The following is a 41325-nucleotide window of genomic DNA, read 5'->3' on the forward strand; positions in this document are numbered from 1 at the left end:
ACTTAATGGAACTTATGATGATAGAATTGGTGGTGATATCACAAAAATTGAAAGTGAAGAAATAGGGAATCATCAATACACTGAAGAAAATGTCTCAAAAAGATTGAGCAGTCAAGCAGTTTACCATACTCAATTAGATTCAATAAGTTCTTTAAATATTAAAAATAGTATCTCATTCTTCGATAGGAACTTAACCATTCCAGATTTTAGTTTTGATGGAAAACAGACAAATACATTTTCAGAAATTACCTATCAAAGAGAAACTTTAAAAAACGATTGGATTTTTGGAGCAAATTTATACTCCTCAAATTTTGATGAAAATGATAATGCCACATTGCAACGTGACCAAAACAATCTTACTTATGGAATGTTTATCAATAACATTTATGATATTTCTGATAATTGGATTTTAGAAACAGGATTAAGAGCAGATTATAATACAGACTTTGGCTTTTTCCCGCTTCCCAAAATATCTTTGCTATACAAAAATAATAATGGTTTTTCAAGTAGAATTGGCGGTGGATTTGGTTACAAAATACCTGATATTTTTACAGAAGAAGCTGAATACATTTACTTTGAAAATGTGCTTGCGATTGATAAATCTTCATTAAGTGCTGAACGTTCCTATGGTTTTAATTTTGATGTAAATTATAAAACACACTTATTTGAAACAGTAGGTTTATCTATAAACCAATTATTTTATGTTACAGCCATAAAAAATGGATTGTTATTAAATAGCACAAATGATGGTTTTTTTGCATTTGAAAATGCAACAGATAAAATTTTAAGTAAGGGAGCAGAAACCAATATTAAATTTAGTTACAAAGATTTTAGGTGGTTTTTAAATTATGCACTTATAAACACCAAGCTAAACTATTTGGCAGGTAACCCACAAAAACCTTTAACATCAAAACATAACGCAGGTAGTGTGCTGATGTACGAATCTGAAAAATGGCGTGTTGGTTATGAAACGTATTACACAGGAAAACAGTTTTTATCAAACGGAGCAGAGACAACAGATTTTGTTACCATGGGTTTATTATTAATGAGAAACTTTAAATTTGGAAGTGCTTTCGTGAATTTTGAAAACTTTACAGATAGAAGACAAAGTAGATTTTCACCATTGGTTTTACCACCGCACGATAACCCAGTATTTCCAGAAATATATGCACCTACTGATGGGTTTATTTTTAGTGTTGGAATCATAATTAAACCATTTGGAAATGAAGAACATTGATAAAGTAAATCGTCAACAATTGTATTAGTTGATGTCGATTCTTTTAAATTATAAAATAGTACTCAAAAACTCCTTTTAAGGAGTTTTTGTTTTAAACTGATTTAACTTGTCCATTTCTGGAATAAACCCAATTACCAAAATAACGATTGGCAATGTGTAAATAAATATTTATTTCAATAAATTAGAATTATTCTAAACTTTAAAACAACTAAATTTAGCAAACAAAAAAAGTGATAACTAATACACAACTTTGGTTATACTAAACCAATAGGAAACAAAAAGATAATAGCAATGAAAATAAATGATTTCAAGCTTGAACGATATTTTGCCAAACACGAATTTACTGCAAAATATTTATTCTCTAGTTCTGACTGTGATGGTTACGAATTAAAATATCTTTTAGAGAATGCTTCTAAAGATGAAATGGATTTGTGGGAAGGTATAAAACTAGGTTATACCGAAAGTGAAGGAAATCCATTATTAAGAGAGGCTATACTTCAATATTATAAAATTAAAACAATTGAAAACGTGGTTGTTGCATCTCCTGGAGAACTTAATTTTATCAGTTTGAATTTGTTATTAAATTCAGAAGATCATGTCATAACAATTTCACCTTCCTATCAGTCTTTATCCGAAGTTGTAAAGTCTATTAATTGTGAACTTTCATATTGGAAACCAAACCCAGAAAATTGGAAGTTTAATATAGCTGATTTAGAAAAATTAATAAGAAAAAACACCAAGTTAATTATCCTAAATTTCCCCCACAATCCAACTGGTAGTTATCTAACTAGAGGTGAGTTAGATGAAATAGTAAGTATTGCAAAGAAACATGATTTGTATCTGTTTTCAGATGAAATGTACCACAAATTAATTATTGATGACTTAGCCGAATTACCTCCAATTTCTGATATTTATGAAAAAGGAATTAGTCTATGGGGTACGTCAAAAACTTTTGGATTGGCAGGTTTAAGAATAGGTTGGTTGGTAGCTCAAGACACCAATTTTCTTCGTAAAGTTGTTGCGTTCAAAGATTATCTTAGTATTTGTAATAGTGCACCAAGTGAAATTTTATCAATAATAGCACTAAACAATATTGATAAATTTCTTCCTCAAAATTTAATTAAAATTAGAAAAAATGTAAAACTGTTCAGTGAGTTTGTAGGGAAACACCCAATAATATCTTCTTTTATTCCCCCTCAAACGGGATCGACTTCTTTTGTTAAGTTAAATATTGAAAATTCAGTCTTAGAATTTAGTAATCAATTAGTTGAGAAAACTGGCATTATGACTATTCCTTCTGAAATGTATGAATATCCAGGTAAATACATAAGAGTAGGTTTTGGAAGAAATAATTTTCCTGAAGTTTTAGAGATACTTGACAATTATTTAAAAACCATAAAGCCAGCCCATAGCAATACGTAAAAAAATGCACTTAATTAATCTAATTTGAAAAATTTAATTAACAATAGAACTTAAAAATAACATTCAAATTATAGTTAAAAATTAATCGAAAGAAAGATAAAGGTAACAATTTATAAAGCTAAAAAAATGAGATTTAAATCTTTCCCGGAAATAAAAACAGAACGACTTTTTTTAAGAAAAATTGAAGAATTAGACTGTGATAGTATCCTGTTTTTACGTTCAAATAAAATTATCAATAAATTTATTGAAAGACCCGAACACAGGAAAACTAAAAATAAAGTTGACGCGATTAAATTTATTAAAGAAATAAATGAAGCATTCGAAGAAGATAAATCTATTTCTTGGGGAATAACTTTAAAAAATGATTCTAAAATTATTGGTTCTATTTGTTTATGGAATTTTTCTCAAGACCTTAAAACTGCTGAAGTTGGTTACGACCTAGATCCTAAATTTCAGAATAAAGGAATCATGAGTGAAGCTCTTAAAATGATTATTGATTTTGGTTTTAATGAATTAAAATTCAATAAAATTGAGGCATTCACACATAAAGAAAATGAGAATTCTAAAAGACTCTTAGAAAAGAATGGATTTCACTTTGTTAAGGAACGAAAAGATTTTGATAATAAATTGAATATAATATTTGAAATTGAAAAAGCCAACAACTAATAGAGCGTAGATTATTGCTGTTTTTATAATTATTTTCACCCAATGGGTTCATTAACTATTTAAGATATTTAATTTTTTTGAGAAAGGTAAGATTGTAAAATTATGGTAGCACTAATTTCATCAATTAAAGCTTTATTTTTACGTTGTTGTTTTTTCAAACCACTATCAATCATACTTTGAAACGCCATTTTTGAAGTAAAACGTTCATCAATACGTTTAATGGGTATTTTAGGAAATGTTAAGCCTAGCTTTTCAATAAAAATGTTGATAATTTGAGCACTTTCACTTGCTGTATTGTTCATTTGTTTAGGTTCACCTACAACAAAAAGTTCAACAGATTCATTTTTTAAGTATTCAGTTAAAAAAGAAAAAATCTTTTTAGTGTCAACAGTCGTCAGTCCAGAAGCAATAATTTGCAATTCATCAGTGATGGCGATTCCTGTTCTTATTTTACCGTAATCTATAGCTAAAATTCGAGCCAAAGTGTTAACATTAATTATAAAGTTGTGCAAATTTAGTGATTTTGGATTATATATTTTTTAAAATTATATATTTGTGGTTAATTGAATTTTAAAAGAATGAATGCATTAAGAAAAATTATAGAGGCTGCTTGGGAAAATAGAGAATTATTAAAAGAGGAAGCTACTCAAAAAACAATTCGTGAAGTAGTTAATTTATTAGATAGTGGGACGTTACGTGTAGCAGAACCTATTGATGGTGGTTGGCAAGTAAATGAATGGGTGAAAAAAGCGGTAGTTTTATATTTTCCAATTCAAAAAATGGAAACTTTTGAAGTGGGGATTTTTGAATATCATGATAAAATTCCATTAAAAAAAGGATATAAAGAAAAAGGCATTCGTGTAGTGCCACATGCTGTAGCACGTCATGGTTCTTATATTGCGCCAGGAACTATTTTAATGCCAAGTTATGTAAATATTGGTGCTTATGTAGATGAAGGTACTATGGTTGATACTTGGGCAACAGTAGGTAGTTGTGCACAAATTGGTAAAAATGTTCACTTGAGTGGAGGAGTAGGTATTGGTGGAGTTTTAGAACCTTTGCAAGCTGCACCTGTAATTATTGAAGACAATGTTTTTGTTGGCTCAAGATGTATTGTAGTTGAAGGCGTTCACGTTGAAACGGAAGCTGTTTTGGGTGCAAATGTTGTATTAACAATGAGCACTAAAATTATTGATGTTACTGGAGATAAGCCAGTTATATATAAGGGGAGAGTACCTGCACGTTCTGTGGTAATCCCAGGAAGTTATAAAAAACAATTTCCTGCAGGAGAATTTCATGTGCCTTGCGCAATGATTATTGGACAACGTAAAGAAAGCACTAATAAAAAAACATCATTAAATGATGCACTTCGTGAAAATGATGTTGCAGTATAAAAAACTATTTTTTTAAAATATGCTCAAATTAGTTTGAAGGCTTTTGCTAGTTTTATTTTAAAAAAATGCAAACTTAAAATTAAATTTTTTTAAGTATTTTTACATCTTATAATAAAAAAAAATGAAGTTAATATTTCCTTGGAGTAAGTTAAAACAAGATGATGTTGAATACCTTTCTTATGATGTTCATAGAAATAATCTTGGAGATATTTTGAGTCCTATAATTGCTAATTATTTTGGATCAAAAAAAATAAAAAGGATTTCTAAAAGAAGCAGTAAAAATAATGAACATTATTTTATGATTGGTTCTATTATTGAAAGATGTAATAAAAATTCAATTATTTGGGGAAGCGGATTAATGTATGCTAATTCTATTTTGAAAGAATTTCCAAAAAAAATTTTAGCAGTTAGAGGCCCATTGACAAGAAGTAGGTTAATAGAACTTGGCATCCCATGTCCAGAAGTTTATGGAGATCCAGCATTACTATTGCCAGAAGTATATCCAAATACAAATCCATTAGTTAAATACAAATTAGGCATAATTCCTCACTTTAGGGATAAAGAAAATTCTTGGTTAAAAGCACATTTTTATAAAAACATGGATATCAAAATAATTGATATCCAAAATAAAAATCCATTAAAAGTTGTTGATGAAATTTTAGAATGCGAGAAAATAATTTCTAGCTCATTGCATGGAATTATTATTTCGGATGCTTATAAAATACCTTCAGTTTGGTTTGAATTTTCAAACCTTGTTGAAGGATCTGGTTTTAAATTTAGGGATTACTTTAAATCAGTAGGAAGATTGGATGAAAAACCTTATCAATTAACAGACTTCAAGAATTTAGATCAAATACTAGATGTATTTCAAGAATACGAAATAGAAATTGATTTAGAGAAGTTAAAAAAAACATTTCCATTTTAATTCATTGTTATTTACTAAAATTAATGAATTTATTAATGATGTTGATTATTGTAAGATGAAAACAGAAATTAAAAACTCACTGGCTATTTTAAAAAACCAACAAATACTTTTATATCCAACAGATACTGTTTGGGGTATAGGTTGTGATGCAACTTCAGAAGAAGCTGTTTCTAAAATTTTTAAAATTAAACAACGTTCAGAAAGTAAAAGTTTAATTATTTTAGTAGACGGAATTGAAATGCTTCAAAAGTATGTTCCTGAAATTCCAATGACATTAATAGATTTAGTGAAAAAGACTTCAAACCCTACAACAATTATTTACAATAATCCGAAAGGATTGGCAAATAACGTTGTAGCTTCTGACAATACAGTAGCTGTGAGAATTGTTCAAAATGAGTTTTGTAGAAAGTTAATTTCAGCTTTTGGAAAACCAATAGTATCAACTTCTGCAAATAGTAGTGGAGATACTACTCCGAAAAGTTTTAAAGAAATTAACCAGTCCATTTTGGATAGCGTAGACTATGTTGTAGATTTGCAGCGCGAAGAAGTGAACGATAAATCTTCTACAATTTTGAAAGTAGATAATAATGGTAAAGTAATTGTACTTCGCATGTAATTTATGCCTGAAAATAACACTTATAAAGATGCTTTAACGCATCCAATTTTTAAATACATATCAAAAGCAGCCACTAATTTACAATTAGAAACCTATGTTATTGGTGGTTTTGTGCGTGATTATTTCTTAAAAAGAGGTACTCCTGAGGATATTGATATTGTTGCGGTTGGTAGCGGAATAGAATTGGCTGAAGCAGTTGCACAATTGTTACCAAATAAGCCTAAAGTACAGGTTTTTAAAACCTATGGAACTGCAATGTTACGCTTTGGTAACGTTGAAATAGAGTTTGTAGGCGCTAGAAAAGAATCTTATAATGAAGAAAGTAGAAATCCAGTTGTTGAAAATGGCACTTTACAAGATGATCAAAATAGACGTGATTTTACTATAAATGCCTTAGCTTTAAGTTTAAATGAAGCAAATTTTGGCGCATTATTAGATCCTTTTGAAGGATTGAATGATTTAAAAAGTAAAATTATAAGAACGCCATTAAATCCTGATATCACATATTCTGATGATCCGTTGCGTATGATGCGTGCGATTCGTTTTTCATCTCAGTTAAATTTTGAAATTGAAAACGAATCTTTAAATGCAATTACAAGAAATGCAAATAGATTGGATATTATTACCAAAGAAAGAATTATAGTTGAATTTAATAAGATTATGCTTTCTAATGTTCCTTCGGTTGGATTATTATTGCTTCATAAAACTAATTTATTAAAACGTTTTTTACCTGAATTAACTAGTTTACAAGGAGTTGAAGAAGTTGAAGGACAGAAACATAAAGATAATTTTTATCATACCTTAGAAGTAGTTGATAATATTTCTGAGAACACTAACGACTTATGGTTACGCTGGGCAGCATTATTACATGATATTGGAAAAGCTCCTACTAAAAAATTTGATAAAACAATAGGTTGGACTTTTCACGGACACGAATTTAAAGGCTCAAAAATGGTGTTTCAACTATTTAAGCGTTTAAAAATGCCGTTAAATGAAAAAATGAAATTTGTTCAAAAAATGGTGTATTTAAGTTCTCGACCAATTGTGTTAGCTACTGATGTTACCGATTCAGCGATAAGACGTTTGGTTTTTGATGCAGGTGATGATATTGACAGTTTAATGACTTTATGTGAAGCAGATATCACAACAAAAAATCCAACTAAATTTAAAAATTACCATAACAATTTTAAAGTTGTTCGTCAAAAGATTAAAGAAGTTGAAGAGCGAGATCATGTTCGTAATTTTCAACCACCAATTTCAGGTGAATTAATTATGGAGACTTTTAATTTAAAGCCTTGCCGAGAAATAGGTACTTTAAAAGATGCTATAAAAGAAGCTATTTTAGAAGGTGAAATAAAAAATGAGTTTGATGAAGCTTATGCCTTTATGCTAAAACGAGCTAAGAAACTAGGATTGAAAAAGCATTAGCAGTTTTGACTTTAGAGAGTTTTTGTTGGATCTTATTTAGGAAGTTTTTAAAAATTTAAATTAATTGCTTACTAATACTTTTTGGGTTTTAATGCCCATAAGATCAATTTTGTAAAGAGAGAAACCAGCGAAATTTAAATGGTTAATTATTAGAAATATACGAATAAAATTTTGGAGTCTAGATACCAACAGAAAAACGGGGCGAAGCCGAAAAGCCAAAATTTTGGCATTAAGTTAAAGCTATTAAAAAGATGAATTCAAATTTTTTTGAATCAAACAGTTACTTTATTGATGAAAAAGTTAATTATTTTAAGTTTGAAAATTGTTACAAAGTATTTAATGATAAAGGGAATGAGATAGGTTCTGTAAACCAAAAAATATCTATAGGACAAAAACTTCTGAGATTACTTTTAAATAAAAATATGTTACCTTTTCAATTAGAAATTAAAGATTCTAATGGAAATTTACAAACATCAATATCTAGGGGTTGGACTTTCTTTATGTCAACAATTACAATTGATGATTCAAAAGGGAATTCGATTGGTTCCATAAAGCAAAAATTTAAATTATTTAAACCCACTTTTAAAATTTATAATAAATCTGAGCAACTTGTTGCAGTGATTACTGGAGATTGGAAAGCGTGGAACTTCCAAATAAATGATTCTTACGACAAGCAAATTGGTACAATAAGTAAAAAATGGAATGGTGCCATGAAAGAAATTTTTACATCAGCAGACAAATACAATGTTGATCTAAATTCTGGATTTACTGATGTTTCAAATAAAATGGCAATTTTATCTAGCGCAATAACAATTGATATGGTTCTAAAAGAAAGTAAATAATTACTCTCGTAAAACCGTAATAGCTAAAAAATTGCTTTACAATTAAAATTTAAAAAATAAAATATAAAAAAAGGGAAATTTGCAATTCAAATGATGCAAATTTCCCTAATGTAAAGTTTTAGTATTATTAACTAGGCTTGAAGGTTTATTACTATCAATATTTTAAAAAGATTGCATAGTAACTAATTTAAAATATTCACCCTTTTTGTCTAATAATTCTTCGTGTTTTCCTTGTTCTACAATTTCACCTTTTTTCATCACCACAATTAAATCAGCTTTTTGAATTGTAGACAAACGGTGTGCAATTACTAATGATGTTCTGTTTTCCATCATTTTTTCTAAAGCAATTTGTACCAATTGCTCACTTTCAGTATCCAAAGCTGAGGTAGCTTCATCTAAAATCATTATTGGAGGATTTTTTAAAACAGCTCGTGCAATACTTAAACGTTGTTTTTGACCTCCAGAAAGTGTATTCCCACTATCTCCAATATTAGTTTCGTATTGAAGGGGTAAATCTTTAATAAATTCATGAGCATTAGCAATACAAGCAGCAGCAATTACTTCATCTGTAGTAGCAGTATTTACACCTAAACTAATGTTGTTTTTAACAGTGTCATTAAACAAAATAGATTCTTGACTTACAATTCCCATTAAACCACGAAGTGATTTTTGAGTAATATCTTTAATATCAACTCCATCAATTTTAATAACACCACTATTTACATCATAAAACCGTGTGATTAAATTTGCCAATGTTGATTTTCCGCTACCAGATTGTCCAACTAATGCAACAGTTTTTCCTTTCGGAATATGTAAATAGAAATCTTTTAGTACATATTCATCTAAATATTTAAATGAAATATTTTCAAAGATAATATCTTTATCAAATGTTAATTTAGCAGTTGCATTTGGTTTGTCAACAATCGTATTTTCTGTTTCAAGAATATCAATAATTCTTTCTGCAGAAGCATTCCCTTTTTGAATTCCAGAAAAAGCAGTTGAAATAGCTTTTGCAGGATTAAGTACTAGGTAAAACAGTCCTATATAACCTAAAAATTCTTGGGGTTGCATAGGGCTATTTTCACTTAAAACAAGTCGTCCTCCAAACCATAAGATTCCAATAATTGTTGCGGAACCTAAAAACTCACTCATAGGTGATGCTAAAGTTTGACGTTGAACAACACTAGTCATTAAATTTCTAAATTTGGTAGTTGATTTATTGAATTTTTGTTCAATTTTATTTTCTGCATTAAACCCTTTTATGATGCGTAAACCTGTTAAAGTTTCTTCAATAAATGATAGAAAATTACCAGTTTCTTGTTGCGCTAGAAGTGATTTTGCTTTTAGTTTTTTGCTAATTGAAGAAATAATAAATCCTGATACTGGTAATAAAATAAAAACAAAAAATGTAAGTTTTGCACTAATAGCAAACATTGAAACTAAGGTTAAAACGATGGTTAAAGGTTCGCGTACAATAGTTTCTAAAGAGGTTAAAAATGACGTTTCAACTTCTTGTACATCTGAAGTCATACGTGCAATGATATCTCCTTTTTTTCTTTCTGAAAAATAGGAGAGAGGTAATTCTATAATTTTATGATATAGGCTATCTCGTATATCTTTTACAACACCATTTCTAAGAAAAGCTAATACATAGGAAGCTAAATACCTGAATAAATTTTTAAAGAAAAATAAGCTAAATGATAAAATACAAATAAAAAGCAATGCTTTATCTATCCCACCACTTTCCATCATTTGAGTAACGTTATAGTTTAATGAGCCTTGCACATATTTAAATAATTGAGCTATTCCTTGGTAAACTGGTTTTTGATAGGTTTTTTTTTCTTCACCAAATAATATTCCCAATACAGGAATAAAACTTAAAACTGAAAGTACATTAAATATTGCATATAAAATATTAAAAAGTACATTAAGCCAAGCATACTTAATATAAGGTTTTGCGTATTTTAAAATCTTTTTAAAATAATTCATTAAGTTAATTTCATTTCTTTAATAATGCGTTGAATTTTAGTGTCTAATTCCGCTTCAATTTTAATTGCATTTTCAATGGTGTCTAATGGCATATTTACACTAAAATAAAATTTAATTTTTGGTTCAGTTCCACTTGGTCTTGCAGCTACTTTTGTTCCATCAACAGTTTCATAAATTAATACATTTGATTTTTCTAAATCAATAGTTTCAATTTTACCCGTTAGAAGATTTGTTTTTGTAGAAGCCTGATAATCACATAAAAACGCCACTTTAGAACCATCAATTTCAGTTACTGGGTTTTCACGTAATTCTACCATCATTTTGCTAATTTGCTCAGCACCATCCATTCCTTTTTTTACAATGGCTATTAAATGCTCTTTGTAAAAATTATGTTTGGTGTAAATTGTGAGTAGTTCTTTATAAAATGAACTATTGTTAGCTTTTGCCTTTGCTGCAATTTCACAGGCTAATAGCGTAGCGGTTACAGCATCTTTATCACGTACAAAATCACCAACCATATAACCAAAACTTTCTTCACCACCACCTATAAAATCTTGTTTACCTTCGGCATCGCGAATCATTTTTGCAATCCATTTAAAACCTGTTAAGCCAACTTTAGTTTCAACACCATAGCTTGTTGCAATCTCATTCACTAAATTTGTTGATACAATTGTGGAACCTACAAATTGTTTTCCATTTAATTTACCTTGAGTTTGCCAATTTTTAATTAAAAAATCGGTCATAACACTCATGGTTTGATTTCCATTTAAAAGCTTCATTTCTCCAGCTTCATTCCTTACAGCAATACCAATTCTATCACTATCAGGATCAGTTCCAATAACAATATCGGCACCTATTTTATCAGCTAGATCAATTGCCATTTTCAAAGCTGCTGGTTCTTCTGGATTTGGGGAAGCAACAGTTGGAAAATCACCATTAGGTTCTTTTTGTTCTTCAACAATATTTACATCTGTATACCCTGCTTTTGCAAGTGCAAATGGAATAGATTTAATTGAAGTTCCGTGTAATGAAGTAAAAACAATTTTTAAATTTTCTCTTCCTTCAATGTTAAATGTGCCGTTTTTTACTGAAGCATTTATAAAAGCATCATCTACATCTTTTCCAACATATTCAATAATACTTTCATTGGCATTAAATTTAATTTCAGAAAAATCTAAACTATTAACTTCATTTATAATATTAGCATCATCTGGTGGTATAATTTGTCCTCCATCATTCCAATACACTTTATAACCATTATATTCTGGCGGATTGTGAGAAGCAGTTAAAACAATACCTGCATCGCATCCTAAATGTCTTACAGCAAATGAAAGCTCAGGAGTAGGGCGCATATCTTCAAATAAATACACTTTAATATTATTTGCCGAAAGTACATCAGCAACAATTTTAGCAAATGGCTGACTGTTATGGCGGCAATCATAAGCAATAGCAACTTTATGTTGTTTGTTTGGAAAGGTCTTTTTAATATAATTTGCTAATCCTTGTGTGGCTTTACCTAAAGTATATTTATTAATTCGGTTAGTTCCTGCACCCATAATACCACGCATTCCACCTGTACCAAATTCTAAATCTTTATAAAAACTTTCCGTTAATTGTTCTGAATTACCAGCAATTAACTGTTGAATTTCTTGTTTTGTTTCTTTATCAAAAGTATCTGTTAGCCATAATTGGGCTTTCTCTAAAATTGTCATAGTGTGTATTGTATAATTTAGTGCAAAAATAAGGTTATTTTTAATTTAAAAAAGTCTATAAATGTTACTTTTAGCTAAAACGTTATAAATTAATTGTTTTTGAAATTGAATAGCGTTTTGTATCAGATTTTGTGCGTAAAATAATTTCACCTAAAAAACCAGCTAAAAAAAATTGTGTTCCAATAACCATGGTAGCCAATGCAATAAAAAATTGTGGACGTGATGTAATTAATCTTCCTGTTGGGTTAAAAAATAATTTATCTATTCCTAAATAAAAGGCAAAAGTGCACCCAACAATAAACATGATGGTTCCTAATAACCCAAATAAATGCATGGGTCTTTTTCCAAATTTTGATAAAAACCAAATGGTAATTAAGTCTAAAAAACCATTAATGAAACGATCTATACCAAATTTAGTAACACCAAATTTACGTGCTTGGTGAGCAACTACTTTTTCGCCAATTTTATTATAACCAGCATTTTTTGCAAGTACTGGAATATAACGATGCATTTCTCCACTCACATCAATATTCTTTACAACCTCATTTTTATAAGACTTCAAACCACAATTAAAATCGTTTAATTGTACTCCAGAAGTTTTTCGTGCTGCGGCATTAAATAATTTTGAAGGAATATTTTTTCTAATTTTTGAATCGTATCTCTTTTTTTTCCAACCTGAAATTAAATCGAATCCTTCATTTTTTATTAAGTTGTACAATTCTGGAATTTCATCTGGGCTGTCTTGTAAATCGGCATCCATCGTAATTACTACGTCACCTTGCACTTCTTTAAACCCTGCATTTAATGCTTGAGATTTCCCGTAATTTTTTTGAAAACGAAGACCTTTTACATTTGAATTTTTTTCAGACAAAGCTTCAATAACTTTCCATGAGTTATCTGTGCTACCATCATCAATAAAAAGTATTTCATAAGAATAACGATTGGATTGCATAACTTTTGCAATCCAATCGTGTAATTCATTTAAAGATTCATCTTCGTTAAGTAGTGGAATTACTACTGATATATCCATTTAAAATATTTTAATTAGTCTTCTTCGTTTGTTTTTTTCATAATTAATCCAGCTATTAATGAGATAATAAAACCAAAAAATAGGCTCATAATCACAACTATTGCAGAGATCATTCCAAATCCTGAGAATTTTTCAGACATTTGCATAGCACTTTCCATTTGCTCGTCAGTAAAATTTGGATAAGTTTCAAGGAGTGTTACTTCTTGAACCTTTGCTAAATTTGAAAAATATTCTGGTTCAATAAAATTAGTGAATAGGTAAAAATAGATTACATAAATAATACCTGAAATAAGCGCTATTCCTAAACCAGTTTTTAAAGATTCACCTAAACTTAGGAATCCTCCATTATTTTCTTTAATTTTTTTAAGTCCTAAAACAATAAATACAATTGTTGCAGCAAAACTAATTAGTGAGATGCTCCAATGTGGTTTGTATACATCACCAAAAGCAAAATTGACAACGGCAATTAATATTGAAACAAGCCCTAACATTAAACCATTGTTTAACATTACTTGTTTAGGTGTAGTTGTTTGATTTTCCATAATAAAAGTTTGATTTAAGTTGAACAAATATACTAAATACCTATTTAGTTATAATGTTAATTGTTAATATTAATAATTAGTTTTAATTAATTTATTAGTAAACAGTTCTTTAAAAAAGTTACAGAAAAATTAAAAAAAATGATTGTATATCGTAAAAAATCATTGTAAATTTGCAGCTAGGCAAGTCCTACACAACTAGCTCCCTTTGAACCCTCCAGGGCGGGAACGCAGCAAAGGTATTAGGTTGTAGCAGTGTGATGTAGGTAGCTTGCCTTTTTTTATGCCTTTTTTTTAGACTCTTCAAAATAAAAAATACGTAAAAATTAATTTCACTTCCAATTCAAATTTTAGCCCAAATACCTTACTTTTGAAGCAGATTAAGGAATTTTTAACCTTTTTAATATTTAATCATTTAATGAAAAAAGTAGTTTTAATTACAGGAGGTTCTTCTGGAATAGGAAAATCTGTTGGTGAGTTTTTAACTCAAAAAGGATTTATTGTATATGGAACAAGTAGAAATTCAAGCAAGATAAAAAATCATCCATTTAAATTAGTCTCATTAGATGTTAATGATACTGTAACTATTTTAAAAGCTGTTGAAGAAGTTATTTTAAACGAAGGAAGATTAGATATTCTAATTAATAATGCAGGAATGGGAATTACAGGTCCTATTGAAGAAACTCCAACCAATGAAATGCGTAAAGTTTTTGATACTAATTTTTTTGGAGCTATAGATGTTATGAAAGCGGTGTTACCTCAAATGCGTGCTCAAAAAAGCGGATTAATTATTAATGTGACTTCAATTGCAGGTTATATGGGATTGCCTTTTAGAGGTATTTATTCTGCTACTAAAGGAGCTTTAGAAATTGTAACTGAAGCAATTAGAATGGAAGTTAAAAGTTTTGGTATTGAAGTAACCAATGTTGCTCCAGGGGATTTTGCTACAAATATTGCATCAGGAAGGTACCATACTCCCGTTTTTGAAAATTCACCTTATAAACAAAACTATCAAAGTAACCTAAATTTAATGGATTCTCATGTAGATAGTGGAAGTGACCCAATTGAAATGGCAAAAGCTATTTATAAAATTATCAATACTTCAAAACCTAAAATTCACTATAAAGTTGGAGACTTTATGCAAAAATTTTCAATAGTATTAAAAAAAATACTGCCCGATACAGTTTATGAAAAGATGTTAATGAATCATTATAAATTGTAATGATTTGAGTACTTTTGTAAAGTATAAATAATTCAGTATAAATTAAACAACCTATAAAGAATGAAATTTTTTATTGACACAGCAAATTTAGATCAAATTAGAGAGGCACAAGCCTTAGGAGTTTTAGATGGGGTAACTACAAATCCGTCTTTAATGGCAAAAGAAGGAATTACAGGAAAAAATAATATTTTAAAACATTACGTTGATATTTGTAATATTGTTGAAGGTGATGTAAGTGCAGAAGTTATTGCAACTGATTTTGAAGGAATGATTAAAGAAGGTGAAGAATTGGCAGATTTACATCCTCAAATTGTGGTAAAATTACCAATGATTGCTGATGGAATTAAAGCTTGTAAATATTTTTCAGATAAAGGAATTAAAACCAATGTAACGTTGGTGTTTTCTGCAGGTCAGGCATTATTAGCTGCTAAAGCAGGAGCAACATATATGTCTCCTTTTATTGGGCGTTTAGACGATATTTCTACAGACGGATTAGAATTGATTTCAGAAATTAGACTTATTTATGATAATTATGGTTTTGAAACTAAAATTTTAGCTGCATCTGTTCGTCATACAATGCATATTATGAATTGTGCAAAAATTGGAGCTGATGTAATGACAGGACCTTTAAGTGCAATTAAAGGTTTGCTAAAACATCCTTTAACTGATATTGGCTTGGCACAATTTTTAGCTGATTATAAAAAAGGAAACTAAGTTAGATTTACGATTCTAGATTGTTGATTTACAATTTAAAAAAGGCATTTGTCATTTCGAGCGGAATCGAGAAATTTTAATAAATATTTAGACTGTGCTTAATGTGACAGATTTAAATTCATAAAAAAAGGAACTGTTTTTAACAGTTCCTTTTTTTTATAAATGATTAATAGGAGGTATTATACCTTTTTATAAGTATAGGCTTTCCCTTTAAAATTATATTGAATTTCTGTTATCTTTTCATTCTTAATTTTTTCAGCTTCCTCTTCATTTAATTCAAAATCAATTTCGGTATAATAAGAAGCTGTATTTTTTATTTTATTAGATTCAATATCTGTATTATCTGAATTTAAGGTTAATGAATCGTTTTCAAAAATAAAAGTAAGAGTGCAACCTGTTCTTTTAATTTTTGTTGATAAATCACCAATAATAAAGGTTTTTATAAACGGAAATCCACCCAATTCTTCAAAATCTAAATACACATTATTAGTAATATCTTCAGCATATTTAGTGCCTCCATCGAAATCAATTTTTGGAATGACTTGTGAAGGTATTTTTTCTTTTTTAGATTTTAAAAGATTTGAAAATGAAAATGCCATAATTGGTTAATGAGTTATATTAATGATATGCTTGATTGTGAGCTAAATCTGATCCGCAAGAACTACATTTTGTTGCCGTTCCAGCACCGCCATAACATCCGTTTGAACAAGTGTAATGGAAAACTCCTAAAGCATTTTGTGCAGGTGAAGCAGCTGTATTTGTAGCAGGGTTTGTATTTAAATCAGTTTTAGGAACGTTTAAAGGTCCGTTTTTTAAAAAATCGTCGTTATGATATGCTAAATTATGAGTGTATGGGGTACTACATGTTGGGCAGTTCCCAGCAACATCACTACCACTATTTTCACATTTATTTGCACAAATATAATGTACTACTTTAGCGGTTACTTTGTTTTCTTTTTGTTGAATATCTGTTTTTTTATCTTGACAAGAAATTGTCATAGTAAAAATTAAGATTAAAATTATTTGAAATGTTTTCATATAAATTTTATAAATAGTTAGCGTTAAGTTTCAAATATAGTATAAAATTATAAGTTTTGGAATTGAATAATCTGAATTTTGATCATTTAAATTACTTGTTAATAGCATTTAAAACAAAAAAAGTCCTAACAAATTTGCTAGGACTTTTAATAACTATTTATTTTATAAGTGGATCACCTCATCATAAGCATCAGCAACAGCTTCCATAACTGCTTCACTCATAGTTGGGTGCGGGTGAATTGTTTTTAAAACTTCGTGTCCTGTAGTTTCTAATTTTCTACCTAAAACAGCTTCAGCAATCATATCAGTTACTCCAGCACCAATCATATGGCAACCTAACCATTCGCCATATTTTGCATCAAAAATTACTTTTACAAATCCGTCAGGAGTTCCAGCAGCTTTTGCTTTTCCGGAAGCTGAAAATGGAAATTTTCCAATTTTTAATTCGTATCCTTGTTCTTTTGCTTGTGCTTCAGTTAAACCAACACTTGCAATTTCTGGAGTTGCATAGGTACAGCCAGGGATATTGCCGTAATCAACTGCTTCAGTATGTAAACCAGCTAATTTTTCAACAAGTGTAATTCCTTCCGCAGAAGCAACGTGAGCCAGTGCAGGTCCAGGAACAACATCTCCAATGGCATAATAACCAGGAATGTTAGTTTGATAAAAAGTATTCACTAAAATTTTATCTCTATCTGTTATAATACCAACATCTTCTAAGCCAATATTTTCAATATTTGATTTAATTCCTACAGCTGAAAGTAATATATCAGCTTCTAAAATTTCTTCTCCTTTTTTTGTTTTAACAACTGCTTTTACACCTTTTCCTGACGTATCAACAGATTCAACAGATGAGTTAGTCATTACTTTAATTCCTGTTTTTTTGAAAGAGCGTTCAAATTGTTTTGAAACGTCTATATCTTCCAAAGGAACTAAATTTGGTAAAAACTCTACAATAGTAACTTCAGTTCCCATAGCATTGTAAAAGTGTGCAAATTCAACACCAATAGCTCCAGAACCAACAATAATCATTTTTTTAGGTTGTGTTGGTAATGTCATTGCCTGGCGATACCCAATTACTTTCTTGCCATCTTGTGGTAGGTTAGGTAACTCACGTGAACGAGCACCAGTTGCAATAATTATATGTTCAGCACTGTATTCAGTTACTTTTCCTTCAGCGTCAGTTACATCAACTTTTTTTCCAGTTTTAATTTTTCCAAAACCATCTATAACATCAATTTTGTTCTTTTTCATTAAAAATTGAACACCTTTGCTCATTCCTTCAGCAACATTTCTGCTTCTTTTTATAACGGCACTAAAATCTTTGTCAATAGCTTCAGCTTTTAAACCATATTCATCAACATGTTTTAAATAATCATAAACTTGAGCACTTTTTAATAAAGCTTTTGTAGGAATACATCCCCAGTTTAAGCAGATTCCACCTAAATTTTCTTTTTCAACTACAGCAACTTTAAACCCAAGTTGTGAAGCTCTAATGGCTGTAACATATCCTCCAGGACCACTACCAATTATTATTACGTCGTATTTCATGTTATGTTTTTTAAATTTTAATTAAGCAGTATTAAGCTGCAAATTTAAGTATTTATTATTCTTTATTCTTACATTCTCTCAGGAACATTAATTCCTAATAATTTAAATGCAGATTTTATGATTTCACTAACTTTTGATGAAAGTTGTGTTCTTATTATTTTTTCATCTTCATTTTCACATCCTAAAATTGGTACGCTTTGATAAAATGAATTGTATTCTTTTACTAAATCGTAAGTGTAATTTGCAATAAGTGCAGGACTGTGATTTTTTGCAGCATTCTGAATTGTTTCAGGATACAGTTGAATTTGCTTCATAAGTGAACGTTCTTTTTCGTGCAATTCAATGTTCGTTATTTCTTTCGTATAATCAAAAGTAGCTTTTCTTAAAATAGATTGAATTCTAGCATACGTATATTGAATAAACGGACCTGTATTACCAGCAAAATCTACAGATTCTTCAGGATTGAATAAGATTCGTTTTTTTGGATCAACTTTTAGTATGTAATATTTAAGAGCACCTAAACCAATAGTTTTATACAACACTTTTTTTTCCTCAGTTGTATAGCCTTCTAATTTTCCTAATTCCTGTGAAATTTCACCAGCTGTTTTTGTCATTTCTTCCATTAAATCATCAGCGTCTACAACAGTTCCTTCTCTTGACTTCATTTTACCACTTGGTAAATCTACCATTCCGTACGATAAATGGTACAGGTTTTTAGCCCAATCATATCCTAATTTATCAAGTATTAAAAATAACACTTTAAAGTGGTAATCTTGCTCATTACCAACGGTATATACCAATTCGTCTAAATCGTAATCTTTAAAACGCTCAATAGCAGTTCCAATATCTTGTGTCATATAAACGGCAGTTCCATCAGCACGTAATACTATTTTTTCGTCTAAGCCATCTTCAGTTAAATCAATCCAAACTGATCCATCTTCTTTTTTATAAAACACACCTTTTTCAAGACCATTTGCAACAATATCTTTTCCTAATAAATAGGTATTGCTTTCGTAATAATTTTTGTCAAAATCTACACCAAGTTCCTTATACGTTTGTTCAAAACCAGTATACACCCATTGGTTCATAGTTTTCCAAAGTGAGACAACTTCTTCATCTCCAGCTTCCCATTTCAATAGCATTTCTTGAGCTTCTACCAAAAGTGGAGCTTCTTTTTTAGCGTCTTCTTCAGTTTTTCCTTCAGTAATTAATTGGCTTATTTGTTTTTTATATTCTTGATCGAATTTGACATAATAATTACCTACTAATTTATCACCTTTTAAACCTGTACTTTCAGGAGTTTCACTATTCCCAAAACGTTGCCAAGCTAACATACTTTTGCAAATATGAATACCACGATCGTTTATAATTTGCGTTTTATAAACTTTTTTTCCTGAAGCCTTCATTATTTCTGCAACAGAATACCCTAATAAATTATTTCTAATATGCCCTAGATGCAATGGTTTGTTTGTATTTGGTGAAGAATATTCAACCATTACAGCTTTTTCATTTACTTTAGTGGCTACAAATCCGAAATTTTCAGTTTTATAAATGGAATTAAAACTTTCTACAAAATATGAATCAGAAATAACTAAATTTAAAAAACCTTTAACAACATTAAAATCAGATACTTGCTCAATATTTTCTTTTAAGTATTCACCAATTTTAGTTCCAATATCAACAGGATTACCTTTTACAAAGCGTAAAAATGCAAATATAACAATAGTAATATCTCCTTGAAAATCTTTTTTAGTTGCCTGAAATTCAACGGATTCGATTGTTACATTGTAAATTTCTTGAAAGCCTTTTTTTACGGCTATTTCTAAACTGTTTTGCATAATTTTTTTGCTGAAATAATTTGAAGTGCAAAAATACATAATTTTTGAAAATTTTTAATCGTATTTTTGTGGTTAAATTAAAAAAATGGAAGTGTTCTTAAAGGAGTTACCTGAATTAGCAAAAGAAAAATTAGTAGAAAGTAAAAAATATTTTTCAAAATTAAGAAAGAGAACACCTAAAAATTTGGATTTAGTAATGCAGGAATTGCACGACAATGAGTTTGAAAAAACTGATTGTTTAACTTGTGGGAATTGTTGTAAAACTACGAGTCCAATATTTACTGAAAAAGATATTCAGCGTATTTCTAAACATTTAAAAATGAAAGTGGTAAATTTTATATCACAGTATTTAGATAGAGATGCAGATGATTTTTATGTTTTAAAAACTGCTCCATGTACTTTTTTAGATTTAGAAGATAATTCTTGTTCTATTTATGGAGTTAGACCAAAAGCTTGTAGTGAATATCCACATACTAACCGACGTAAATTTATCCAAATATCTGATTTAACTTTGAAGAATACTGAAATTTGCCCAGCTGTTTATAATATTATTGAAGCTTTAAAAATTAAGTTACCTGTTTAATTTTCTGATAAATCTTTTTTATAATATTTTACTTAAATGTATTTAATTGGGATATGTGATGTTCTTCTCATTTTTTTGTAGGGGGAAGTTAACTGAATATTAAGTAACCACATTTGTAATCTTTAAGTAGAGGTTTACTAAATTATATTTTTATAAAAAAAGAGGGAAGCAACATTAATATCTGTAACCCCTTACAAATACTAAATATACTTCCCTGATATTCAATAAAAATTATATTTTAAGTTAAAGGCATTATATTAGGAATGCCTTCTAATTATTTTTTGAGCTGATTAATTTTTTAGACTAACCGTTGTGGGGACTTCGGTTTAACTTTTTTCTATAAATACTACCATTGTGAGGACAACAACATTTTAGTTAACCTAATAAAATTATATTAAAGCACAATTTCTTGGCGTAATTAAATTACCTACATTATCAATATAATTAAACCCTGGCATTAAAGTATTGATATAAATTCTGTTAATGTTAGATTTTAAAGTTGTTGTGTTATTAACATTATTTTTAACAACTTTTAAATATGTTTCCTTGCGAATTTGATTTGATATAGCTGATTTCATAATTTTTGTTTTATAGGGGTTGAAATAGTAACTTAAGTTCTTAATTCAGAATTTATTTTTTTATGAAAATCTGAGTAAAATAGTTTTTATTTTCATTATTAGAGTCTGTTGAAATTCCAAAATGTGTATAGTCTGGATTTTCAATTATTTTTCTATGTTCTTCACTATTTAGCCAACCGTTAAGTACACCTTGTGCAGTAGTAAATCCATAAGCTACATTTTCCCCAATAGATTTTGCATTGGCTTCATTTATGAGTGTTTGAGATCTTTGAGCAAAGTTATCATGGTTTACTTGATTTACTTCAATCATATAACTTGTATGACCATCAGCAACACCTGAAATTATGTTTAATGAAATTAGAGAGGTTAAACCCATATTGGTTCTGTGTTCATTTACTAAATTTAATATTTCAGTTTCTATAGTTGAATAGGTTACATTAGTAGTGTTTATTACTTCAGTGTTTTCATTAAAATAAATGCCATCATCTTCTTTAGAGCAAGAAAATAAAACTGAACTTAATAGAATTAAAGATACGAGGGTTAAGAGTAGAGTTTTCATTTTTTGGGGTTATGGGATTAAATTTTTAGGGTTGATTTATTTACTTTGAGGTTATAGAGTTTATATATCTTTTTAATTATAGTATAAATGTACAAATAAAAACTTATAAAACAAATAAAAATCAAAATAATTTACCATTTATTTACAAAAAACACCTATTTGTTTTTAAAAGCATACCATTTATCGTTTTGAAACAAAAGGGTTTAGGTGAAGTGATTTTTATTATTTATTGATGAAAACTTATGCTTTATTGATGATAATTGACACAAAAAATTGTATATAACACTATTTTTTTAAGTTAAATATAGAAATTAAACGTATGTAATTGAATTAATTTGATAGCTATTTTTAATAATTGAATACTTATTAATAAGGTGAATTAATAAATTAATTTATTTATACCTTTTTTATGTTTAGCAGGTTAATAATACAATTTCATTACTTAAAAAAAGCGATTTAAAAATTAGCAATCTTATTATTATATAAATAGAAGTACTGTATATTATTTTTAAAGAGTATCGGTTATTTGTATATAACTGATAAAAGAATTATTTTTTTAAATGACCTAAAGAAGCAGGACTAAAGATTTTTATTTATGACTTATAGCCTTATTTTGATAAGATTAAAGAAATATTTTTTATTCATATAATACATATTTTAATCTAATTTTTTTAAATTTCTCAATTTTCGGTTTCCAAGAAGCGTAAATTTCTTCAGTTGAAGTATTATTTTCTAGTTGTTCTTGCAATTTAGTGGTACCAGCTAGTCTAGTAAAAAAGTTATTAAAAAATTTACTTTTGTCTTTTGTTAAGGAATAAGCTTCAATTAAATAAGATAATTCAATTTTTGAAAGATTTTCAATATTGCTTAAATCAAAACCACAACATTCTATATTTTCATGCATTGGGTGTTTTGCTCCATTATTTGGTTGGGGTGTAAAACAAAAATTAAGTGTAGCTGGTTTCATAAATGGTGAACCAAAAATTTGAAATTGTTTTTCAGTTCCACGTCCAACGCTCACATTAGTTCCTTCAAAAAAGCACAAACTAGGGTATAAATTAATAGCCTTATCATTTGGTAAATTTGGGGATGGTTTAATAGGTAAACTGTATGAATTGCTATGATTGTAATTTTTTAATGGGATCACAGTTAAATCACATTTAATATTATTTTGAAGCCAATGTTCGCCATTTATCATTTGTGCATATTCACCAATGGTCATTCCATATACAACTGGTATTGGGTGCATTCCAACAAAACTGGTATGTTCCATTTCTAATGTTGGACCATCAATATACTGTCCATTTGGATTTGGTCTGTCTAAAACTATTACAGTAATTCCTTGTTCAGCACACGCTTCCATTACGTAATGAAGTGTAGATATATAAGTATAAAAACGCACGCCAACATCTTGAATATCAAAAACAACTACATCAATACCTTTTAATTGTTCTTTGGAAGGTTTTTTATTGCTTCCGTAAAGCGAAACAATTGGGATTCCTGTTTTTGCATCTAATCCATCAATAACTTTTTCACCAGCATCCGCATCTCCTCTAAAGCCATGTTCTGGTGAAAATACTTTTGAAACGTTTATTTTTAAACTAAGTAATGAATCAACAACATGCGTGTAATTTATATTCTCTATTCTGTAATCTTTTTTATTTTTTATTTTTTCACTTTTAAAAATCACAGAAGTTTGATTTGCAACCACAGCAACATTTTTTGAAGCTAAGAGTTTTAAATACAAATTTGTTTGTTGTGCTCCCGGTAAAATTTCTAAAACTGAAACTTCTTGAACTTGTAATTTTGAAGATTTAGATTGCCCACAAGAAATCAAACTAAAAAAGAATAAAAAAACCAATAAGAAATATGTATTTTTGAACGAATAAGAAATCATAGATAAATTGAATTACGAATTATTTATTGCAAAACGCATTATTGCTGCAAAACAGTATAAAAGTAGTATATCTTCACCAATAATAAAAATAGCAATTATAGCAATTGCCATTGGTATGGTTATTATGATGATTGCCATTTCTACAGGTGTTGGTTTGCAACAAAAAATACGTGAAAAACTATCAGGCTTTAACGGTCATATACAAATTACAAATTTTGATAATAATAATTCTGAAATTACTTTAAACCCTGTTTCAATAAAGCAAGATTTCTATCCTAAATTCAACAATGTTAGTGGTATTAAGAATGTTCAGGTTTTTGGGACAAAAGCTGGTATTATTAGAACAGAAACCGATTTTGAGGGAATTATTTTTAAAGGAGTTTCAAGTGATTACGATTGGACTTTTTTTAAAGAATATTTGATTGAAGGCGAGTTACCAAATTATACAAATGAAGTGTCTTTTGATGTTTTAATTTCAAGCGAAATTTCTAAGAGGTTAAATATTAAGTTAGGCAATGAGTTTAATATTCTTTTTGTAAAAGACGATCCATCTAAAGCACCTTGGCTACGGGTGGTAAAAGTTGTTGGAATATATAATTCTGGTTTTCAAGATTTTGACGAGAATTTTGTAATAGCGGATATTAAGCATATCCAAAAAATGAATAATTGGAATGAAGATGAAGTTGGTGGCTTTGAAGTTTTTATAACTGATTTTGATGCCATTGATGAAAAAAGTCAGGAAGTATATGAACAAACAGCATCAACGCTAAACAGCCAAAGTATTATAGAAAAATACCCAGCCATATTTGAGTGGATTGGTTTATTTGATACAAATATTTATATTATAATAGCTATTATGATATTAGTTGCAGGTATTAATATGATTACAGCTTTATTAGTGCTAATTTTAGAAAGAACTCAAATGGTTGGAATATTAAAAGCACTTGGGAGTAATAATATTAGTATTCGCAAAGTATTTTTATACAATGCCGGTTATTTAATTTTAAGAGGCTTGTTTTGGGGGAATTTAATTGGTTTAACAGTTTTATTACTTCAAAAATATTTGGGGTTGGTTACCTTAAATCCTGAAACATATTATGTAAAAACGGTTCCTATATATTTAGATTTTGGGTATATTCTTCTTTTAAACATAGGAACGCTTCTTTTGTGTTTATTAATGCTAATTATTCCTTCAATTGTAGTTTCAAAAATAAGTCCGTCAAAATCAATAAAGTTTGAATAATTGATTATTATTTAAATGGTGTTACAGTTACCGTAAAAGTATTTTTTCCTTCTGAAATATTAAACAACTCTTTTGTAAGCATTTCTTTACCAATATATGGATATGCAGTTATTGGCTCTATACAAAGCATATTAGAAACCTCTGTCCACAGCATAAAGTTGTTAAATCCTTCAGTTTTAAGTTTAATATTGTAGCCGATTTTTTTAACTAAAGTAATTTCATTAGTATTTAAAATAGGAAAGGCTTTAGAACCGCCTTTTATTATTTGAGGTATAGTTATTTCTTGTTTTTCAGATTTTACAATTTCATCTAAATTATTACTTAGCATAAAAGCAGGATGGTAACCCAGCATAAACGGCATTCCTTTTTCTGCTTCAATTTCAAACGAAATTTTTAAAGATTCATTTGTTAAGACATATGTTTTTATGAACGAAAAATTATAAGGCCAAGACAGTAATCTAGCAGAAGATTTTTCAGGATATTTAGAGTTTTCAATGGCTGAATAGGCAACATATTTTTTTAGGAAAGAACCAGAGTTTTCTATTTGATTTTTAATGAAATACTGTAGTTCTCTTAAAAGTCCGTGCTGATCTTGACTGTAATTTCCTTTTGGTGTTGAAACTATAAAATTGTTGGTTTCAGTTGGGCCAATAATTGGAAACATTTCTGTATCTGAATTTCTCCAACCAGGATTTCCTTTTTGATGTATTAATTCTTCTCCATTTTTTTGGTAACTAATTAATTCACCTTGTTCAATTTTAACAATTGAATTTTTATCTGCACTCATTAAATTCATAACTATTCAATTTAATTTAAAAAAAGCCCTAACAAATATAAAATTATGTTAGGGCTTTTAAGTTCTATGTATAATAGAATTATTTATTATTCTCAACAATATATTCCGTCATTTTCTTAACTAAATGAACTCTATCAACCCCGCGTACATTGTGTTCATGCATTGGATATGTAAAAAAGTCGATTTGTACTTTTTGTTTTACCGCTTCTTGCAATAAAGTCATACTGTGCTGAGGAACCACTGTTGGATCTACACTTCCGTGTATAATTAATAGTTTTCCCTCTAAGTTTTTAAGATAATTATGCACTTTTGCTTTCTCATAACCTTCTGGATTTTCTTGAGGCGTATCCATATAACGCTCTCCATACATCACTTCATAATATTTCCAATCAGTTACAGGACCTCCAGCTACAGCGGTTGTAAATACTCCTGAATTTCGTAGCATTAAACTGGTAGTCATAAAACCACCATAACTCCAGCCATTTACTGCAATTCTAGAACTGTCAACAAAATCTAATGATTTTAAATATTCAATACCTGTTAATTGATCTTCAACTTCAGCATTTCCTAGATTTCTATGAATAATACTTTCAAAAGCAAAACCTCTATTGGCTGAACCTCTATTGTCTAAGGTAAATACAATATAATTTTCGGCAGTTGCAAAAGCAGGCATCCATAAACTTGAACCACCTAACCATGAATTAGTGACTAATTGAGCATGTGGACCACCATAAACATACACTAAAACAGGATATTTTTTTGAAGCATCAAAATCTGCTGGTTTTGTAATTTTAGCATATAAATCAGTTCCATCAACTCCTTTAAGAGTTATGAATTCAGTTGCACCTAATTTGTAATCTTTTAGTGGATTTTCAGCAGTGAAAATTGAAGTTATTTTTAATTTTTTAGAATCTATAATTTCAATATTATTTGGAATTGTTAAACTACTGTATGCATCAATTAAATAATTTCCATCAGTACTTAATTGTGTGGAATGTGTTCCATTTGTTTTTGTTAGTTGGATATATTTTCCAGATTTTAAGTTTACTTTAAATGTGTGTGATTCCCGAGCATCATTACCAGTTCCTGTAATGTAAACGTTTTGTCCTTTCGTATCAAAACCTAAAATACCAGTAACTACCCACTTGAAATTAGTAACTTGTTTTACCAATTTTCCTTCGGTTGTGTATTCATATAAATTCATAAAACCATCACGTTCACTCAGCCAAAGAAATTCAGTAGATGAATTAGGTAAGAAAACTGCATCAAATTCAGGTTCAGTCCATTTATCGTTGGTTTCTTCAAAAAGCGTGTTTATTTTTTTTCCAGTTTCAACACTATACCTATTATACCAAACGTGATTTTGACCTCTGTTAATTTCTGCAACCAGCAAATATTTTTCATCTGGTGTCCATGATAAATTTGTTAAATAATGCTCGTCAGAAGTATCAATATCTAAGTATGTAGTTTCTTCTGTATTTATATTAAAAATACCAATTTTAGCTTTTTCACTTCCTTGTCCGGCCATTGGATATTTAATATTTTTTAAAGAAGCAGGGTAGGTAGTAATGTCAACTAATGGATAATCTGAAACATTGCTTTCATCTTTTTGATAAAATGCTAAATAAGTCCCTTTCGGGCTCCAGAATGTACCTTTTACAATTCCAAATTCACTTCTGTGAATTGCTTGTCCTGAAACAATATTTTTGTTTTCAATTGAAGTAACTGTAACTTTTGGGTTTGAAGCTGTTCCAATAAATAAATTATTATCTAGCGTGTATGCAATTGCTTTTGCGTTTGAATTGTACTCATTGTTTTGAGCTGCTTCCTCAAATAATACGGTTACACTTTTTGACTTGTTTATATAATTATAAACTTCAATAGAATTTTCATTGCTGAAAGTGAAATCAGTAGTTGAAATTTCTTGTAAACGTGGAAATCGTTTTAAAGTAGGATATGTTTTTTGAAGTTCCTCAAATGAGATTTTTTTAATAATTTTAGCTGTTTTCGCATCAGTAAATAGCAACTCGTTTTCTTTTTGAGAAACATAAATATCTGAATTGTTTACCCATTTTAAGTTTTGTAATGATGAAGGATACAATCCTTTATAATAGCCTAAAACAGCATCATCTACTGATAGATTTTGTTGTTGAGAAAAACCTAAAAAGAAGGTGCATAAAAATAGAAAAGAAAATAGTTGTTTCATTATTTTGTTTTTTTGTATTGAGTAACAAAGTTAATTAAATATAGTATGTATTTACTGATCTAAATCAGTTGTAAACTTAAAAATTCAAGCGAGCCATAATAGGATAATGATCGGAATAATTAACCTCAAATGTTTTAAAATTATTGATTTCAATCTTTTCATCTGCCAAAATAAAATCTATACGCAGCGGAAATTTATGATTGTATGATTTTCCAAATCCTTCACCCGCAACTTCAAAAGCGTCATTTTTACCATTTTTTAATGTATGATAAACCCAAGAAAAAGCATTATTGTTAAAATCACCACAAATGATTGATTTATGAGTTATTTTTTCTTGATGTTGAATAATTAATTCAGCTTGATCTGCTTGTTTTTTAAATGCTTTATCAACTCTAATTCTCAATTTTTCAGAATTTTCCTGATTAAAATAATCTTCTTTCGGATTAATACTTAAAGATTCTAAATGAACATTATAAACTCTCATAGTATCTTTATTTTTAATAATATCCACAAAAATGGCATTATTGCTGCTATTTAAAAAATCTAATGAACCAGAATTTATAATTTTATATTTCGAAAAAATTGCATGTCCAAATAGTTTGCTTTTTTTACTGGCTTTTATGTATTTATAAGGAAATTTAAATCCAATTTTTATGGTAGGATTGAATTCTTGTAAACATAAAATATCAGGTTCTTTTTCATTGATAAAATTATAAATTTTTTGATCTATATTTTCTTCATCAATCCAGTTATAAATATTAAACATTCGTACATTATAACTCATTATTTTTAGATCTGTACTTAACAAAATCTTTTTTTCGTTAAAAGAATATAATTTTGTAATATACTGAAATCCAATTAGTAATATGATTATTGAGATTAAAAATTGACGTTTTAATTTTAAGAACCAGTAAATTACAAATAGTAGGTTTATAAGAATTAAGACAGGAAGTGAAAGACTTAAAAATGAGATAAATGAAATGGTGTTTGGTGAAATATAATAGCTTAAAAATGAAAATAATAAGACCATTGCAAAAAGTGAGTTTACAACAGCTATTAATTTATCGAACCAAGATAATTTTTTCATAAAATGCTAATTTTTTCCAGCCCTAAATAAAAAGTCTTTTTCTTCTTGTGATAAACTTTCATAACCAGATTTACTTATTTTATCTAGAATATCATCAATTTTTCGTTGTCTGGTTTTAGAAACATCTTGTGTTGATGTTTTACTTTTAGTTTTGTAAACGGCTTTAAAGGGCGATTTCTTTTTAGGTTTAAATAGGTTGGTGAAATAATTAATCACTGCTTCAAACCATCTGCCAATGTCATTTCCTTTATTTAGTTGTGTTGCATATATATAGCCAAAAATGGCACCACTTAAATGTGCAATTCCACTTCCTTTATCGGGATTTGCCAATTGTAAAATACTTAAAACTACCCAAACAGCAGCCAAAACCCATAATTCTACACTTCCAATAAAACGAAGCTGAATGGCATAGCGTGGAATTTTAGTTGCAATGGCTATAAAAATAGTAGTTACAGCTGCAGAAGCTCCTGCTAAAGGTAATGCAGCCGTTTTATCAATAAAATAATAGTATCCTAAAAACACAATTCCCCCAAAAATTCCTCCTAAAAAGTAAAAATTTAAAAATTGTTTTTGAGTAAAAAAGTTTAAAAATAAGTTTCCTATATAGTACAAGACTAATAGGTTAGATAATACATGAAATAGGTTTTGATGTATAAAAGAGTAGGAGATTAACGTCCAAGGTTTGTATAAAAAACTCTCTAAATTTGATGGTAGTGCAAACCATTCAATAACATATTTATTGAGTAATACCGTTATTAAAAATAAAAATACATTGATGTAAATTATTTTTTCAGTGATATTTGCTTTGTTAAAAGCGTACCTTATGTCGTTTAAAATATTCAATTTAGTTCCAGCGTTTAAATTGGTTTTGTTTCCAGTACCAAGCAATTATAAATCCTATTAAAGCCCCACCAACGTGGGCAAAGTGAGCAATACCACCTCCAAACAAGGAGAATCCTGTTACTCCAGAAAATAAATCTAGCGCAATTAAAGCAGGTATAAAATATTTTGCAGCTATTGGAACAGGTAAAAATATCAATGCCAATTTAGCATTTGGGAACGATAAACCGAAAGCAACTAAAACTCCATAAATAGCTCCAGATGCACCAACAGCAGGAGTGTGATATGTAGCATAAAAGTCATTCAAATTATCCGCAGATACGTGTTCTAAAATTTGATTATTATAGCTTCCTGTGTTTAATATGTTTTGAATATCACTTCCAGATAACCCAATATTAACCAGTTGATCATATACATTATCAAACTGATAATAATTTACCAATGTATAAATGGCTCCAGCACCTAAACCTGCAGAAAAATAGAAGAATAAAAATTTATTTCGGCCCCACATTTGTTCTAAAGGTGTTCCAAATGCCCATAAACCATACATGTTAAATAGAATGTGAGTAAATCCACCATGCATAAACATATGTGTAAGAAATTGCCAAAATCCGAAATTTGGATTTTCAGGAAAATACAATGCAAATAAACTGTGTAAATTTAAATTTGGCATTAGGTATGTTGCAGCAAAAAATAGAACATTTATAATTATTAAATGTTTAACAGCTTCAGTAATTCTTCCCATAATTTTTAATAGTTAACAAGGTTAATTGTTAAATTTTTTATCAATTTCATCAATATCTATTGTAACAAAAGTAGTCTTTCCAAAAGGAGATAAATCAGGTTGTTTGCAAATAAATAATTTATTTACAATTTCTTCTTGTTCTCTTAAATCTAATTTTGTGCCTGTTTTAATGGCTAAACTTTTTGCTAAACTTTTTGCCATTACATCAAGTTGGCTAAAGCTTGCATTTGGTATATCATTTTTAATATCTTCTAATAATTGTTCAATTATAATGGTAATTTGGCTTTCTATAATAGTCACAGGAATACCATTTACTACAATTGAATCCTCTAAAATTTTATCAAATAAAAAGCCAACACTCTGTAAATCATCTTTAATTTCTCTTATTAATTCAATATCACTTTTATTAAATGAAATTTCTAAAGGAAACAATAATTGTTGGCTCAACGCTTCTTTAACGGTTATATTTTCTAAAAATTCTTCATATAAAATACGTTGATGCGCTAAATGCTGATTGATATATACAATTCCAGATTTAATGCTACTTACTATATATTTTTTATGAACCTGATATGTTTTGCTATTTGGTTTGTCATCTGAAAACAATAAATTAGGAATGGTTTCAGCTTCAACTTCAATTTTATGTAAATCAATTCCAGTATATAAACTTTCCCATTGTTGTGATTTTTCACGTTTGTATGGAAACTGAATAGATTTTTGTTCCTCATTTTTAAAGGGATTAAAATCGTGATTTACTGTAATTTTTGGAGTTTCAGATTTTTTATCTTTATAATTATATGGTGTGTCAAATGAAGCGCTTCTGTCAAAATCAAGAATTGGAGCAACATTGTATTGACCTAAACTATGCTTTACCGTAGAACGTAATATAGCATATAATGTTTTTTCATCATCAAATTTAATTTCTGTTTTTGTTGGATGAATGTTTATATCTATACTTTTAGTTGGGACTGTTAAATATAAAAAGTAGGTTGGAAAATAACCATTTGAAAGTAAACTTTCAAAAGCACTTGAAACGGCATGATTTAAATAAGCGTTTTTAATAAAGCGGTCATTCACAAAAAAGAACTGTTCATCTCTTTTTTTCTTTGCAAATTCGGGCTTTGTTATAAATCCGTTAATTTCAAGAACATCTGTTACTTCATTGATAGGAACTAATTTTTCATTCGTTTTTTTACCAAAAATGGAAACAATACGTTGGCGTAAATTACCCGAAGTTAAATTATAAACTTCACTTTCATTGTGATAAAATGAAAATGAAATAGTTGGATGCGCTAAAGCAACTCGTTGAAATTCATTGATAATATGACGCGTTTCTATGCTGTTTGATTTTAAGAAATTTCTTCGTGCTGGAATGTTGTAAAATAAATTTTTAACAGCTACTGAAGTTCCTTTTAGAGTTGAAACATTTTCCTGAAAAATTAGGTTACTGCCTTCAATTTTAATGTAAGTTCCTAATTCTTGGTTTTCTTGCTTCGTTTTTAAATCAACATGTGCAATGGCAGCAATTGAAGCTAATGCTTCGCCTCTAAAACCTTTGGTGTGTAAATTAAATAAATCTTCTGCCTTTTTTATTTTTGAAGTTGCGTGGCGCTCAAAACTAAGTCGGGCATCAGTAATACTCATTCCTTTACCGTTATCAATAACTTGGATGAGTATTTTGCCAGCTTCTTTTATAATTAATTTGATATTTGAAGCTTCTGCATCAATAGCATTTTCAAGTAATTCTTTTACTACTGAAGCTGGTCGTTGCACAACTTCACCTGCTGCAATTTGATTAGCAACATGGTCGGGTAGTAACTGAATAATATCTGGCATTTAAAAAGGTTTCTTGAAAATTGATAAATCGAAATCAATAATGTATAAAAATATGAAGGTTAATATAGCAATAATAATTAAAATTGTTTTATTAAAACCTTTATTTTCTGAATTTTCACTTTCTTTAAAAGCCGATTTAAATTTTTCTTTTAAACCTTTATTTTCACCAACAGTAGTTCTAAAATCATCAAATTTATGACCTATTTTATACGGGTTTCCATCACCACTAAAATATCTAGGCTTGTAGTCAAATTTTTTATTTGTGCGTTTTCTTAAAATTCCCATAATAGTCAAAAATACTGAATTCTGAAGTTGTGGTCAAGTTTTGTGAATAAGAAGTCTGTTAAAACTCTCTTAAAGCTGCCATTTTAATAGCTGCAATAGCACATTCTATTCCTTTATTTCCGTGTTTACCACCAGAACGGTCAATAGATTGCTGTTTTGTGTTGTCTGTTAGTACACAAAAAACAACAGGAATATCATATTTAATATTCAAATCTTTTATTCCTTGAGTTACGCCATCACAAACAAAATCAAAATGTTTTGTTTCACCCTGAATTACATTTCCAATAGCAATTATTGCATCTAATTTTTGGGTTTCTATCATTCGTTTGCAACCATAGATAAGTTCAAAACTTCCAGGAACATCCCAACGAATAATATTTTCTTTAGTTACTCCATTCTCAATAAATGCTTGTTCAGCACCTAAATATAAGTTTTCAGTAATGTCAGGATTCCATTCAGAAACAACAATCCCAAACCGAAATCTCTTCGCGTTTGGGATTGTAGCTTTATCGTAATTTGATAAATTTGTTGTAGCCATTTACCTCTTATTTTTTAGACGCATAGGTTGCTCTACTAATATGAATATCAATATTTTTTGCTTCATCAGAATTTGGATAATCAGTTTTTATTCTATTGAATAGCTCTAAGGCTTTTGAGAATTTTTCCAAATCCATTGCTGTATTTCCAGCTTTAAAAAGGAATAATGGAGTTGAAAAATTATTATCTCTTAAATCAGCTGCTTTTAAATAGTAATCTAAAGCATCTTCAGGTTGGTTAATATCAGCAAATGCATCACCAATAGCACCCTTTGCAGTTGGAGCTAATAATTCATCTTCTGAAGAGAATTTCTCTAAATATTCAATCGCTTCTTTATAATTTTTTAATTTTAAATAAGAAATACCAGCATAGTAGTTTGCTAAATTTCCTGCTTTGGTTCCACTATATTGACTTGAAACATCAACAAAACCTAGCTTTCCATCAGCACCATTTAATGCCAATGTATATAAAGAATCTACTGCTACAGAACCAGTGCTTGCTTCTTCAAAATAAGCTTTTGGAAATGCTAATTCATTTGCAGCTTCTTTTTCTTTTGGAGCTTTAATATATTTTTGATATGGTAAATAACCTAAGATTAAAGCCACTACCAAACCTAAAACAATAAATATTGTTTTTTGGTTTTTTATTACGAATTTTTCAGATCTTGATGCTGTTTCATCTAATGTATTAAAAACATCAGCTGTTGTTGAATGCTCTGCAGTATTGTTTTGATCTTTTTTTGCTTTACTGCCTGTTTTTTTATATGTTGCCATTTATTCTAATTAATTTTGTAGGCGCAAAAATAGCCTTTTTAATTGGAAAATGAAAATGCAATTATATCAAAATTCCCATTTATTTTCAATAATTTTAAACTTTCAAAAAATATAGATGCACTTACAAAAAATTACTTTAGTAAATTTTAAAAATTTCGAATCACAAACGTTTGATTTTCAGGAAAAAATCAATTGTTTTGTAGGTAATAATGGTGTTGGAAAAACCAATGTTTTAGATGCTATATATTATCTTTCTTTTGCTAAAAGTTACTTTAATTCTGTGGCTACGCAAAATATTAGGCATTCAGAAGAGTTTTTTATGATTGAAGGAGCCTATAAAATTAATGATAAAACCGATACTGTTGTATGTAGCCTAAAACGTGGAAATAAAAAAGTAGTTAAACGAAATGGGAAAGCTTATGAAAAATTTTCTGATCATATAGGTTATTTACCTTTGGTTATTATTTCGCCAGCAGACAGCGATTTAATTACGGACGGAAGTGATACACGTAGAAAATTTATAGATAATGTAATTTCACAATCAGACAATCAATATTTACAAACCATTATTAAGTATAATAAGGTTTTGGCTCAGCGTAATTCATTATTGAAATTTTTTGCAGTAAATAGAGCTTTTGATGCTTTAAATTTACAAGTTTATGATGAACAATTAGAAAGGTATGGCCTTATTATTTATGAAAAGCGAAAAACCTTTTTAGAAGAATTTATTCCAATATTTAAAAAGCGGTATGAAGTAATTTCTAGCAGTTATGAAATAGTTGATTTAGTTTATAAAACTCAACTTGATTCAATTGGTTTTTTAGAATTGCTTGCGCAAAATGTAGCTAAAGACAGAATCCTACAATATACAAGTGCAGGTATTCATAAAGATGATTTAACTTTTGAAATTGAAGGTTATCCTGTAAAGAAATTCGGATCACAAGGTCAGCAAAAGTCTTATTTAATTGCATTGAAATTAGCACAATTTGATTTTATTAAAAAGCAGTCTAACCTAAAACCAATTTTATTATTAGATGATATATTTGATAAGCTTGACGATTTGAGAGTTGCTCAAATAGTTAATTTAGTTAATAATAATGAATTTGGACAATTATTTATAACGGATACACATAGAGAACGTACTGAAGAAGTAGTAAAAACAACAAAACAACCATATAAAATATTTCAATTATAATGGCAAAACGTCAAAATGAATTTCATTCTATTCAAGATTTAATGAAAGATGTAATTTCAGAAAATAAGCTAACAAAAGGAATGCACCAATTATCGGTTAAAGATGCTTGGGCTAAATTAATGGGGAAAGGTGTAGTTTCTTATACTAATAAAGTAGAATTAAATAGAAATACTTTAATCGTAAATTTAAAATCTTCAGTATTAAGAGAAGAATTAAGTTATGGTAAAGAAAAAATAATTAAAATGATGAATGAGGAATTAGGTGAAGATTTAATTTCTAAAATTATTTTAAGCTAATAATTGATTATTAAACAGTTGCGATTTTTTTGTAAAAATGCTTATGTCATTCCTGCCCTTCGCAGGAATGACATAAGAGTATGGCTAAATAAAATTCATTGAGATAAACACATAAAAAAACCGTTGCATTACAACGGTTTTTTGTATTTTGTTAAAGGTAACTCTTAAAACATTTCTCTTCCTGAGAAATGAAAAGCACCTTCAATAGCTGCGTTTTCATCACTATCAGAACCATGAACAGCATTTTCTCCCATTGAAGAAGCATATAATTTACGAAGAGTACCTTCAGCAGCATCAGCTGGATTGGTTGCTCCAATTAAAGCTCTAAAGTCTTCAACAGCATTTTCTTTTTCTAAAATTGCAGCTACAATTGGTCCACGAGTCATAAACTCAACCAATTCACCAAAAAATGGGCGTTCGCTGTGAACTGCATAAAATTCTTCAGCATCAGCTACGGTCATTTGTGTTTTTTTCATTGCTACAATTCTAAAACCTGCAGCATTTATTTTTTCTAAAATTGCTCCAGTATATCCTTTTTCAACTGAATCAGGTTTAAGCATTGTAAATGTTCTATTTGTTGCCATTTTTATTTATCTTAATTTTTAAAATCGGGGCAAATATAGTATTTTCTATATAAAGTTATAATTACGGTTAATAATTTTGAGTAAAGGCTTCGTAAAGTTTGTTGTTCTCGCCTCTTATTTCTAGGACTACAGTATCAGTTTTTAAGTCAATTTTTAAAATACCGTAACTTTTTTCTGAAACTACATTTCCAACTCTAAATTTATTTGGTTCTTCACTGAAATTTGAGTACGAATGTGTTAACCCGCTAGAAGTAAAATCTATAAGAGGATACTTTAAACTGTCAATTTCTTTTTTCGAAAACTCAGAAATATGTCTATCTCCTGAAAGGATAATAGCATTTTTAGTTTTTGTTAAAATAAGGAGGTTCTCAAATTTTTCTATTTCGTGAGGCATATTTCCCCAAGTTTCGAAACCATGTTCTGCAGATAAAAATTGGATGCTGCTCATAATAATTGTGTAGGATGCTTTCGAGTTTTGAAGTTGGTTTTCTAACCATTTCCATTGAGTTTTTCCCAATATAGTTCCATCACTGTTTGTATTAGGTTTGTATCGTCTTTTAGTTTCAATATCATCAGTTAGAGCTGTTCTAAAATAACGAGTATCTAAAATAATAATTTTAATAATTGTTTCATTTAAACTATAATTTTTAGAAAAATAGATACCTTCTTGTTTTCTTCTTTCATCTTCTTTTGGAACATCTATAAAGTCTAAAAATAGTTGTTGAGCTTCTACTTTTCTTGGATACTCAATACCACCATCATTTACACCATAATCGTGATCATCCCAAGTGGCAAGTATTTCAATATTTTTCCTGAAATTTGAATACTCAACATTGTTTTTTTGCTTTAGATAATTTTGCTCTAAATAAGCCATATCTTGGGTATCTGAATAAATGACGTCACCTCCCCAAATCCAAACATCAGGATTGTTTTTTTTAATTTCAGGCCAAAAAGTATTAGGTAATACTTGATTATTGCAAGATCCAAAAGCAATTACAAAACCATTAGTAGCTTCTGTAGTATTTGAAATTTTAATAGTTGGTTTATGTTCAGTTTTACAAGACGTGATTACAAAAAGAAAGATGAAAAGGGTTTTAAAATAAGTCATTATTACAATTGATAAAATTTTGCAAATCAAATATACAATTCTTAACCTAATAAAATATAGGATTATTTGTATATTTGCTTCTTATGAATGTAAATGAAATAAAGGAAGTAAAAGCGTTGCTTTCAACGCCTAAAAACATAGTTATTGTACCACATAGAAACCCGGATGGTGATGCAATTGGAGCTAGTTTAGCAATGTATCATTATTTAAAAAATAAAGGACATAGAGCAACTGTAGTCTCTCCAAATGATTATCCTAGTTTTTTAAAGTGGTTACCAGATACTGAAGAAGTTTTTAAATTTGATACCCAAAATAGGCAATCGAAAAGTTGTATTGAGGAAGCTTCAATAATTTTTTTATTGGATTTTAATGCCTTGCATAGAGTTGGTAGTGATATGCAAAACACGTTAGAGGATTATAAAGGTACGTTTATAATGATTGATCATCATCAACAACCAGATGATATTGCAACCTACTTATATTCTGATGTTTCTATTTGTTCAACCTGTCAAATGGTGTATCATTTTTTAGAAAAATTAGAGGATGTAAACAGTATAAATGCTGATATTGCTAATTGTTTATATGCAGGAATTATGACGGATACAGGTTCATTTCGGTTTCCTTCAACAACTAGCACAACACATAGAATTGTTGCTGAATTAATTGATAGAGGGGCCGAAAATGCCAAAATACACAACAATGTTTATGATACAAATTCATACGGTAGATTACAACTTTTAGGGCGTGCTTTAAGTAATTTAGTAGTAATTGAAAACCTTAAAACAGCATACATTACATTAAGTCAACAAGAGTTAAATGAATTTAAGTATGAAAAAGGCGATACTGAGGGTGTTGTAAATTACGCATTATCTTTAGAAGATGTTATTTTTGCAGTTATTTTTATTGAAGATGTGGAACAACAAATTATTAAAATTTCATTGAGATCAAAAGGAAGTTTTTCCGTTAATAAATTTTCACGTGAACACTTTGATGGAGGTGGCCATGACAATGCAGCAGGAGGGAAGTCATTACTATCAATGGAAGCAACAATTTCAAACTTTTTAAGTGTGCTTCCTAACTATAAAAACGAATTAATAAATTCTTATGAAGCATAGTTTTTTACTTTTAGGTATTTCAATTATATTGTTTTCATGTGGAAACACAGTTGCAAGAAAGCCAGTAGTTAGAAAAACGTCTTCCTTTATGGAAGAATCAGTTTCTTTGAATAAGTCGATAATTTTGGCTGAAGAAAATGCATTTAAAGCCCTCATGGAATTAGATTCTTTAAATACATATATAGCTTCATCAGATGGATTTTGGTATAAATTTGATAAAAAAAATGTAACAGAATATGTTCCTGAATTTGGAGATGAACTTTTGTATACGTATGAAGTTTATGATTTAAATAATACAATTATCTATACTGCTGAAGAAATAGGTGAACAAAAATATTTTGTAGATCAACAAGAAATAATAGAAGGGTTAAGAAATGGATTAAAATTGATGAATGAAGGTGAAATTGTTACTTTTTTATTCCCATCTCACAAAGTTTTCGGATATTTGGGCGATCAAAAAAAAATAAATATTAATCAATCGTTAATATATAAAGTTCAATTAATTAAAATAAAAAAGAAAAATGAAAGTAATTAAATTTTTAATCGTTGTTGTACTAGTTTCAACTGTAGTATCATGTAATAGTCAAGGAATTACAAAAAAATCCTTAAAAAGTGAAAATGACACAGTAAGCTATGTTTTAGGGCTTGATATTGCGAATAAATTGAAAGGAAATTTTGCAGATGTTGATAAAGATCTTTTTATACAAGGTGTTATAAGTGGAATTGATTCAACAAATATCTTAATTGAAGCAGATAAAATAGATGGAATATTAAGAGAATTTTTTCAAAAGAAACAAGTTGAAATGAGAGAAAAGCAACAAGCAGATGCTTTAAAAAAAGCAGAAGCTGAATTTGGAGACTTAAAAGCTGAGGGAATTAAATTTTTAGAAGATAACAAATCTGTAAAAGGAGTTCAAGTTACTGAAAGTGGTTTGCAATACATTGTTTTAAAAGAAGGTTCAGGAGAAAAACCATTGGAAACGTCAAAAGTAAAGGTTCATTATCATGGTACTTTAATTGACGGAACTGTTTTTGATAGTTCTGTTGATAAAGGAACACCTGCTGAATTTGGTGTAAATAGAGTAATTAAAGGATGGACTGAAGGACTTCAATTAATGAATGTAGGTTCAAAATATAAATTTTTTATACCTCAAGAATTGGCTTATGGAGCAACACCACGTCCAGGAGGAGCAATAAAACCTTTTGCAACATTAATTTTTGAAGTTGAATTGTTAGAAATTGTAAAATAAGCAACTTATATAATTTGTGTTTTTCCATAAAATTTAAAATAATATGAAAACTGTAAAATTTTTAATAGTTACTTTTTTGTTAATTACAGTTTCTTGTAAACCAACCAAATATGCTGATTTGGCTGATGGTTTGTATGCAAACATGGAAACTAATAAAGGATCAATTTTATTAAAACTTGAATTTGAAAGAACACCCATTACTGTAGCTAATTTTGTTTCTTTAGCAGAAGGTACAAATAAACAGGTTGTTGATTCTTTAAAAGGAAAACCTTTTTACAATGGCCTTATTTTTCATAGAGTTATAAAAGATTTTATGATTCAAGGAGGTGATCCTTTAGGTACTGGAGAAGGTAATCCTGGTTATAAATTTATTGATGAATTTCCAAAAGATGAGCAAGGCCAATTGTTTTTAAAACATGATAAACCAGGTGTTTTATCCATGGCAAATTCTGGTCCGGTTACTAATGGAAGTCAGTTTTTTATCACTCATAAAGAGACTCCTTGGCTAGATGGAAAGCATACCGTTTTTGGGAATGTTATTAATGGACAATCAGTTGTTGATTCAATTGTTCAAAATGATGTAATTGAAAAAGTTGAGATTATAAAAATTGGTAAATCTGCCAAAAATTTTAAAGCAGATAAAGAGTTTTTAAAATATTTTGAAGCGCAAAGTTTAAAGGAAGAAAGAATTAAGCAAGTTGCAGATAAATCTTTAAAAGAATTTGATAAAAATTCTGCAAAAGCTACAGAATTACCTTCGGGCTTAAAAATTTATATCACTGAAACTAAAAATGGTGAATTTCCAGTAATTGGTTCAAATGTAAAAGTGAATTATGCAGGTTATTTTACTGATGGAAGGTTATTTGATACAAGTATGAAAGATGTTGCAATAGCTTATAATGTTTATGATGAAGATAGAGATAAAAAAAATGGTTATGCACCATTTACAACAGAGTATAGTTCAGAAGCACGTTTAATTCCAGGTTTTAGAGAGGGATTGCAACAAATGAGAGTTGGAGATAAAGCCATGCTATTTATACCTTCTCATTTAGGTTACGGTGCTCATGGAGCAGGTGGTGTAATTCCACCAGATACCGATTTAGTTTTTGTACTAGAATTGGTTGAAGTTGTTGGCTCAAATCAATAATTAAATTAAGATTAGTAACTATGTTAGATGCAATTTTAAATAAAGACATAGAATTACTAATTTACTTAAATAATTTAGGAACAGTACAATGGGATGGTTTTTGGCTATTTGTAACCAACAAATATAGCGCTATCCCATTGTATTTTTTTTTACTTTTTTTTACTTATAAGAAATACGGAATTAAAAAAACATTAGTTGCTATACTTTTTGTAGCTGTATTTATTACTATTTCAGATCAAACAAGCAATTTATTTAAATATGGTTTTAAAAGATTAAGACCTTGCCATGATGAGCATATTTCGCATTTAATTAGATTGGTTGGAAATAGATGTGGAGGTTTGTATTCTTATTTTTCAGCACATGCAGCCAATTCAATGGCGATAGCAATATTTTTTGGAATGTTATTAAAATCTTACTCAAAATATGTGCTTCCAATAGTAATTTTATGGGCATTTTTAGTAGCCTATAGTAGAGTTTATATTGGAGTTCACTTTCCTTTAGA

At 28.9% G+C, this 41325-nt stretch carries 42 protein-coding genes and 1 other RNA gene; 20 read left to right on the top strand and 23 right to left on the bottom strand.

The annotated features are described in order from the left end of the window. The 3 genes from ABY863_RS04175 to ABY863_RS04185 all read left to right on the top strand — a co-directional run. Positions 1-1237, top strand: a 1237-nt coding sequence (locus ABY863_RS04175) for a TonB-dependent receptor plug domain-containing protein (RefSeq protein WP_372793008.1), incomplete at its 5' end; no start/stop codon positions are given. 291 nt (positions 1238-1528) lie between these two features. Then, positions 1529-2659 carry an aminotransferase class I/II-fold pyridoxal phosphate-dependent enzyme gene (locus tag ABY863_RS04180; RefSeq protein ID WP_372793009.1) on the top strand — a complete coding sequence of 377 codons (1131 nt, stop codon included), beginning with the start codon at positions 1529-1531 and terminating at the stop codon, positions 2657-2659. 126 nt (positions 2660-2785) lie between these two features. Further along, positions 2786-3325 (top strand): GNAT family N-acetyltransferase, encoded by a 540-nt coding sequence (locus tag ABY863_RS04185; protein WP_372793010.1) that lies wholly within the window; start codon positions 2786-2788, stop codon positions 3323-3325. A gap of 68 nt (positions 3326-3393) precedes the next feature. Here the strand turns inward: ABY863_RS04185 and ruvX are convergent, their stop codons facing one another. Beyond that, on the bottom strand, positions 3394-3807 hold the full coding sequence (ruvX, locus tag ABY863_RS04190; RefSeq protein ID WP_372793049.1) for a Holliday junction resolvase RuvX: 414 nt from the start codon (positions 3805-3807) through the stop codon (positions 3394-3396). Between the two features lie 96 nt (positions 3808-3903). Here ruvX and ABY863_RS04195 point away from each other — a divergent pair, with 96 nt between their 5' ends. The 5 genes from ABY863_RS04195 to ABY863_RS04215 all read left to right on the top strand — a co-directional run bounded on the left by ABY863_RS04195 (position 3904) and on the right by ABY863_RS04215 (position 8530). Further along, on the top strand, positions 3904-4719 hold the full coding sequence (locus ABY863_RS04195; protein WP_372793011.1) for a 2,3,4,5-tetrahydropyridine-2,6-dicarboxylate N-succinyltransferase: 816 nt from the start codon (positions 3904-3906) through the stop codon (positions 4717-4719). Positions 4720-4840: 121 nt separating this feature from the next. Beyond that, the gene (locus ABY863_RS04200) at positions 4841-5644 is read left to right on the top strand and encodes a polysaccharide pyruvyl transferase family protein (protein ID WP_372793012.1); all 804 of its coding nucleotides are present in this window, start codon (positions 4841-4843) and stop codon (positions 5642-5644) included. A gap of 55 nt (positions 5645-5699) precedes the next feature. After that, positions 5700-6260, top strand: coding sequence for an L-threonylcarbamoyladenylate synthase (locus ABY863_RS04205; RefSeq protein ID WP_372793013.1), 561 nt, complete (start codon positions 5700-5702; stop codon positions 6258-6260). A gap of 3 nt (positions 6261-6263) precedes the next feature. Then, entirely contained in the window at positions 6264-7688 is a 1425-nt protein-coding gene (locus tag ABY863_RS04210; RefSeq protein ID WP_372793014.1) for a CCA tRNA nucleotidyltransferase, read from the top strand. Between the two features lie 251 nt (positions 7689-7939). Continuing rightward, a complete protein-coding gene (locus ABY863_RS04215; protein ID WP_372793015.1) occupies positions 7940-8530 on the top strand; it encodes an LURP-one-related/scramblase family protein in 591 nt (196 codons plus the stop codon). Positions 8531-8692: 162 nt separating this feature from the next. On the opposite strand, the gene ABY863_RS04220 is transcribed toward ABY863_RS04215, so the two are convergent. From ABY863_RS04220 to ABY863_RS04235, 4 genes are all read right to left on the bottom strand, one after another. Further along, positions 8693-10519 (bottom strand): ABC transporter ATP-binding protein, encoded by a 1827-nt coding sequence (locus ABY863_RS04220; protein WP_372793016.1) that lies wholly within the window; start codon positions 10517-10519, stop codon positions 8693-8695. Then, a complete protein-coding gene (locus ABY863_RS04225) occupies positions 10519-12231 on the bottom strand; it encodes a phospho-sugar mutase (protein ID WP_372793017.1) in 1713 nt (570 codons plus the stop codon). The genes ABY863_RS04220 and ABY863_RS04225 overlap by 1 nt, the downstream gene beginning before the upstream one ends. Before the next feature lie 82 nt (positions 12232-12313). Then, positions 12314-13261 (bottom strand): glycosyltransferase family 2 protein, encoded by a 948-nt coding sequence (locus ABY863_RS04230; protein ID WP_372793018.1) that lies wholly within the window; start codon positions 13259-13261, stop codon positions 12314-12316. A gap of 14 nt (positions 13262-13275) precedes the next feature. Then, positions 13276-13803, bottom strand: a complete 528-nt coding sequence (locus tag ABY863_RS04235) for a DUF4199 domain-containing protein (RefSeq protein ID WP_372793019.1) — start codon at positions 13801-13803, stop codon at positions 13276-13278. A gap of 178 nt (positions 13804-13981) precedes the next feature. On the opposite strand from ABY863_RS04235, the gene ffs reads away from it, so the two are divergent. The 3 genes from ffs to fsa all read left to right on the top strand — a co-directional run bounded on the left by ffs (position 13982) and on the right by fsa (position 15736). Next, positions 13982-14080: signal recognition particle sRNA small type (ffs, locus tag ABY863_RS04240), an RNA gene on the top strand. Between the two features lie 138 nt (positions 14081-14218). Then, the gene (locus ABY863_RS04245) at positions 14219-15022 is read left to right on the top strand and encodes an SDR family oxidoreductase (RefSeq protein ID WP_372793020.1); all 804 of its coding nucleotides are present in this window, start codon (positions 14219-14221) and stop codon (positions 15020-15022) included. 60 nt (positions 15023-15082) lie between these two features. Next, positions 15083-15736 carry a fructose-6-phosphate aldolase gene (fsa, locus tag ABY863_RS04250; protein ID WP_372793021.1) on the top strand — a complete coding sequence of 218 codons (654 nt, stop codon included), beginning with the start codon at positions 15083-15085 and terminating at the stop codon, positions 15734-15736. 179 nt (positions 15737-15915) lie between these two features. Here the strand turns inward: fsa and ABY863_RS04255 are convergent, their stop codons facing one another. The 4 genes from ABY863_RS04255 to argS all read right to left on the bottom strand — a co-directional run bounded on the left by ABY863_RS04255 (position 15916) and on the right by argS (position 20163). After that, positions 15916-16335 carry a hypothetical protein gene (locus tag ABY863_RS04255; RefSeq protein WP_372793022.1) on the bottom strand — a complete coding sequence of 140 codons (420 nt, stop codon included), beginning with the start codon at positions 16333-16335 and terminating at the stop codon, positions 15916-15918. 19 nt (positions 16336-16354) lie between these two features. Further along, a complete protein-coding gene (locus ABY863_RS04260; protein WP_372793023.1) occupies positions 16355-16774 on the bottom strand; it encodes a hypothetical protein in 420 nt (139 codons plus the stop codon). A gap of 162 nt (positions 16775-16936) precedes the next feature. Next, positions 16937-18325 carry a dihydrolipoyl dehydrogenase gene (gene lpdA, locus ABY863_RS04265; RefSeq protein ID WP_372793024.1) on the bottom strand — a complete coding sequence of 463 codons (1389 nt, stop codon included), beginning with the start codon at positions 18323-18325 and terminating at the stop codon, positions 16937-16939. Positions 18326-18393: 68 nt separating this feature from the next. Beyond that, entirely contained in the window at positions 18394-20163 is a 1770-nt protein-coding gene (gene argS, locus ABY863_RS04270; RefSeq protein ID WP_372793025.1) for an arginine--tRNA ligase, read from the bottom strand. Between the two features lie 85 nt (positions 20164-20248). Here argS and ABY863_RS04275 point away from each other — a divergent pair, with 85 nt between their 5' ends. Next, positions 20249-20746: a YkgJ family cysteine cluster protein gene (locus ABY863_RS04275; RefSeq protein WP_372793026.1), complete on the top strand. Its 498-nt coding sequence runs from the start codon at positions 20249-20251 to the stop codon at positions 20744-20746. Positions 20747-21135: 389 nt separating this feature from the next. Here the strand turns inward: ABY863_RS04275 and ABY863_RS04280 are convergent, their stop codons facing one another. From ABY863_RS04280 to ABY863_RS04290, 3 genes are all read right to left on the bottom strand, one after another. Continuing rightward, the gene (locus ABY863_RS04280) at positions 21136-21324 is read right to left on the bottom strand and encodes a hypothetical protein (protein ID WP_372793027.1); all 189 of its coding nucleotides are present in this window, start codon (positions 21322-21324) and stop codon (positions 21136-21138) included. Positions 21325-21376: 52 nt separating this feature from the next. Continuing rightward, positions 21377-21883 (bottom strand): CAP domain-containing protein, encoded by a 507-nt coding sequence (locus tag ABY863_RS04285; RefSeq protein WP_372793028.1) that lies wholly within the window; start codon positions 21881-21883, stop codon positions 21377-21379. A 637-nt stretch (positions 21884-22520) separates the two neighbouring features. Then, entirely contained in the window at positions 22521-23780 is a 1260-nt protein-coding gene (locus tag ABY863_RS04290; protein WP_372793029.1) for an exo-beta-N-acetylmuramidase NamZ domain-containing protein, read from the bottom strand. A 7-nt stretch (positions 23781-23787) separates the two neighbouring features. Between ABY863_RS04290 and ABY863_RS04295 the strand changes: the two genes are divergently transcribed. After that, positions 23788-25023, top strand: coding sequence for an ABC transporter permease (locus ABY863_RS04295; protein WP_372793030.1), 1236 nt, complete (start codon positions 23788-23790; stop codon positions 25021-25023). Positions 25024-25030: 7 nt separating this feature from the next. Here the strand turns inward: ABY863_RS04295 and ABY863_RS04300 are convergent, their stop codons facing one another. From ABY863_RS04300 to ABY863_RS04340, 9 genes are all read right to left on the bottom strand, one after another. Beyond that, positions 25031-25819 (bottom strand): aldose 1-epimerase, encoded by a 789-nt coding sequence (locus ABY863_RS04300; RefSeq protein ID WP_372793031.1) that lies wholly within the window; start codon positions 25817-25819, stop codon positions 25031-25033. Between the two features lie 79 nt (positions 25820-25898). Further along, the gene (locus ABY863_RS04305; protein WP_372793032.1) at positions 25899-28025 is read right to left on the bottom strand and encodes a DPP IV N-terminal domain-containing protein; all 2127 of its coding nucleotides are present in this window, start codon (positions 28023-28025) and stop codon (positions 25899-25901) included. Between the two features lie 76 nt (positions 28026-28101). Further along, a complete protein-coding gene (locus ABY863_RS04310; protein ID WP_372793033.1) occupies positions 28102-29112 on the bottom strand; it encodes an endonuclease/exonuclease/phosphatase family protein in 1011 nt (336 codons plus the stop codon). 6 nt (positions 29113-29118) lie between these two features. Then, on the bottom strand, positions 29119-30000 hold the full coding sequence (locus tag ABY863_RS04315) for a rhomboid family intramembrane serine protease (protein ID WP_372793034.1): 882 nt from the start codon (positions 29998-30000) through the stop codon (positions 29119-29121). Next, positions 29957-30697, bottom strand: coding sequence for a rhomboid family intramembrane serine protease (locus ABY863_RS04320; protein WP_372793035.1), 741 nt, complete (start codon positions 30695-30697; stop codon positions 29957-29959). The genes ABY863_RS04315 and ABY863_RS04320 overlap by 44 nt, the downstream gene beginning before the upstream one ends. A 21-nt stretch (positions 30698-30718) precedes the next feature. Continuing rightward, entirely contained in the window at positions 30719-32533 is a 1815-nt protein-coding gene (mutL, locus tag ABY863_RS04325) for a DNA mismatch repair endonuclease MutL (RefSeq protein WP_372793036.1), read from the bottom strand. Then, positions 32534-32818, bottom strand: coding sequence for a riboflavin synthase subunit beta (locus tag ABY863_RS04330; protein ID WP_372793037.1), 285 nt, complete (start codon positions 32816-32818; stop codon positions 32534-32536). 58 nt (positions 32819-32876) lie between these two features. After that, the gene (gene ribH / locus ABY863_RS04335) at positions 32877-33356 is read right to left on the bottom strand and encodes a 6,7-dimethyl-8-ribityllumazine synthase (protein ID WP_372793038.1); all 480 of its coding nucleotides are present in this window, start codon (positions 33354-33356) and stop codon (positions 32877-32879) included. Between the two features lie 7 nt (positions 33357-33363). Beyond that, on the bottom strand, positions 33364-34128 hold the full coding sequence (locus tag ABY863_RS04340) for a tol-pal system YbgF family protein (RefSeq protein WP_372793039.1): 765 nt from the start codon (positions 34126-34128) through the stop codon (positions 33364-33366). A gap of 115 nt (positions 34129-34243) precedes the next feature. Between ABY863_RS04340 and ABY863_RS04345 the strand changes: the two genes are divergently transcribed. Continuing rightward, positions 34244-35323, top strand: a complete 1080-nt coding sequence (locus ABY863_RS04345) for a DNA replication/repair protein RecF (RefSeq protein WP_372793040.1) — start codon at positions 34244-34246, stop codon at positions 35321-35323. Then, positions 35323-35619 (top strand): DUF721 domain-containing protein, encoded by a 297-nt coding sequence (locus ABY863_RS04350; protein ID WP_372793041.1) that lies wholly within the window; start codon positions 35323-35325, stop codon positions 35617-35619. Before ABY863_RS04345 ends, ABY863_RS04350 begins: the two co-directional genes overlap by 1 nt. A 164-nt stretch (positions 35620-35783) precedes the next feature. On the opposite strand, the gene ABY863_RS04355 is transcribed toward ABY863_RS04350, so the two are convergent. Both ABY863_RS04355 and ABY863_RS04360 read right to left on the bottom strand, forming a co-directional pair. Continuing rightward, positions 35784-36203, bottom strand: coding sequence for a nucleoside-diphosphate kinase (locus ABY863_RS04355; protein ID WP_372793042.1), 420 nt, complete (start codon positions 36201-36203; stop codon positions 35784-35786). A 67-nt stretch (positions 36204-36270) separates the two neighbouring features. Beyond that, positions 36271-37311, bottom strand: coding sequence for an alkaline phosphatase D family protein (locus ABY863_RS04360; protein WP_372793043.1), 1041 nt, complete (start codon positions 37309-37311; stop codon positions 36271-36273). Positions 37312-37394: 83 nt separating this feature from the next. Between ABY863_RS04360 and ABY863_RS04365 the strand changes: the two genes are divergently transcribed. From ABY863_RS04365 to ABY863_RS04385, 5 genes are all read left to right on the top strand, one after another. Continuing rightward, a complete protein-coding gene (locus ABY863_RS04365) occupies positions 37395-38426 on the top strand; it encodes a bifunctional oligoribonuclease/PAP phosphatase NrnA (RefSeq protein WP_372793044.1) in 1032 nt (343 codons plus the stop codon). Next, positions 38416-38961, top strand: a complete 546-nt coding sequence (gene gldI / locus ABY863_RS04370; RefSeq protein WP_372793045.1) for a gliding motility-associated peptidyl-prolyl isomerase GldI — start codon at positions 38416-38418, stop codon at positions 38959-38961. The genes ABY863_RS04365 and gldI overlap by 11 nt, the downstream gene beginning before the upstream one ends. Continuing rightward, positions 38948-39676 (top strand): FKBP-type peptidyl-prolyl cis-trans isomerase, encoded by a 729-nt coding sequence (locus tag ABY863_RS04375; RefSeq protein WP_372793046.1) that lies wholly within the window; start codon positions 38948-38950, stop codon positions 39674-39676. Before gldI ends, ABY863_RS04375 begins: the two co-directional genes overlap by 14 nt. Positions 39677-39719: 43 nt before the next feature. Continuing rightward, positions 39720-40823, top strand: a complete 1104-nt coding sequence (locus tag ABY863_RS04380) for a peptidylprolyl isomerase (RefSeq protein WP_372793047.1) — start codon at positions 39720-39722, stop codon at positions 40821-40823. A gap of 20 nt (positions 40824-40843) precedes the next feature. Further along, a partial coding sequence (locus ABY863_RS04385) for a phosphatase PAP2 family protein (protein ID WP_372793048.1) occupies positions 40844-41325 on the top strand: 482 nt, incomplete at its 3' end.

The sequence above is a fragment of the Lutibacter sp. genome, from assembly GCF_041562875.1.
Taxonomy (GTDB): domain Bacteria; phylum Bacteroidota; class Bacteroidia; order Flavobacteriales; family Flavobacteriaceae; genus Lutibacter.

What these genes read in the sequence shown, in the direction of transcription:
- ABY863_RS04180 (WP_372793009.1), top strand. Translation starts at nt 1,529, where the DNA reads ATGAAAATAAATGATTTCAAGCTTGAACGATATTTTGCCAAACACGAA.
- ABY863_RS04185 (WP_372793010.1), top strand. Translation starts at nt 2,786, where the DNA reads ATGAGATTTAAATCTTTCCCGGAAATAAAAACAGAACGACTTTTTTTA.
- ABY863_RS04195 (WP_372793011.1), top strand. Translation starts at nt 3,904, where the DNA reads ATGAATGCATTAAGAAAAATTATAGAGGCTGCTTGGGAAAATAGAGAA.
- ABY863_RS04200 (WP_372793012.1), top strand. Translation starts at nt 4,841, where the DNA reads ATGAAGTTAATATTTCCTTGGAGTAAGTTAAAACAAGATGATGTTGAA.
- ABY863_RS04205 (WP_372793013.1), top strand. Translation starts at nt 5,700, where the DNA reads ATGAAAACAGAAATTAAAAACTCACTGGCTATTTTAAAAAACCAACAA.
- ABY863_RS04210 (WP_372793014.1), top strand. Translation starts at nt 6,264, where the DNA reads ATGCCTGAAAATAACACTTATAAAGATGCTTTAACGCATCCAATTTTT.
- ABY863_RS04215 (WP_372793015.1), top strand. Translation starts at nt 7,940, where the DNA reads ATGAATTCAAATTTTTTTGAATCAAACAGTTACTTTATTGATGAAAAA.
- ABY863_RS04220 (WP_372793016.1), bottom strand. Translation starts at nt 10,519, where the DNA reads ATGAATTATTTTAAAAAGATTTTAAAATACGCAAAACCTTATATTAAG.
- ABY863_RS04225 (WP_372793017.1), bottom strand. Translation starts at nt 12,231, where the DNA reads ATGACAATTTTAGAGAAAGCCCAATTATGGCTAACAGATACTTTTGAT.
- ABY863_RS04230 (WP_372793018.1), bottom strand. Translation starts at nt 13,261, where the DNA reads ATGGATATATCAGTAGTAATTCCACTACTTAACGAAGATGAATCTTTA.
- ABY863_RS04235 (WP_372793019.1), bottom strand. Translation starts at nt 13,803, where the DNA reads ATGGAAAATCAAACAACTACACCTAAACAAGTAATGTTAAACAATGGT.
- ABY863_RS04245 (WP_372793020.1), top strand. Translation starts at nt 14,219, where the DNA reads ATGAAAAAAGTAGTTTTAATTACAGGAGGTTCTTCTGGAATAGGAAAA.
- fsa (WP_372793021.1), top strand. Translation starts at nt 15,083, where the DNA reads ATGAAATTTTTTATTGACACAGCAAATTTAGATCAAATTAGAGAGGCA.
- ABY863_RS04255 (WP_372793022.1), bottom strand. Translation starts at nt 16,335, where the DNA reads ATGGCATTTTCATTTTCAAATCTTTTAAAATCTAAAAAAGAAAAAATA.
- ABY863_RS04260 (WP_372793023.1), bottom strand. Translation starts at nt 16,774, where the DNA reads ATGAAAACATTTCAAATAATTTTAATCTTAATTTTTACTATGACAATT.
- lpdA (WP_372793024.1), bottom strand. Translation starts at nt 18,325, where the DNA reads ATGAAATACGACGTAATAATAATTGGTAGTGGTCCTGGAGGATATGTT.
- argS (WP_372793025.1), bottom strand. Translation starts at nt 20,163, where the DNA reads ATGCAAAACAGTTTAGAAATAGCCGTAAAAAAAGGCTTTCAAGAAATT.
- ABY863_RS04275 (WP_372793026.1), top strand. Translation starts at nt 20,249, where the DNA reads ATGGAAGTGTTCTTAAAGGAGTTACCTGAATTAGCAAAAGAAAAATTA.
- ABY863_RS04280 (WP_372793027.1), bottom strand. Translation starts at nt 21,324, where the DNA reads ATGAAATCAGCTATATCAAATCAAATTCGCAAGGAAACATATTTAAAA.
- ABY863_RS04285 (WP_372793028.1), bottom strand. Translation starts at nt 21,883, where the DNA reads ATGAAAACTCTACTCTTAACCCTCGTATCTTTAATTCTATTAAGTTCA.
- ABY863_RS04290 (WP_372793029.1), bottom strand. Translation starts at nt 23,780, where the DNA reads ATGATTTCTTATTCGTTCAAAAATACATATTTCTTATTGGTTTTTTTA.
- ABY863_RS04300 (WP_372793031.1), bottom strand. Translation starts at nt 25,819, where the DNA reads ATGAATTTAATGAGTGCAGATAAAAATTCAATTGTTAAAATTGAACAA.
- ABY863_RS04305 (WP_372793032.1), bottom strand. Translation starts at nt 28,025, where the DNA reads ATGAAACAACTATTTTCTTTTCTATTTTTATGCACCTTCTTTTTAGGT.
- ABY863_RS04310 (WP_372793033.1), bottom strand. Translation starts at nt 29,112, where the DNA reads ATGAAAAAATTATCTTGGTTCGATAAATTAATAGCTGTTGTAAACTCA.
- ABY863_RS04320 (WP_372793035.1), bottom strand. Translation starts at nt 30,697, where the DNA reads ATGGGAAGAATTACTGAAGCTGTTAAACATTTAATAATTATAAATGTT.
- mutL (WP_372793036.1), bottom strand. Translation starts at nt 32,533, where the DNA reads ATGCCAGATATTATTCAGTTACTACCCGACCATGTTGCTAATCAAATT.
- ABY863_RS04330 (WP_372793037.1), bottom strand. Translation starts at nt 32,818, where the DNA reads ATGGGAATTTTAAGAAAACGCACAAATAAAAAATTTGACTACAAGCCT.
- ribH (WP_372793038.1), bottom strand. Translation starts at nt 33,356, where the DNA reads ATGGCTACAACAAATTTATCAAATTACGATAAAGCTACAATCCCAAAC.
- ABY863_RS04340 (WP_372793039.1), bottom strand. Translation starts at nt 34,128, where the DNA reads ATGGCAACATATAAAAAAACAGGCAGTAAAGCAAAAAAAGATCAAAAC.
- ABY863_RS04345 (WP_372793040.1), top strand. Translation starts at nt 34,244, where the DNA reads ATGCACTTACAAAAAATTACTTTAGTAAATTTTAAAAATTTCGAATCA.
- ABY863_RS04350 (WP_372793041.1), top strand. Translation starts at nt 35,323, where the DNA reads ATGGCAAAACGTCAAAATGAATTTCATTCTATTCAAGATTTAATGAAA.
- ABY863_RS04355 (WP_372793042.1), bottom strand. Translation starts at nt 36,203, where the DNA reads ATGGCAACAAATAGAACATTTACAATGCTTAAACCTGATTCAGTTGAA.
- ABY863_RS04360 (WP_372793043.1), bottom strand. Translation starts at nt 37,311, where the DNA reads ATGACTTATTTTAAAACCCTTTTCATCTTTCTTTTTGTAATCACGTCT.
- ABY863_RS04365 (WP_372793044.1), top strand. Translation starts at nt 37,395, where the DNA reads ATGAATGTAAATGAAATAAAGGAAGTAAAAGCGTTGCTTTCAACGCCT.
- gldI (WP_372793045.1), top strand. Translation starts at nt 38,416, where the DNA reads ATGAAGCATAGTTTTTTACTTTTAGGTATTTCAATTATATTGTTTTCA.
- ABY863_RS04375 (WP_372793046.1), top strand. Translation starts at nt 38,948, where the DNA reads ATGAAAGTAATTAAATTTTTAATCGTTGTTGTACTAGTTTCAACTGTA.
- ABY863_RS04380 (WP_372793047.1), top strand. Translation starts at nt 39,720, where the DNA reads ATGAAAACTGTAAAATTTTTAATAGTTACTTTTTTGTTAATTACAGTT.